Source organism: Salipiger abyssi (assembly GCF_017311415.1).
In the GTDB taxonomy this organism is placed as follows: Bacteria; Pseudomonadota; Alphaproteobacteria; order Rhodobacterales; family Rhodobacteraceae; genus Salipiger; species Salipiger abyssi_A.
In genome coordinates, this window is record NZ_JAEKIS010000012.1 from 1 (window position 1) to 55279 (window position 55279).

General features: G+C 65.8%; 54 protein-coding genes, 2 tRNA genes and 2 pseudogenes (1 of these 58 cut by a window edge). 29 read left to right on the forward strand and 29 right to left on the reverse strand.

All coding sequences use genetic code 11. The features are described from left to right. The first annotated feature begins 548 nt into the window (after positions 1 to 548). Positions 549 to 1475, forward strand: coding sequence for an HNH endonuclease (locus I6N89_RS16225; RefSeq protein WP_207019468.1), 927 nt, complete (start codon positions 549 to 551; stop codon positions 1473 to 1475). Between the two features lie 17 nt (positions 1476 to 1492). Here the strand turns inward: I6N89_RS16225 and I6N89_RS16230 are convergent, their stop codons facing one another. After that, positions 1493 to 2140 (reverse strand): DUF2589 domain-containing protein, encoded by a 648-nt coding sequence (locus tag I6N89_RS16230; RefSeq protein WP_207019469.1) that lies wholly within the window; start codon positions 2138 to 2140, stop codon positions 1493 to 1495. A 12-nt stretch (positions 2141 to 2152) separates the two neighbouring features. Continuing rightward, on the reverse strand, positions 2153 to 2755 hold the full coding sequence (locus I6N89_RS16235; protein ID WP_207019470.1) for a DUF2589 domain-containing protein: 603 nt from the start codon (positions 2753 to 2755) through the stop codon (positions 2153 to 2155). A gap of 331 nt (positions 2756 to 3086) precedes the next feature. Between I6N89_RS16235 and I6N89_RS16240 the strand changes: the two genes are divergently transcribed. Together I6N89_RS16240 and cobO are read left to right on the forward strand one after the other, a co-directional pair. Then, a tRNA-Met gene (locus I6N89_RS16240) sits at positions 3087 to 3163 on the forward strand. 375 nt (positions 3164 to 3538) lie between these two features. Then, on the forward strand, positions 3539 to 4150 hold the full coding sequence (cobO, locus tag I6N89_RS16245; protein ID WP_207019471.1) for a cob(I)yrinic acid a,c-diamide adenosyltransferase: 612 nt from the start codon (positions 3539 to 3541) through the stop codon (positions 4148 to 4150). Between the two features lie 10 nt (positions 4151 to 4160). On the opposite strand, the gene I6N89_RS16250 is transcribed toward cobO, so the two are convergent. After that, positions 4161 to 4820 (reverse strand): phosphoribosyltransferase, encoded by a 660-nt coding sequence (locus I6N89_RS16250; RefSeq protein WP_207019472.1) that lies wholly within the window; start codon positions 4818 to 4820, stop codon positions 4161 to 4163. Positions 4821 to 4865: 45 nt separating this feature from the next. Between I6N89_RS16250 and I6N89_RS16255 the strand changes: the two genes are divergently transcribed. Then, positions 4866 to 6023 (forward strand): M20 aminoacylase family protein, encoded by a 1158-nt coding sequence (locus I6N89_RS16255; protein WP_207019473.1) that lies wholly within the window; start codon positions 4866 to 4868, stop codon positions 6021 to 6023. Positions 6024 to 6027: 4 nt separating this feature from the next. Here the strand turns inward: I6N89_RS16255 and I6N89_RS16260 are convergent, their stop codons facing one another. The 8 genes from I6N89_RS16260 to I6N89_RS16295 form a co-directional block, all read right to left on the reverse strand. Beyond that, entirely contained in the window at positions 6028 to 7782 is a 1755-nt protein-coding gene (locus tag I6N89_RS16260) for an adenine deaminase (protein WP_207019474.1), read from the reverse strand. Further along, entirely contained in the window at positions 7779 to 8660 is an 882-nt protein-coding gene (locus tag I6N89_RS16265) for a nucleoside hydrolase (protein WP_207019475.1), read from the reverse strand. The genes I6N89_RS16260 and I6N89_RS16265 overlap by 4 nt, the downstream gene beginning before the upstream one ends. Continuing rightward, entirely contained in the window at positions 8660 to 9619 is a 960-nt protein-coding gene (locus I6N89_RS16270; RefSeq protein WP_207019476.1) for an ABC transporter ATP-binding protein, read from the reverse strand. Before I6N89_RS16270 ends, I6N89_RS16265 begins: the two co-directional genes overlap by 1 nt. After that, the gene (locus I6N89_RS16275; protein WP_207019477.1) at positions 9612 to 10388 is read right to left on the reverse strand and encodes an ABC transporter permease; all 777 of its coding nucleotides are present in this window, start codon (positions 10386 to 10388) and stop codon (positions 9612 to 9614) included. The genes I6N89_RS16270 and I6N89_RS16275 overlap by 8 nt, the downstream gene beginning before the upstream one ends. Then, positions 10385 to 11212: an ABC transporter permease gene (locus I6N89_RS16280; RefSeq protein ID WP_207019478.1), complete on the reverse strand. Its 828-nt coding sequence runs from the start codon at positions 11210 to 11212 to the stop codon at positions 10385 to 10387. Before I6N89_RS16280 ends, I6N89_RS16275 begins: the two co-directional genes overlap by 4 nt. A 4-nt stretch (positions 11213 to 11216) precedes the next feature. Continuing rightward, the gene (locus I6N89_RS16285) at positions 11217 to 12257 is read right to left on the reverse strand and encodes an ABC transporter substrate-binding protein (protein WP_207019479.1); all 1041 of its coding nucleotides are present in this window, start codon (positions 12255 to 12257) and stop codon (positions 11217 to 11219) included. Next, entirely contained in the window at positions 12254 to 13225 is a 972-nt protein-coding gene (locus I6N89_RS16290) for a LacI family DNA-binding transcriptional regulator (RefSeq protein ID WP_207019480.1), read from the reverse strand. The genes I6N89_RS16285 and I6N89_RS16290 overlap by 4 nt, the downstream gene beginning before the upstream one ends. A gap of 207 nt (positions 13226 to 13432) precedes the next feature. Further along, positions 13433 to 14122, reverse strand: coding sequence for a GntR family transcriptional regulator (locus tag I6N89_RS16295; RefSeq protein WP_207019481.1), 690 nt, complete (start codon positions 14120 to 14122; stop codon positions 13433 to 13435). 246 nt (positions 14123 to 14368) lie between these two features. Between I6N89_RS16295 and I6N89_RS16300 the strand changes: the two genes are divergently transcribed. The 10 genes from I6N89_RS16300 (at position 14369) to I6N89_RS16345 (ending at position 24327) form a co-directional block, all read left to right on the forward strand. After that, positions 14369 to 15340 carry an ABC transporter ATP-binding protein gene (locus tag I6N89_RS16300; protein ID WP_207019482.1) on the forward strand — a complete coding sequence of 324 codons (972 nt, stop codon included), beginning with the start codon at positions 14369 to 14371 and terminating at the stop codon, positions 15338 to 15340. A 55-nt stretch (positions 15341 to 15395) separates the two neighbouring features. Then, positions 15396 to 16661, forward strand: coding sequence for an ABC transporter substrate-binding protein (locus tag I6N89_RS16305; protein ID WP_207019483.1), 1266 nt, complete (start codon positions 15396 to 15398; stop codon positions 16659 to 16661). Positions 16662 to 16769: 108 nt separating this feature from the next. After that, positions 16770 to 17624: an ABC transporter permease gene (locus tag I6N89_RS16310; RefSeq protein ID WP_207019484.1), complete on the forward strand. Its 855-nt coding sequence runs from the start codon at positions 16770 to 16772 to the stop codon at positions 17622 to 17624. Positions 17625 to 17627: 3 nt separating this feature from the next. Next, the gene (locus I6N89_RS16315) at positions 17628 to 18464 is read left to right on the forward strand and encodes an ABC transporter permease (RefSeq protein ID WP_207019485.1); all 837 of its coding nucleotides are present in this window, start codon (positions 17628 to 17630) and stop codon (positions 18462 to 18464) included. Continuing rightward, positions 18461 to 19117, forward strand: a complete 657-nt coding sequence (locus I6N89_RS16320; RefSeq protein WP_207019486.1) for an aspartate/glutamate racemase family protein — start codon at positions 18461 to 18463, stop codon at positions 19115 to 19117. The genes I6N89_RS16315 and I6N89_RS16320 overlap by 4 nt, the downstream gene beginning before the upstream one ends. A gap of 355 nt (positions 19118 to 19472) precedes the next feature. Continuing rightward, a complete protein-coding gene (gene cyoA, locus I6N89_RS16325; protein ID WP_207019487.1) occupies positions 19473 to 20567 on the forward strand; it encodes a ubiquinol oxidase subunit II in 1095 nt (364 codons plus the stop codon). After that, the gene (gene cyoB, locus I6N89_RS16330) at positions 20557 to 22545 is read left to right on the forward strand and encodes a cytochrome o ubiquinol oxidase subunit I (RefSeq protein WP_328805895.1); all 1989 of its coding nucleotides are present in this window, start codon (positions 20557 to 20559) and stop codon (positions 22543 to 22545) included. Before cyoA ends, cyoB begins: the two co-directional genes overlap by 11 nt. Continuing rightward, on the forward strand, positions 22542 to 23183 hold the full coding sequence (cyoC, locus tag I6N89_RS16335; RefSeq protein WP_207019488.1) for a cytochrome o ubiquinol oxidase subunit III: 642 nt from the start codon (positions 22542 to 22544) through the stop codon (positions 23181 to 23183). Before cyoB ends, cyoC begins: the two co-directional genes overlap by 4 nt. After that, a complete protein-coding gene (gene cyoD, locus I6N89_RS16340) occupies positions 23183 to 23563 on the forward strand; it encodes a cytochrome o ubiquinol oxidase subunit IV (RefSeq protein ID WP_207019489.1) in 381 nt (126 codons plus the stop codon). The genes cyoC and cyoD overlap by 1 nt, the downstream gene beginning before the upstream one ends. Further along, a complete protein-coding gene (locus tag I6N89_RS16345) occupies positions 23560 to 24327 on the forward strand; it encodes an SURF1 family protein (RefSeq protein ID WP_207019490.1) in 768 nt (255 codons plus the stop codon). Before cyoD ends, I6N89_RS16345 begins: the two co-directional genes overlap by 4 nt. A gap of 77 nt (positions 24328 to 24404) precedes the next feature. Here the strand turns inward: I6N89_RS16345 and I6N89_RS25510 are convergent. The 5 genes and pseudogenes from I6N89_RS25510 to I6N89_RS16365 all read right to left on the reverse strand — a co-directional run. Beyond that, positions 24405 to 24833 (reverse strand): annotated as a pseudogene (locus I6N89_RS25510) (formyltransferase family protein); the annotation flags it as partial. A gap of 30 nt (positions 24834 to 24863) precedes the next feature. Beyond that, positions 24864 to 25028 carry a 2Fe-2S iron-sulfur cluster-binding protein gene (locus tag I6N89_RS25830; RefSeq protein WP_419247627.1) on the reverse strand — a complete coding sequence of 55 codons (165 nt, stop codon included), beginning with the start codon at positions 25026 to 25028 and terminating at the stop codon, positions 24864 to 24866. A 92-nt stretch (positions 25029 to 25120) separates the two neighbouring features. After that, a complete protein-coding gene (locus I6N89_RS16355) occupies positions 25121 to 25420 on the reverse strand; it encodes a hypothetical protein (protein WP_207019492.1) in 300 nt (99 codons plus the stop codon). Between the two features lie 105 nt (positions 25421 to 25525). Further along, positions 25526 to 27325 (reverse strand): ABC transporter transmembrane domain-containing protein, encoded by a 1800-nt coding sequence (locus tag I6N89_RS16360; protein ID WP_207019493.1) that lies wholly within the window; start codon positions 27323 to 27325, stop codon positions 25526 to 25528. A 161-nt stretch (positions 27326 to 27486) separates the two neighbouring features. Further along, a tRNA-Gly gene (locus I6N89_RS16365) sits at positions 27487 to 27560 on the reverse strand. Between the two features lie 222 nt (positions 27561 to 27782). Between I6N89_RS16365 and I6N89_RS16370 the strand changes: the two genes are divergently transcribed. Continuing rightward, positions 27783 to 28877: a methylglyoxal synthase gene (locus tag I6N89_RS16370; protein WP_207019494.1), complete on the forward strand. Its 1095-nt coding sequence runs from the start codon at positions 27783 to 27785 to the stop codon at positions 28875 to 28877. On the opposite strand, the gene I6N89_RS16375 is transcribed toward I6N89_RS16370, so the two are convergent. From I6N89_RS16375 to I6N89_RS16395, 5 genes are all read right to left on the reverse strand, one after another. Further along, the gene (locus I6N89_RS16375) at positions 28868 to 30070 is read right to left on the reverse strand and encodes an OpgC family protein (RefSeq protein ID WP_268957355.1); all 1203 of its coding nucleotides are present in this window, start codon (positions 30068 to 30070) and stop codon (positions 28868 to 28870) included. The two genes, I6N89_RS16370 and I6N89_RS16375, sit on opposite strands and share 10 nt — an antisense overlap. Positions 30071 to 30101: 31 nt before the next feature. Next, positions 30102 to 31904, reverse strand: a complete 1803-nt coding sequence (gene mdoH / locus I6N89_RS16380) for a glucans biosynthesis glucosyltransferase MdoH (protein ID WP_207019496.1) — start codon at positions 31902 to 31904, stop codon at positions 30102 to 30104. 3 nt (positions 31905 to 31907) lie between these two features. Next, entirely contained in the window at positions 31908 to 32114 is a 207-nt protein-coding gene (locus I6N89_RS16385) for a hypothetical protein (RefSeq protein ID WP_207019497.1), read from the reverse strand. Beyond that, positions 32114 to 33727: a glucan biosynthesis protein gene (locus tag I6N89_RS16390; protein WP_236016677.1), complete on the reverse strand. Its 1614-nt coding sequence runs from the start codon at positions 33725 to 33727 to the stop codon at positions 32114 to 32116. The genes I6N89_RS16385 and I6N89_RS16390 overlap by 1 nt, the downstream gene beginning before the upstream one ends. A gap of 438 nt (positions 33728 to 34165) precedes the next feature. Further along, positions 34166 to 35755, reverse strand: a complete 1590-nt coding sequence (locus I6N89_RS16395) for a gamma-glutamyltransferase family protein (protein ID WP_207019498.1) — start codon at positions 35753 to 35755, stop codon at positions 34166 to 34168. A gap of 177 nt (positions 35756 to 35932) precedes the next feature. Between I6N89_RS16395 and I6N89_RS16400 the strand changes: the two genes are divergently transcribed. From I6N89_RS16400 to I6N89_RS25515, 3 genes and pseudogenes are all read left to right on the forward strand, one after another. Further along, positions 35933 to 36574 carry a GntR family transcriptional regulator gene (locus tag I6N89_RS16400; RefSeq protein WP_207019499.1) on the forward strand — a complete coding sequence of 214 codons (642 nt, stop codon included), beginning with the start codon at positions 35933 to 35935 and terminating at the stop codon, positions 36572 to 36574. A gap of 36 nt (positions 36575 to 36610) precedes the next feature. Beyond that, the gene (locus tag I6N89_RS16405) at positions 36611 to 37435 is read left to right on the forward strand and encodes a sulfite exporter TauE/SafE family protein (protein ID WP_207019500.1); all 825 of its coding nucleotides are present in this window, start codon (positions 36611 to 36613) and stop codon (positions 37433 to 37435) included. 156 nt (positions 37436 to 37591) lie between these two features. Next, positions 37592 to 37771, forward strand: a pseudogene (locus I6N89_RS25515) (hypothetical protein); the annotation flags it as partial. A gap of 110 nt (positions 37772 to 37881) precedes the next feature. On the opposite strand, the gene I6N89_RS16410 reads toward I6N89_RS25515, so the two are convergent. Then, entirely contained in the window at positions 37882 to 38826 is a 945-nt protein-coding gene (locus I6N89_RS16410; RefSeq protein WP_207019501.1) for a LysR family transcriptional regulator, read from the reverse strand. A 105-nt stretch (positions 38827 to 38931) separates the two neighbouring features. On the opposite strand from I6N89_RS16410, the gene I6N89_RS16415 reads away from it, so the two are divergent. The 6 genes from I6N89_RS16415 (at position 38932) to I6N89_RS16440 (ending at position 44087) form a co-directional block, all read left to right on the forward strand. Further along, positions 38932 to 39750 (forward strand): fumarylacetoacetate hydrolase family protein, encoded by an 819-nt coding sequence (locus tag I6N89_RS16415; RefSeq protein ID WP_207019502.1) that lies wholly within the window; start codon positions 38932 to 38934, stop codon positions 39748 to 39750. Between the two features lie 28 nt (positions 39751 to 39778). Continuing rightward, positions 39779 to 40804: an ornithine cyclodeaminase family protein gene (locus tag I6N89_RS16420; RefSeq protein ID WP_207019503.1), complete on the forward strand. Its 1026-nt coding sequence runs from the start codon at positions 39779 to 39781 to the stop codon at positions 40802 to 40804. Continuing rightward, a complete protein-coding gene (locus I6N89_RS16425) occupies positions 40801 to 41214 on the forward strand; it encodes a nuclear transport factor 2 family protein (RefSeq protein WP_207019504.1) in 414 nt (137 codons plus the stop codon). Before I6N89_RS16420 ends, I6N89_RS16425 begins: the two co-directional genes overlap by 4 nt. A gap of 27 nt (positions 41215 to 41241) precedes the next feature. Next, a complete protein-coding gene (locus I6N89_RS16430; protein WP_207019505.1) occupies positions 41242 to 42213 on the forward strand; it encodes a TRAP transporter substrate-binding protein in 972 nt (323 codons plus the stop codon). 61 nt (positions 42214 to 42274) lie between these two features. Further along, entirely contained in the window at positions 42275 to 42790 is a 516-nt protein-coding gene (locus tag I6N89_RS16435; protein WP_207019506.1) for a TRAP transporter small permease, read from the forward strand. Between the two features lie 4 nt (positions 42791 to 42794). Continuing rightward, positions 42795 to 44087 (forward strand): TRAP transporter large permease subunit, encoded by a 1293-nt coding sequence (locus I6N89_RS16440; RefSeq protein WP_207019507.1) that lies wholly within the window; start codon positions 42795 to 42797, stop codon positions 44085 to 44087. Here I6N89_RS16440 and I6N89_RS16445 read toward each other — a convergent pair. Continuing rightward, positions 44062 to 44649, reverse strand: a complete 588-nt coding sequence (locus tag I6N89_RS16445; protein WP_207019508.1) for a TetR/AcrR family transcriptional regulator — start codon at positions 44647 to 44649, stop codon at positions 44062 to 44064. The two genes, I6N89_RS16440 and I6N89_RS16445, sit on opposite strands and share 26 nt — an antisense overlap. A 152-nt stretch (positions 44650 to 44801) precedes the next feature. Here I6N89_RS16445 and I6N89_RS16450 point away from each other — a divergent pair, with 152 nt between their 5' ends. The 4 genes from I6N89_RS16450 to I6N89_RS16465 all read left to right on the forward strand — a co-directional run bounded on the left by I6N89_RS16450 (position 44802) and on the right by I6N89_RS16465 (position 49036). Next, positions 44802 to 45917, forward strand: a complete 1116-nt coding sequence (locus tag I6N89_RS16450; protein ID WP_207019509.1) for a hypothetical protein — start codon at positions 44802 to 44804, stop codon at positions 45915 to 45917. Positions 45918 to 45984: 67 nt separating this feature from the next. Then, a complete protein-coding gene (locus I6N89_RS16455) occupies positions 45985 to 47457 on the forward strand; it encodes an NAD-dependent succinate-semialdehyde dehydrogenase (RefSeq protein ID WP_207019510.1) in 1473 nt (490 codons plus the stop codon). After that, entirely contained in the window at positions 47451 to 48254 is an 804-nt protein-coding gene (gene hpaH / locus I6N89_RS16460) for a 2-oxo-hept-4-ene-1,7-dioate hydratase (protein ID WP_207019511.1), read from the forward strand. The genes I6N89_RS16455 and hpaH overlap by 7 nt, the downstream gene beginning before the upstream one ends. An 11-nt stretch (positions 48255 to 48265) precedes the next feature. Continuing rightward, positions 48266 to 49036 carry an HpcH/HpaI aldolase family protein gene (locus tag I6N89_RS16465; protein ID WP_207019512.1) on the forward strand — a complete coding sequence of 257 codons (771 nt, stop codon included), beginning with the start codon at positions 48266 to 48268 and terminating at the stop codon, positions 49034 to 49036. A 37-nt stretch (positions 49037 to 49073) separates the two neighbouring features. Here the strand turns inward: I6N89_RS16465 and I6N89_RS16470 are convergent, their stop codons facing one another. The 6 genes from I6N89_RS16470 to I6N89_RS16495 all read right to left on the reverse strand — a co-directional run bounded on the left by I6N89_RS16470 (position 49074) and on the right by I6N89_RS16495 (position 54843). Further along, positions 49074 to 49799 carry an NAD(P)H-dependent oxidoreductase gene (locus I6N89_RS16470; RefSeq protein WP_207019513.1) on the reverse strand — a complete coding sequence of 242 codons (726 nt, stop codon included), beginning with the start codon at positions 49797 to 49799 and terminating at the stop codon, positions 49074 to 49076. A 7-nt stretch (positions 49800 to 49806) separates the two neighbouring features. Then, positions 49807 to 51078 carry a TRAP transporter large permease gene (locus tag I6N89_RS16475; protein ID WP_207019514.1) on the reverse strand — a complete coding sequence of 424 codons (1272 nt, stop codon included), beginning with the start codon at positions 51076 to 51078 and terminating at the stop codon, positions 49807 to 49809. Further along, positions 51075 to 51656, reverse strand: coding sequence for a TRAP transporter small permease (locus I6N89_RS16480; RefSeq protein WP_207019515.1), 582 nt, complete (start codon positions 51654 to 51656; stop codon positions 51075 to 51077). The genes I6N89_RS16475 and I6N89_RS16480 overlap by 4 nt, the downstream gene beginning before the upstream one ends. Before the next feature lie 60 nt (positions 51657 to 51716). Next, positions 51717 to 52718, reverse strand: a complete 1002-nt coding sequence (locus I6N89_RS16485) for a TRAP transporter substrate-binding protein (protein WP_207019518.1) — start codon at positions 52716 to 52718, stop codon at positions 51717 to 51719. Between the two features lie 81 nt (positions 52719 to 52799). Further along, positions 52800 to 53789 (reverse strand): hypothetical protein, encoded by a 990-nt coding sequence (locus tag I6N89_RS16490; protein ID WP_236016679.1) that lies wholly within the window; start codon positions 53787 to 53789, stop codon positions 52800 to 52802. A 280-nt stretch (positions 53790 to 54069) separates the two neighbouring features. After that, the gene (locus tag I6N89_RS16495) at positions 54070 to 54843 is read right to left on the reverse strand and encodes an IclR family transcriptional regulator (RefSeq protein ID WP_207019520.1); all 774 of its coding nucleotides are present in this window, start codon (positions 54841 to 54843) and stop codon (positions 54070 to 54072) included. Between the two features lie 277 nt (positions 54844 to 55120). On the opposite strand from I6N89_RS16495, the gene I6N89_RS16500 reads away from it, so the two are divergent. After that, on the forward strand, positions 55121 to 55279 hold the beginning of the coding sequence (locus I6N89_RS16500; RefSeq protein WP_207019522.1) for a DUF6282 family protein. Its footprint extends 765 nt past the window's final position; only the first 159 of its 924 coding nucleotides appear in the window; it begins with the start codon at positions 55121 to 55123; its stop codon lies beyond the right edge, outside the window.

Sequence of the window (55279 nt, forward strand, 5' to 3'; positions counted from 1 at the left end):
GTTGCGCCAATGGTACTGCGACTCAAGTCGTGGGAGAGTAGGTCACCGCCAAACCTAGTAAATACCAAAATCATCTCTCAATACGTTCAAATACCAAAAACACAAAAAAAGCGCCCAAAAGGGCGCCTTTTTGCGTTCCGACATCCCCGACATCCCGCCAGATCCTTCGTTAACCAAACTCACAACCCGACCGGTAACATGAAAGCACCGTGTCGCGAAAACGTTTGCGACAGCCCCCACATTCCATCACTCTTGGAAGCTGTAAAGCCGGCACCTCGCGGCCGGTCAGGGTGATCCCAGAGGTGACAGAACCTGTGTGCAAAAAATGTAATCACAAAAACACGCACTTGGTCCGACGGTTCAAAGCAGACCTCCGGGAGGTGGAGGCGGTAAGGTACCGAGAGCTTCGCGATGAAGAGTTTTCCCTGTCTGCCAGCGGATTCGAAAAGGATACGCGCGCCTATATCATTAAAAAACTTCCGATACTGAATTACTCGACAGCCTTTGTAACCTGCCCCTACTGCGACGGGGACACCGAGGCGAGGTCGATGGAAATCGATCACATTATTCCGGTGCGACAATATATTCTTGCTCATATGTATAAGCTTTATAGCCAGGCACACAGCGCCTCGCTGGCCGAAATGACGGCGGAGGTGAACCGGCTTTACTGGGATCCGGAAAATCTTGTTTGCGTCTGCCGGCTCTGCAACAACAGAAAATCGAAAAAGATGCCGGACAAAGCAGTCGGCAAAACCCCGTCTTACCTCGACCGGCTGATCAAGAGCGCGCGCGATTCCGCCTCGAAAAAAAAATACGAGGCGCTCAAGAAAACGATGCAGGCGACGCGGACCCAGCCGGTTGCGATACGAAGGTTCCTGATCGGTGACCTGATGCTGAAGAAAACAACGGCCGAGCGCGCGGTCAGCAGCGGCAGCTCCGGGGTGTCGCCGAGTTTTTCGATATACGACATGAAGGAGAGACGCGATTATACGGAGCGGGGAGCGAAGCCATCGGTAACAGCCGCGCTTCGTTTTGCCTCCGCCGAAGTGGCGGAAAATATCGATGTCCTCATTCGCAACAAGATCGGCGGAAAGCCAAATCTTCGAAACCAAATCGGTGAAGCGCAGGTCCAGGAGCTTCAGGATGCCTACAAACAGCCAGTTACTCAGAAAAAGGATTTGCGGATCTGTCTGTATTGTCTCGGGCTGTTCATGGATACCGCGTTCCAGATCGAGCACATCAAGGCCATTCGGCGCAGCGCCACGAAATATTTCGACAAGAAGGAATATAACGACAACCTGATTGCGATCTGCCGTTCCTGCAACGGCAGCCGCAACAGCAGAGCCCTGACGCTGGGTCTGCTGCAAGATCTGATCGACGAGAGGGAAAAGCAGAACCTGCCGGCCGCCGACAAGATTTGCGAGGATCTTGCCGATGCAGCGCAGCGTCACATCCACACGATCCTCGGATTTTGAGGTTAAGAAAGGAATTCTCAGCCGGACTTCGTGGTCGAAATCGGCTCGACCGCACTCGCCAGAAGATCCATCAACCGTGCCATGCCTTCCGTCGGCGGCTGCTGGCTGGCATGCACCGTGATGTCGTATTTCGCCGATTTGTCGGTCGAGCGCGTGTTCTCGCGTTGCGTCGCCACCTTGCCGCTGACCTCCAGGCTGCCGCTGTAGAACAGCCCTCCGCCTTCCACCTTGGCGTTGACGTTGGTCTCCGTATCGAGATTTTCCTTCGATCCGGTCACCGAATTGATTTCCATGGTAAAATTGATGTCGACAGACTCGATCAGCAGCGACGGAATCGGCACCAGGCCCAACACGGGCGGTGCTACGGTGACCTTATGGGTCGAGATCGACCCGTCGGCTTCGGTTACCGGGCGCTCCAGCTCCAGCGGCAGGGTCATCACGGTCTTGTTGCCGGCATTGCCGGTGGCGCCTTCCTTGCCATAGGCCAGCATATTGATGAAATTGATCATCTCATGGCCCAGCTGTTTCTGCGCCTTGATCGCGGCGGCCAGCGGCGCGCCGATGAGATATTCCAAGGGAACCCCGCTCAGCTCGTTGCCGATTTCGGTGCCGCCGCCTCCGCCCGAACCATTGCCGTCGCCGTTGCTTGCAGGTGCCTTCGCCATGGGGGTCCCCCTTTAGGATGATGATCTTAAATAATCGAGCAGTTGTTCCTGAATGAGTTCGACACCCTCCGGCGGGTTGGTCATCTTGAAGGTGACCTTCACCTTGGCGGGTGAGGCGCTGGATTCGAAGCTGTCGCCCTTGGTCATGACCGTGATTTCGCTGGCGGTGTCGAAAAGATCGTCAATCGTGCGGCGGATGATAGTGAACGTGTCGTCCTCCTCCGCCTCGGCCTTTTCGGGCTCTTCTGCCTGTTCGTCTTTTTCGTCTTCCTGTTCGTCGTCTTTGTCTTCGTGCGGCTTGATTTCGAAGCTAGCGAGCTTCGCCTCGAACTCGATCTCCAGCGTGTCGATATTCAGCGTCGACATGGGGACGAGCGTGATCGCCGGCGCCTCGACGATATCGTAGTGTTCCTGCGTCCCGACGCCCCGGCTCGTCGCCATCGCAACAAGACGCGGCACATAGACCTCGACATCCTCACCGGTGGCGCGATCCTTGACCACCTTGGTTTCGAAATAGGACTGGAAGAGCTGAAGATGCTGGAGGTTCACAAAGCGCCGGGCCTCGAGCACAGAGGCGTAAATGCCTTCCAACAATGTCTGAAGCGAATGACTCAACGAAAACTCCGAACAAATTTCGGAAATGTAATCACGTAAAGTCGCCACCACCAACACAAGAATTCACCATCGCGCCGCAATCAAGGGTGTCGCGCCGGCCGGAGCTCGCCGAGAAGTCATGCGAAGGTGATCCGCGCGACGCTACGGCTCTCGCGCTGACGAAACCGCCTAACCGGTCAGAAAGAAAGGAACAATCTGTCCTCGGATGGCGCAGAAAAACATGCCTTGAGCCCGCCTTGAGAAAATTTTCTGTCGAATTCAAATAACGGTTACAAAGAGTGCATCTGCCCCTTGCAACCCGCCGCAAAGCCCGTTACGTACGCCCCACTGTCGCGGGGTGGAGCAGCCCGGTAGCTCGTCAGGCTCATAACCTGAAGGTCGTAGGTTCAAATCCTACCCCCGCAACCAGTCTTCTGAATATCTTTAGATTGTTCCGTTTTGTCGGGTATTCCGCAGCCGCGCCCATGGCCGGGTGCGCCGTTGTCGGAACGAAGTTCGGCCAGTGCCGGGATGACGTCGCGGGCCGTTGGCAATGCCAATGACGGGTTTCGATCCATGATCGCGATAGCTCGCAGGGTCGGGACAGGTGGGCGCCGCGATCAGGCGCCAGACCACATCGGGATTTTGGATGAAGAGCAGCTGCCCCGGCTTGATCATGGGTGCGCTGCCTGTGCTGGGCCGTCGAAGGGCGGGGCTGGCCTGGCGAGGCGCAAGCTGTCAATAAGGAGCCCGGCGCCGCTCCCGCGCCGCAAGACATGCCCCTTCTCAAAGGAGATTTCCACCGTGAGCGACGAGCAGAACACCCGTCACGCCGAAAAGATGCGCAAGATCAAGGTCGCGCGTGACCGCATGATGGAAACCAAAACCGAGGAGAAGGGGCTGGTCATCGTCCATACCGGATCCGGAAAGGGCAAGTCGTCTTCGGGCTTCGGTATGATCATGCGCTGTGTCGGGCATGGCATGCCTTGTGCCGTGGTGCAGTTCATAAAAGGCACATGGGACACCGGCGAACGGCGCATTCTCAAGGAGCGCTGTGCCGATCTCTGCACTTTTGTGGTTTCCGGCGAGGGCTTTACCTGGGAGACGCAGGACCGTGAGCGCGACATTACCGCCGCCCGGGCCGGATGGGAGCGTGCCAAGGCGCTGATCCGCGATCCCGAGATCCGCTTTGTGCTGCTCGACGAGATCAATATCGCGCTGCGCCACGAGTATCTGGAGATCGGCGAGGTGGTGGAGTTCCTCCGTACCGAAAAGCCCGAGATGACCCATGTCTGTCTGACCGGCCGCAATGCCAAACCCGAGCTGATCGAGCTTGCCGATCTGGTGACCGAGATGTCGCTGGTCAAGCACCCGTTCCGCGATGGGGTGAAGGCGCAGGCCGGGGTGGAGTTCTGAGCGGTGGCGCTTAGCCCGAAGCGGGCTGCCAGTCGGCGCCCGCGCGTGTGAGCAGCGGCGTGTCGAACACGCCTTCGACTGCCGCGCCGCGCAGCGTCTCCTGCCAGCGAAGCGTTTGGCGCATCGCCACGCCCGTGACCACGGGCGCCCGGCCGATCATCTCCAGCAGGTCGCGCCCGGCCCGCATCGAGGCGCCGGAGCTGACCACATCGTCGATGAGCGCAATCCGCGCGCCGTCGAGCAGCGGCAGCATGCGCGGGTCGAGATAGAGCCGCTTCGTGGCGCCCGGGCTGGTGATCGAGCTCAGCGGCACTGACAGCGCCTCGTCGTACCAGAACTTGCGTGAGGTGCCGAGCGGCACCATCCGCATATGACCCAGCCGCGCCGCCACCGCGCGGGCAAGGCCCAGCCCCAGCGTCGGCAGCCCGATCACCACATCCGGCGCATAGGGTTTGAGCCGCGCGGCGAGATGATCTGCCAGCGCCGCCTCGACCGTGAAACTCGTCTGGTTGAGTATCAGCGAGGCAATGCCGGTGCCGCTGTCGCCGAGCGGACGGATGGGCAGCCAGAGCAGCCGTCCGTCAGGCATCTGCGCCGGGAAGCGATGCTGCCAGGGAGGCGGTGGGGGCGGGCCAGGCTCGAAATCCTGCCAGAATTCGTGAGGCTGCATTCTTGCGCCTTTTCAGGGGGGTAGTCAGAGGCTAGCATCGCCCCTATGACGATGCCACCGGATTTCGACCTTGCCGCCCTGACCGCGCTGCGCCGCGATCTGCATGCCCATCCCGAGCTGGGGTTCGAGGAACACCGGACCGCAGCGCTGGTGGCCGGGCGCCTGCGCGCGCTGGGATATGAGACCGAGACCGGCATTGCCGGCACCGGCGTTGTCGGCACGCTTCGCGGCGGCGGCAAGGCGGTGGGGCTGCGCGCCGATATGGATGCGCTGGCGATGCCCGAGACCTCGGGGCGTGACTGGTCCTCCACCGTGCCGGGCAAGATGCATGCCTGCGGCCATGATGGCCATACCTCGATGCTGCTCGGCGCGGCGGAGGTTCTGGCCAAGGCGCCGCCCGAGGGCGTGACGGTGCATCTGATCTTCCAGCCCGCCGAAGAGGGGCGCGGCGGCGCGAAGGCCATGGTCGAAGCAGGGCTTTTCGAGCGCTACCCCTGCGACATGGTCTTCGGGCTGCACAATATGCCGGGGCTGGCGGTCGACGAGATGGCGGTGGTGGTGGGGCCACAGCTCGCCAGTTCCGACAGCTGGACGCTGCGTCTGGTGGGCGAGGGCACCCATGGCGCCAAGCCGCATCTGGGCCGCGATCCGTTGCCGGCGGCGGGGCAGTTCCTTGCCGGCTTGCAGACGGTGACCGGGCGCATCGTCGATCCGTTGCAGCCGGCGGTGGTGAGCGCCTGTTCGGTGCAGGCAGGCGACCCGCGTGCGCTGAACGTGATCCCCGATATCGTCGAGATCGGCGGCACCGCGCGGGCCTATACCGAAGAGGTGCGCGGCCAGCTCGAGGCGGGGATCGGGCGGCTGGCGCGGGGCATAGCCGAGGCGCACGGGCTGAAGGCGGAGTATACGTTCATCCGCCGCATCCCGCCGGTGGTGAACGACCCGGCGGCAACCGAGGTTGCGCTGGCCGCCGCGCGGCGGGTGTCGGGGTCGGTACGCACGGATTTTCCGCCCTCCACGGCGGGCGACGATTTCGCCTTTTTCGGTCAGGCGGCGCCGGGGGCCTATGTCTGGCTCGGCAACGGGCCGGCACGCGACGGCGCGCTGCATCACAATACCGGTTACGATTTCAACGATGCGGCGCTGCCCACCGGCGTGGCGTTCTGGGTGGAACTGGTGCGCGAGGCGGCGCGGCGGGGCTGAGCGCTCAGCCCAGCACCGGCGAGGCCAGAAGCTTGCCCGCCTGCGGATCGGCAATGCCGAGATCGGTCTGGTGCGGGCCCTTGTTGCAGGCCAGCGTCGCGCCTACCAGCGCCTTGAAGACCAGATAGGGCGGCTGCCAGTCGACCACGTTCTCCATCGCCGCGCGCAGCGCCACCAGCCCCTCCGCCACCTCCTCCAGCGGCGCGTCCGAGACAAGCCCCGCCACCGGCAGCGGCAGCAATGCCGTGACCGCGCCGCCCTGCGCCACGGCCATGCCGCCGCCACAGGCGATGAGCGCATTGGCGGCGGCGGCCATATCGCGCGGATCGGTGCCGAAGAGTGTTAGGTTGTGACTGTCATGACTGACCGTGGTGGCAAAGGCGCCGCGCCAGTCGCCCCAGCCGGTCAGCAGACCGACCTTGGGCGTGGGCTCGGTAGTCCCGTGACGATGCAGTACGGCGATGCGTGTGGCGCCCTGCGGTAGCACGACCTTGCCGTCGTTGACCGGGGCTGCGATCTCGCCCCATCGGGTAAAGCGCGGCCGGTCGATTGTGGCGAGCCGCGTCTCGGCGCCCTCCGCCACGATCTCGAAATCCTCCGGCGCGACCGGTGACAGGCGCATGCTGCCGCGCAGCCGCTCGGGCAGCGGCAGGGGGGCCGTGGGCTCGGGGACTGCGCCGTTGAACAGGACATGCTCGGCGTGAAACGCCTCCAGCGAACGGGTAAGCACCAGATCGGCGCGCTTTCCCGGCGCCACGCGTCCCAGATCATTCCGGCCAAGACGCAGCGCCGCGTTCAGCGTTGCCGCCTGAAGCGCCCGCATCGGCGGCAGGCCATAGCGGATCATCCGCCGCAGCATGTCGTCGAGCCCGCCCTCGCGCGCCAGATCGTCGGGGAAGGTGTCGTCGGTGCAGAGCGTCAGCGTCGGCGGGCAGTGCGGCAGGCCCGCCAGCCGCGTTGCGATCTCCGGCAAAAGGTGGTCGTGCGAGCCGCGCAGCTCGATCCAGAGCCCGGCGCGCAGCTTTTCCATCAGATCCTCGGCGGAGGTGAGCTCGTGATCCGACGAGATCCCCGCCGCGACAAAGGCCTGAAGCTCCGCCCCGGTCAGCCCGCGCGCATGGCCGCAGAGCGGCTTGCCCGAGGCCAGCGCCGCCTGAAGGATGCCGCGCATCCGGGGCGCGCGCGCGATCACCGCGCCCATATCCATGACCTCCGCCAGCCCGTGCATGTCGGGCCGCTCGATCAGCGTACCGATGGTGGCGCCGTCGAAATCCGCCCCCGCCGTCTCGTAGCCGGGCGCCGAGGGCACGCAGGAGGGCACCAGCGGCAGGATGCGGGCGCAGGCATTGGCGGCGGCGTTCGCGGCGTAGTCCAGCCCCTCGACACCGGCCACATTGGCGAATTCATGCGGATCCCAGATCAGCGTCGTCACCCCGCGCGGCAGCACATGGGCGGCATAGGTCTCGGGCGTGACCATGGAGCTTTCCACATGCATATGCGTGTCGATCAACCCCGGCGTGACGATCATGCCGTTTGCGTCGAGCGTCTCCGCCGCATCCGCCCGCGTGCCCGGCGCGTGGACCGAGGCGATGAGTGGCCCCACGATGCCGATATCCGCCGCGCGGATCTCTCCCAGCGCGGTATCGGCCACCTGCCCGCCGAGGATCAGCAGATCGAAGGGCGCGTCTCCGCGCGCGGCGGCAATGGCGCGGTCGCGCAACGCGGCATCGTTGAGATCCTGCGGTTCGGAAAGGCTCATGACGGATCCCTCAGGGCGGAGAGGCAGAGGTCGCGCACCGCATCCGCGTCGAGATCGGAAACGATCTGCCAGGGCGTGCCGGTGGCGGGGGTGACGCGGGTCTGACCACGGCGCTCGGTATCGGCGAGCTCGGTCACCAGTTCCACATGGCTCAGGGTGAAGAGCTCGGGCGCGCGCAGCAGCGCCGCAGCAACCGGATCGTAAAGCGCCATGCCGGGGCGGCCCCGGCTGAGCCCGATATCGAGATAGCCGCCCATCAGGTCGTGCATGATCGGCGGCAGGGGGGCGAGGTCGGGCTCGGTCACCTGCACCTTGCGGCAGGCTTCGAGATCGACCATCACCAGCGGCACCTCGCGGGCGAGCAGCAGCGCCAGCGCTTCCGGGTCGGCAATGGCGTTGAACTCGGCATAAGGCGTGTGGTTGCCGCGCCCGACCGAGCCGCCCATCCAGACGATGCGGCGGATGCGGGGCAGCAGGTCGGGCCGGGCCAGTGCCAGATAGGCAAGGTTGGTGAGCGGCCCCAAGGCCAGGATCTCTGCCTGCTCGTGCCATTCCAGCCAGGTCATCAGCCCGGTCAGCGCGCGGGTCAGCGAGCGATCCACCGCGCGAGGCAGGCGCAGCCCCCGGCTCGGCTGGCCGCTGGAGCCAAGGATGCGCGCGGCGGTTTCCATCGTGCCGGAGAGTGCGCGATCGGCGCCCTCGGTCACCGGGAAGGTCCAGCCATAGGCGTTGGCCGCGTCGAGCGCATTGGCCCGCACCGAAGCCAGCTCGGCACAACCGAAGACCAGCGACATGCCGTCGATGGGCAGTGTGCCGTCGAGCATCAGCACCGCAAAGAGGTCGTCGACCCCCATATCGGTGTCGATCCAGATCCCCATTAGTCGAGCCGCGCCAGATGCGCGGCGCGCTCGCGCGGCAGGTCGAAGGCGACGCTCTGGCCGATCTCCAGCGGCGCGGCGCCGGCGGGGGTATCGGCCTTGATCGTGCCGAGTGGGCTTTCGAGGATGTATTCCCGGCGCTCGCCGGCAAAGGCGGTGCCGCGCACCTTGCCCTCGTTGGGGCCGCTGCCCAGCACCACCGCGCCGGGGCGCCAGGCCAGCCCGCCGCCCGCGCCGTCGGGCAGAATGGTCTCGAAGCCGACAAAATCGGCGGCAAAGCCCGAAACCGGCGCGGAATAGATTTCTTCCGGCGTGCCCGTCTGCTCAATGGCGCCGTCGCGCATCAGCACGATGCGGTCGGCCAGCGCCAGCGCCTCGGCCTGATCGTGTGTGACAAAGACCATGGTGATCCCGGTTTCCTTCTGCACCCGTTGCAGCTCCATCCGCATTTCCAGCCGCAGCCGCGCGTCGAGATTGGAGAGCGGCTCGTCGAGCAGCAACACCTTGGGTTCCATCACCAGGCTGCGGGCCAGCGCCACCCGCTGCTGCTGCCCGCCCGACAGATCGCGCGGCGCGCGCTGGGCAAAGTCGGACAGCCCGACGGTGGCGAGCCCGTCGCGCACCTTTGCGTCGAGATCGGGTGCCGATTTCAGCCGCAGCCCGAAGGCCACGTTTTCATAGACCGTCAGATGCGGAAACAGCGCATAGCTCTGGAACACCAGCCCGACCTCGCGCTTGGACGGCGGCAGGCGGGTGACGTCGCGCCCGTCGATCACGATACGCCCGGCGCTGGGCGTCATCAGCCCGGCGATGGCGCGCATGGTGGTGGATTTGCCGCAGCCCGAGGGCCCCAGCAGGGTGATCAGCTCGCCCTTGGCGATGGAGAGGTCGAGCCCTTCGACGGCAACGGTCTTGCCATAGGCGAGGGTGAGCCCGTCGAGCGCAACGTAGTCAGACATATTTCGAGAACCCCAGGAACCGTTCCGCGGCGAGGATGATGCCGATGGAGAGGAAGGCGAGCAGCGCCGAGAGCGCCGCCACGGACGGATCGTAGTTGATTTCCATATAGGCGATCATGTCGATGGGCAGGGTGCGGATACCCGGCCCCGACAGGAACAGCGAGACCGGCACCTGATTGAACGAGGTGACAAAGCCCAGGATGAACGCGGCAAGGATGCCGCCGCGAATGTTCGGCAGCACCACCTTGGTCACCGCCTGCAAGCGGTTACAGCCGAGGATCAGCGCCGCCTCTTCCATGTCGGTGCGCAGGTTCTCCATCGAGGCCGAGACCACGCGCACCGCATAGGGCAGAACCAGTGCCGTATGGGCGAGGAACAGCGCCGTCAGCATGCCCAGTCCGGTGGGCAGCACCAGATAGCGCAGCAGCGCGAGGCCGACGATGATGCCCGGCACGATGATCGGCGAGGACACGATGAGCCGCACCGCCTCGGCCCCCGGCACGCGGTAGCGGGTCATCGCGTAGCTGGCGGGGATCCCCAGCGCCAGCGCCGCCAGCGTGCCGCCCACCGCGAGGAACATCGATACGCCGAAGGAAGCGCGGAAGCTCTCGATGGTAAAGACCTTGATGAACCACTTGAGCGACAGTCCCTGCGGCGGGAAGGCCAGCGAATTGCCCGCCGAGAGCGCGGCGGCGATGATGATCAGGAACGGCCCGATCAGAAAGGCGAGGGTCAGGGTCAGGACGACCCAGCTCGGCAGACGGTTCATCGGGCCCTCCTTGCGGTGGCGAGGCGCTTGAGCAGCAGGTTGGCGGAGAAGGCCATGACCATGAGGATCATGGCGATCACGCTGGCCGAGGCGAAATCGTTGGCCACGGTGACCCGCTGATAGAGCAGCGTCTCCAGCATCAGCACCTTGGCGCCGCCGAGGATGGCGGGGGTGATATAGGCGGTCATCGAACCGGTGAAGACCAGCGTGCCGCCGACCACCAGCCCCTCGCGGGTGAGTGGCAGGATGACCCGGGCAAAGACCTGAAACCAGTTGGCGCCGAGTACCCGCGCGGCGGGCACCGCGTCGCGCGGCATGTTCTCCATCGCCGAGACCAGGCTGATGATCATCAGCGGCAGGAAGAGTTGCAGCAGGCCGATGAACACGGCGGTTTCGGTGAAAAGCAGCCGCAGCGGCGTGTCGAGCAACCCGCTTCCCACCAGCATCTGGTTGACGAAGCCGGTGCGCCCGAGGATCACCAGCCAGGCATAGGTGCGCGCCACGGGCGAGATCATCAGCGGCAGCGTGACCAGCGCAAAGACCCGTCCGCGCGAGGCGGGCGGCAGGCTGACGATGGCGAAGGCGGTGGCATAGCCGATCACCGCCGAAACCCCGGCCACCAGCGCCGCCAGTTTCAGCGTGCGCAGGAACACCACGCGGTTGCGGCCGCTGGCGAAGAATTCGACATAAGGCGCCAGCGACCAGCCGTCGGCATTGCGAAAGCCTTCGGAAAGCAGAATCCCCACCGGCAGCAGAAACAGCGCCGCGGCGAAGACCGCCGCAGGCAAGGCCAGGGCGAGACCTGTGCGTTTGTCCTCGAACATGAGCTTACTTCAGCACCTTGGCGTTCCATTCCTCCAGCCAGCTTTCGCGGCTGTCGAGGATCACGTCGGGCGGCAGCAGCTTGAGCGAGGCCACGGTCTCGGCACCATAGGTCAGGTTCTCGGCCACCTCGTCTGAGACCTCCACCTCGGCATTGGCGGGGCTGTCGACCAGCGCCTCGGCCAGCGCGGTCTGAACCTCGGTCGATAGCCAGAAGTCCATGAATTGCAGCGCCAGATCCTCGTTGCCGTTATTGGCGGTCATCACCATGACGTTCATGCCGCCGGTCTGGCCCTCTTTCGGTGTCGCCCATTCCATCGGCAGCCCATTGTCCTTGAACCGGCCCCAGGCAAAGCGGCCCACCGGCGCGGCCCAGATCTCTTCCTGCTGCATGAGCTGGGCGAGCTGCGAGGAGCGCACGTAATAGGTCACGATATCGTCCGCATGCGCGGCGACCTCTTCGATGGCGGGGGTCAGGTCGTAGCCTTCCGATCCCATCGCCTGGCCGAGCATGTAGAGCGCCGGCGGGCCCTGGTTGGTGGTGACATCGGGAAAGGCCACGTTGCCCGCCAGCTCGGGCGACATCAGGTCGGCCCAGCTCTCCACCGTCACCTTGTCGGAGCGGTAGACGATGGAGGTGGCATAAAAGGTGTAGCCAATGCCCAGATGATCGCCCAGAGGATCCTTGGCGATGTCGTAGAGCTTGTCGTAATTCGACAGTTTCGACACATCGACCGGTTGCAGCAGATCCTTGCGGGCGGCGCCCATGGCGTCATGGGTGGAGAGCACCGCCATGTCGATCACCGGATCGTCCTTGTTGGCTTCGATCTTGGCCAGCCGCTCGACGGAATTGCCGGTCTCGACGACGATGTCGCAGCCGCAGATCTCTTCGAACGGATCGTAGACGATCTCTTTGAACTCGTCCTGGGCAAAGCTGTAGACCGATATGGTCAGTGTCTTGTCGGCGGCATGGGCCGCGGGAGCGAGGGCGAGCGCGCTCAGGCTCGCCGCCGCCAGAAGGCGGGTCTTGGCGGGACGTCGGGTCATGGGCAGGTCTCCGTGTTGGGGTGGTTTATGGTTGTGCCGCGCGGCAGCAGTGTCACCGGAACGGTGCGCGGCGGCGGCGCGGGGTTGGCGTCGAGCTGCGCCAGCACACTGGCCAGCGCGCCCTCGGCGATGGCGCCCAGATCCTGGGCGACGGTGGTCAGTCCCGGCGCCACAAGCGCCGAGAAGGCGTGATTGTCGAAGCCGGTTACCGCGATCTCTTGCGGCACCTTCAGCCCGGCGGCCTGCAAGCGCGTCAGCAGCGGCAGCGCGATCAGGTCCGAGGTGGCGGCAAGCGCGGTGAAGCCCTGCGCCAGGATGTCGCGCGGCGAGGGAAGAGGTTCCTCCTCCAGCCAGAGCACCCTTGCGCTCATGTCGTTGCCGAGCGCGCCGGTCATGCCGGCGACGCGGTCCCTCTGTACCCGGGACGAGCGGCTTTGCCCGACGATAAGGATGTTCTTGTGCCCGAAGTTGCGCAGATGTCCGGCAATCAGCGCGCCGCCCTGCCGGTGATCGGCAGAGATGGTGTTGCCGGGGGTGGAGGCGGCGTCGATCACCGCGACCGGCACGGTGAGCTCCGGCAGCTTTGTGCCGCGCCGGGGTACCACAACCAGCCCGTCCGCGCCCTGCCGCAGCAGCCGGCGCAGCGCCTTATCCTGCGCCTCGCGGGTGCCCCGGCTGTCGGCGATGAGCACGCCGAGCCCGCGCGCCTGCGCCGCCGCTTCGATGGACTGCGCCAGCGCGGGAAAAAGCGGGTTGGCAATGTCCGGCAGTACCAGCCCGATCACGCCGCTGCGCCCGGTGCGCAGCGCCCGCGCCCGCACCGAAGGAGCATAGCCCAGTCGCGCGGCCTCGTCGCGGATGCGGGTTTTCAGCGCCTCGGAGACGCGCCCCTTGCCGGAAAGCGCGTTGGACACGGTGGCCTTGGAGACCCCCATGGCGCGCGCGATGTCTTCCAGCTTGGGTGTCATGTCCGACTCGGCTCCCGAGAAGATTAAACGATTAAGCAAATTCAGCGCGAACAGGGTGCGTCGCGTCAAGTGGCGGCACCGGTATTTTCGGCTGGGCGCGGATATGCGGATATCGTTTGCACGCGAATTGATCGCACAGGCCGGTTCTGACCCGCCGGTAGCTGGCCGGAGAGCGACGTGGCTTACTCGCGCGCGCGAGGGAGCTCGCTAGTGAGACAGCGCCTCTTTCAGCGATTGCGGCGCCGAGCCGCGGTCGCGCAGGTCGAGCGAGGTGAGCAGGTCGAGTAGGTGGCTCTTCATCAGATCCTCGGCCAGCGGGCCGTCGCCGCTCGCCAGCGCGCGCAGCAGCGCATGGTGGGCGTGGCTCTCGCAGAGCGCCGCGCGGCGCTGCCAGTAAAGCGCGATGATCAGCGAGGAGCGCGAAACCAACTGGGTGACGAACTCGGCCACGGTTGCCTGATCTGCGATGCGCGCGATCTCGATATGGAACATGCCCGACAGATGCAGCGCGCGGCCGGTATCGCCCAGATCGAGCGCGCGGTGCTCGTTGTCGATATGGGTTTGGAGCGTGGCGATATCGGCCTCGGTCATGCGCTCGGCGGCCGAGCGCGCGGTGCGCGGCTCCAGCAGGGCGCGCGCCTCGAAGACCTCGCGCGCCTCCTTGACCGTGGGCTGGGCGACAAAGGCGCCGCGGTTGCGCCGCAGATCCACCAAACGCATATGCGCGAGCCTTTGCAGCGCCGCGCGCACCACGGTGCGGCTGACGCCATAGACCTCGCCGACCTCGTCCTCGTTGAGCTTCATCCCAGGCGCGATCCGGTGCTCGTGAATGGCCGTCGCCAGCCTCTCCACGATCCTCTCGTCGCCGCTTTCCCGTTTTTGCGCTGCCCGCGCCATTGCCGTCGTCCTGCTCGGTTACCGGGTAACAATGCGCGTTACTGGGCGATTCTCAAGCTATGCCATGCGTTTCCAGGATTGTGCGTAAGATTGTATACGATTTCAGGTGCAATGTTGTGCGCAATGGGGTTCCGTCGGCCCAAATGGTGGGCGTTTCCGGTATGGCTTCGGTCCGGCGGCTGAAACTGTTTCATCTTTGAGAGAATTCCGTCTCAGCCTCGGAGCAATCACGACAGGGAGCTGCCGATGCGCACGGAAGATGATCTCGAACTCGTTCACCTGACCAAGCGCTATGGCGACACCGCCGCGGTGCGCGACATCAATCACGTCTTCAACAACGGCACCTATGTCTGCCTGCTCGGCCCCTCGGGCTGCGGCAAGTCGACGACGCTGCGGATGATCGCGGGGCATGAGAGTGTCAGCGAGGGCGCGATCCTGCTGAAGGGCCAGAACATCGCGCCGCTGCCGCCGGCACGGCGCGGCACGGCGATGATGTTCCAGAGCTATGCGCTGTTTCCGCACCTTTCGGTGCGCGACAACGTGGCGTTTTCGCTGCGCATGAAGGGCGAGGACAAACCGGCCCGCCACCGCGCCGCCGACGAGATGCTGGAGCTGGTGGACATGTCGCACCTGGCGCAGCGGCTGCCGGCGCAGCTCTCTGGCGGCCAGCAGCAGCGGGTGGCGCTGGCGCGCGCGCTGGTGACCAAGCCGCGGGTGCTGCTGCTCGACGAGCCGCTCTCGGCGCTGGACCCGTTCCTGCGCATCCGCGTGCGCGCCGAGCTGAAGCGGCTTCAGCGAGAGCTGGGCATCACCTTCATCCATGTCACCCACGGCCAGGACGAGGCGCTGGCGCTCGCCGATCAGATCGTGGTGATGAACAACGCGGTCATCGAGCAGGCGGGGCACCCGCGCGACGTGTTCGCGGCGCCCCGCACCGAATTCGTCGCGCGCTTCATGGGTGGCCACAACGTGCTGTCACTGAACGGATCGCGCTACGCGCTGCGCGCCGATGAGGTGAGGCTGGCGCCGCAGGGGCATGCGGCGGTGGTGCGCACGGTGGAATATCAGGGCCATCACGTCGCGGTCACCGCGACGATGGGGGAGGAGGAGATCCTCGCCTATGTGCCCGAGGAGAGCTTTTTCTCCGATCCGAAGAGCCCGGGCGACGCGGTGAGCCTCGCCTGGGAAGAAGGGCGGCTGCACCGCCTCGAAGCCTGACGGGCACTCCGCCCGCAATTCACCGATAACGACGACCAACGGAGAGAGGACTACCATGGCCAAAGTCGGATATACCCGCCGCGCGCTGCTCAAGGGAGGGGCCGCCGCCGCTGCCGCCTCGGCGCTTCCCGCGCCGATGCTCTGGGCGCAGGAGACCAAGAACATCGTGTTGCGCCAGTTCGGCACCGGCGTGTCGAACCTCAACGAGGTGGCACAGAAAGTGAAAGAGGATCTGGGTTTCACGCTGGAAATGACCGCGCTCGATTCCGACAGCGTCACCCAGCGCGCCGCCACCCAGCCCGACAGTTTCGACATCGCCGATATCGAATACTGGATCTGCAAGAAGGTCTGGCCGACCGGCAACCTTCAGGCGATGGATACCTCGAAGATCGCCAATTACGACAAGATCGTCGGTATCTTCCGCTCCGGCAAGCTGACGCCGGAGTCGGTCATCGCGCAGGGCACCGCGCCGCATAGCGTGGGCTTTGTCGACGGCCCCGGCGCCACCAGCTTTGCCGATGAGGAAACCGGCTGGATGACGCTGATCCCAACGATCTACAACGCCGACACGCTGGGCATCCGGCCCGACCTGATCGGCCGTCCGATCTCCAACTGGTCGGAGCTGCTGAACCCGGAATTCAAGGGCAAGGCCTCGATCCTCGACATTTCGTCGATCGGTATCATGGATATGGCGATGGTCTGCGAATCCATGGGCGAGATCACCTATGGCGACAAGGGCAACATGACCCGCGAGGAGATCGACAAGACCTTTGCGATCTTCACCGAAGCCAAGCAGAACGGCCAGTTCCGCGCCTTCTGGAAGACCTTCGACGAGAGCGTCAATCTGATGGCCTCCGGCGAGGTGGTGATCCAGTCGATGTGGTCGCCGGCGATCACCGCGGTGAAATCGCGCGGCATTCCCTGCGTCTACCAGCCGCTGGAAGAGGGCTATCGCTCCTGGGGCGGCGGCATCGGCCTGTCGAAATCGCTGACCGGCATGGAGCTGGATGCGGCTTACGACTACATCAACTGGTATCTTGACGGCTGGGTCGGCGGGTTCCTGATGCGTCAGGGTTATTACTCGGCAGTGCCGGAAACCTCCAAGAACTACATGTCCGAGAACGAGTGGGGCTACTGGTTCGAGGGCAAGGAAGCGACGGCCGAGATCACCTCGCCCTTCGGCGATGTGCTGGCACAGGCCGGCGAAGTGCGCGACGGCGGCTCCTTCTACGACCGGATGGGGTCTGTTGCCTGCTGGAACGCCGTCATGGACGAGAACCAGTACATGGTGCGTAAGTGGAACGAGTTCATCGCGTCCTGAGGCGGAATGTCGCCGCCTGACGGCGGCGACCGGCGGGGGGCGTGCCGCCCCCCGCAACCCCCCGCAGTTGCGTATTTTCAAAGAGAAGAAAGGACGGGGACGCGCCCAATGCTGAAGAACCGCCACGTGACCGGCTGGCTACAGGCCGCGCCGCTGAGCCTTGTCCTGATCGGCTTTCTGATCCTGCCGATCGTCGCCATCGTCATCGTAAGTTTCTGGCGGGCGACGGAGTTTTCCATCATCCCCGCCTTCACGCTGGAGAATTACCAGTTCCTCTTCGGCTCGCCGGTGACCTACAAGGTGTTCCTCGCGACCTTCAAATACGCCGCGATCACATGGGCGCTGACCCTGCTGATCGGCTTCACCGCCGCTTATTACCTGGCCTTCCACATCCGCAGCCAGACGGTACAGATCGCGCTGTTCCTGCTCTGCACGATCCCGTTCTGGACTTCGAACATCATCCGCATGATCTCGTGGATTCCGTTTCTGGGGCGCAATGGCATCGCCAACAGCACGCTGATCGACATGGGGGTGATCGACGAGCCGCTGGAATGGCTGCTTTACAGCGATTTCTCGGTGATCCTGGCCTTTGTCCACCTTTATACGCTGTTCATGGTGGTGCCGATCTTCAACACCATGATGCGCATCGACCGTTCGCTGATCGAGGCGGCCTATGACAACGGGGCGAGCGGGTTCCAGACGCTGGTGCATGTGATCGTGCCGCTGACCAAGCCGGGCATCATGATCGGCACGATTTTCGTGCTGACGCTGGCGATGGGGGATTTCATCACCGTGCGCTTCATGTCCGGCAGCCAGAAGGCCAATGTCGGGCGGCTCATTTCCAACGACATCGCGCTGCTGCAATACCCCTCGGCCGCCGCTACCGCCGTGGTGCTGCTCTGCACCGTGCTGATCGTGATCGGCATCCTTCTGCGCTTCGTCGATATCCGCAAGGAGCTCTGAGACATGGAACAACGTTCGCGCGCCTTCTACCTGCTCACCGCGTTTTTCGCGCTGTTCATCCTGTTTCTCTACGGGCCGACGATCACCATCGGCATCCTAAGCTTTCAGGGGCCGCAGGGCGGGCTGACCTTTCCGATGAACGGGGTGTCGCTGCACTGGTTCCGCGATCTTTTCGAAGAGCAGGCGGTGGGCGATATCTGGGGCGCCTTCCGCCGCAGCCTGGCGCTGGGGCTCATGGTGATGGTGACCACGGTCGTGATCTCGGTCATGGGCGGGCTCGCGTTCCGCAAGCGCTTTGCCGGCTCGGGGCTGCTGTTTTACCTGATCATCGCCTCGCTGGTGATCCCGTCGATCCTGATCTCGCTGGGGGTGGGGCTGATCTTCAACCAGCTCGGGTTCAAGATCCACTGGGCGACGAGCGGTTTCGGCTCGCAGCTCACCTGGACGCTGCCCTTCGGCCTGCTGATCATGTTCGCGGTCTTCAACCGCTTCGACAAGAGCTACGAGGAGGCCGCGCGCGATCAGGGGGCGACGGCCTGGCAGACCATCGCCTATGTGGTGCTGCCGATCATCGCGCCCTCGCTGATCGGTGTGGCGCTCTTCGGCTTTACGCTGAGCTATGACGAGTTCGCGCGCACCCTGCTGACGGCGGGCAGCTACAACACGCTGCCGCTGGAGATCTTTGGCATGACCACCAATGTGACCACGCCGGTGATCTATGCGCTGGGCACGCTGACGACGTTGTTCTCTTTCCTGATCATCGCTGTATTCATGGGTACGGTGGTGATCCTCGGGCGGCGGCGGGCGCGGCTCGGCTCGGACGCGGGCAAGGGCGTATGACCCGGATCGTCTATCTTAACCCGAATTCCACCGCCGCGATGACCGAGAGTCTGGTGGCGGTGGCGCGCCGGGCCAATCCGCAGGCCGATATCCTCGGCTGGACCAATGCCGGCGGGCCGCCCGCAATCGAGGGGCCACAGGACGGCGATGCCGCCGTTCCGGGGCTTCTGGCGCTGCTGCTCGAGGCGGTTGAGGCCGGGGCCGATGCTATCGTGATCGCCTGTTTCGACGATACCGGGCTGGCGGAGCTGCGCGCGCGGGCGCCGTGCCCGGTGATCGGGATCGGCCAGTCGGCCTATGTCTCGGCGACGCTGCTGGGGCATCGGTTCTCGGTGATCACCACGCTCGCGGTCTCCGTGCCGGTGATCGAGGGCAATGTGGCAGCCTCGGGGTTCGGCGGCAACTGTGTCTCGGTGCGGGCGAGCGGGCTGCCGGTGCTGACGGTCGAGGCGGGCAGCGAAGCGACGCGCCGCCGCATCGCCGAAGAGATCGGCGAAGCGGGGCGCGCGGACGGCGCGACGGCGGCGATCCTCGGTTGCGCCGGCATGGCGGCGCTGCGCGACGATCTTGCCGCGCGCAGCGGGCTGCCGCTGATCGACGGGGTGGCGGCCTCGGCGCAGCTGGCGCCGGCGCTGGCGCGGATGGCGGGGTAGCCGCGACGGGGCGGAATTTCGCGAAAAACCGGCAGCGAGACGCCTCGGCCCGGTGCTCCGGCGGGGCGTTTTTCATGCCGACTCGGCCTCTTGGGGGCGGCAGGCCGCCGCTGCGGATCGGAAAAGCTGCCTAAAAGGTATGCATTCGGCATCTTTAGCGACGCACGACGCGCACGAGAGAGTGAAAACCGCTCAACTATCTGTGAGATAACCGGAATTCTCCCGGCGCATGTCGATTTGTCGCAGCGATGTGCGCCGGCGTGAGGTCTAGGCCCTTGCCTGCGAACCAACGTTCCGGACTGCCCGTGCCCTTCGTCGACACCCGCAGCCTGTCGGACACGAAAGAGGCATACGCTTGATATATCTAAGAAAACCGCTGCTGGCAGCGGGGGGTGCACTTGCGCTCTCCGGATGCCGCTACGATGTTCTGTCGCCGCAGGGCTGGGTCGGCGGGCAGGAACGCAACCTGCTGATCATCTCGACCCTTCTCATGCTGATCGTCATTGTTCCGGTCCTGTTCATGGCCGTCTATTTCCCGCTGAGATACCGCGCCGACCGCAGCGATATCTCCGATTACGACCCGAGTTTCGAGCATTCCAACAAGCTCGAAGCGGTGGTCTGGGGCGTTCCGGTGCTGATCGTCGCGGCGCTGGGCTGGTACACCTATGTCTATACCCACCGGCTCGACCCCTATCGCCCGCTCGATCATCTCGAAGCCGGCGCGCCCGTCGAGGTGCAGGCGGTCTCGCTCGACTGGAAATGGCTCTTTATCTACCCCGAACTGGGCGTGGCCTCGGTCAATGAGCTGGCGATTCCGGCCGGGCGTCCGGTGAATTTCAGCCTGACCTCGTCGACCGTGATGAACACGCTGTCGATCCCGGCGCTGGGCGGCATGGTCTATTCCATGGCGGGGATGGAGACCAAGCTGCACCTGATCGCCGACAGCGAGGGCACGTTCCAGGGCCGGTCGGCGCATTACTCGGGCCCCGGGTTCTCGGACATGGTGTTCGAGACAAAGGCGCTCAGTGACGACGATTTCGAGACTTGGGTCGCCGGGCTGCGCGAGACGGGCACGCCGCTTGACCGCGACAGCTATCTGGCGCTGGAAAAGCCCTCCATCGACGCGCCGGTCAGCTATTTCGCCTCCGTCGAGGACGGGCTTTTCGACCGCATCGTCAATCTCTGCGTCGAGGCCGGAAAGGTCTGCATGAAAGACATGATGATGTCCGACAGCATGGGCGGCGGCGGGCTGGAGGGCATCGGCGATGCAGCCGCCTACAGCCATGACCGCGCCCGCGCCATCGACGGGTTCGGCGCCCCCATCACCCTGCCGGAACCGGCAGCGACTTCCCATCACGAGAGCGCCCGAGAAGAGGCGCTGCTGACCGTGCCCGGCCTGATCTGCGGCCCCGGCGTGGACGGCCAGGAGGACAGCATTCATGTTAACTGAGACCGCACAACCGAGTCTGTCGCCGATCTTCGGGCGCCTGACGCTCGACTGGATCCCCTATCACGAGCCGATCCTTGTCGGCACCTTTGCCGGCGTTGTGCTCGGCGGGCTGCTGGTGCTGGCTCTGATGAGCTATTTCCGCCTCTGGGGGCCGCTCTGGCGGAACTGGGTGACCACCGTCGATCACAAGAAGATCGGCATTATGTACATGATCCTGGGTTTCGTCATGATGGTGCGCGGTTTTGCCGACGCGCTTATGATGCGGCTTCAGCAGGCCATGGCCGCCGGCGGGGTCGAGGGCTATCTGCCGCCGCACCATTACGATCAGGTCTTTACCGCCCATGGCGTGATCATGATCTTTTTCGTCGCAATGGCCTTTGTCACCGGGCTGATGAACTATGTCATGCCGCTCCAGATCGGCGCGCGCGACGTGGCCTTTCCCTTCCTCAACAACTTCTCGTTCTGGATGACCGTCGCGGGCGCGCTGCTGGTCAATATCTCGCTTTTCATCGGCGAGTTCGCGCGGGTCGGCTGGCTTGCCTTTCCACCCTTGTCGGGAGCGAGTTACAGCACCGGGCCGGGGATGGATTACTATCTCTGGGCGTTGCAGATCGCCGGCGTGGGCACCACGCTTTCCGGCATCAACATGATCGCCACGGTGCTCAAGATGCGCGCGCCGGGCATGAAGCTCATGGACATGCCGATCTTTGCCTGGACCTCGCTCATCACCAACGTGCTGATCGTCGCCGCCTTTCCGGTGCTGACCGCCACGCTGGCTCTGCTCACGCTCGATCGTTATCTCGATTTCCGCTTTTTCACCAATGACTTTGGCGGGAACCCGATGATGTATATCAACCTGATCTGGGTCTGGGGTCACCCGGAGGTCTATATCCTCATCATCCCCTGTTTCGGCGTCATCTCCGAGATCGTGGCGACCTTCTCGGGCAAGCCGATCTTTGGCTACCGCACGATGGTCTGGGCCACCGCCTGTATCATGGTTCTGAGCTTTGTCGTCTGGTTGCACCACTTCTTCACCATGGGCTCGGGCGCCAGCGTGAACACCTTCTTCGGCATCACCACGATGATCATCGCTGTGCCCACGGGGGTGAAGATCTTCAACTGGCTCTTCACCATGTACAAGGGCCGGGTGCGGCTCGAAGTGCCGATGCTCTGGGTGATCGGCTTTCTCGTGACCTTCACCATCGGCGGCATGTCCGGGGTTCTGCTGGCGGTGCCGCCGGTCGATTTCCAGCTCCACAACACGCTGTTCCTGATCGCGCATTTCCACAATGTGATCATCGGCGGGGTGGTCTTTGCGGTCTATGCCGCCGTCACCTACTGGTGGCCCAAGGCCTTCGGCTTCCGGCTCGACGACACCTGGGGGCGGCGCAGCTTCTGGTTCTGGTTCGTAGGCTTCTACTTTGCCTTCATGCCGCTCTACGCGCTGGGGCTGATGGGGGTCACGCGCCGGATGAACGCCTATCCCGATGCCGGCTGGCAGCCCTATTTCATCGTCGCGGCCTTTGGCGCGGTGCTGATCCTGCTGGGCATCCTGTCGACCTTCGCCGGCTTCTACGTCTCGATCCGCGACCGCAAGCGGCTGGCCTGCGGCCGCGACCCCTGGGATGCGCGCACGCTGGAATGGGCCACGCAATCGCCGCCGGCGCCCTACAACTTCCCCGAAGACATCCGGATCGTCGGGCGCGAGGCCTTCTGGCACATGAAGCAGACCGGCTTCAAATGGTCCGGGCATTACCGCCCGATCCATATGCCCAAAAACACCGCGACCGGCGCGCTGATCTCTGCCGCCGCGCTGGTCTTTGGCTTTGCCATGGTCTGGTACATCTGGTGGCTCGCGCTCCTGAGCTTTGCCGCGATGCTGGCTTTGGGCATCGCCCACACCTTCAACTACAACCGCGATTACCACATCCCCAGCGATGAGGTGACCGCCACCGAACTGAAAGGAGCGGCCGCATGACCCCGCGCGACGCCGAGCTTGCTCTGCCCGACGGGCCTGCGCCCCACGCCCATGCGGTGGGCCATGACGGGGCCGAGCATCACCACGCCAGCCCGACCCCCATCGGGTTCTGGATCTACCTGATGAGCGACTGCATCATCTTCGGGGCGCTCTTTGCCACCTATGCGGTGCTCGGCGGCAGTTATGCCGGCGGGCCCGCGCCCAAGGATCTGTTCGAGCCGGGCTTCGTCGCCATCGAAACCGCGCTGCTGCTGATCTCCTCCGTCACCTTCGGCGTGGCGATGTTGCAGGCCGAAAAGGGCCGGCGCGACACGACGCTGATGTGGCTGGCGGTGACCGGGCTCTTTGGCGCGGGCTTCATCGGCATGGAGCTTTACGAGTTCCGCCACCTGGTCCATATCGGCGCCGGGCCGGACCGCTCCGCCTTCCTGTCGTCCTTCTTTGCGCTGGTGGCCACGCACGGGCTGCACGTCACGGGCGGGATCATCTGGCTGGTCACGCTGATGGCGCAGATCCGCATGCACGGGCTGATCGAGGCCAATATGCGCCGCCTGTCGACGCTCTCGATGTTCTGGCACTTCCTCGATCTGGTCTGGATCGGCGTGTTTTCCTTTGTCTATCTGGTGAGGCTGGTCTGATGTCGTCACACACGCATACCGCATCGCACGGCACCATGGGGCAGCTGATGATCGGCTTTGGCCTCGCGGCGCTGCTGACCATCATTCCCTTCGGTCTCGTCATGGGCGAGGTCGGGATAAGCCGCAGCACGCTTGTGGGCATCATCATGGGGCTGGGCGCGGTGCAGATCCTCGTGCATCTGGTCTATTTCCTGCATCTCAGCCGCTCGTCCGAGGAAGGCTGGACTCTGTCCGCCAGCATCTTCGCGGTGATCATCCTCGCCATCGTGCTCGCCGGCTCGCTCTGGGTCATGCACAATATGAACGAGAACATGATGCCGATGCCCGAGATGCATCGGCAGATCGAGCAGATGAAGAGCCTTCAGGCGCAGGAGGGATGAGCGCCCCCCTCTCCGGAACGGGGCCCTCCGGGGCCCCGGCGCACACCCGGGTTGGGGCGCGCCTGATCCTCGCCGGGCTGGTCGCCGCGCTGCTCTTCGCGGGGTTCTCGGGGCTTGGCATCTGGCAGATCCGCCGCCTGCACTGGAAGCGCGACCTGATCGAGCGGGTCGACGCCCGTGTCCATGCCGCCCCGGTGGCGGCGCCCGGTCCAGACAACTGGCCGGGTATCAAGGCGGCGCGCGACGAATACCGCCGGGTCACCCTCTCCGGGCGCTTTCTCAACGATGAGGAGGTGCTGATCTACACCCCGTCAGATTACGGCCCTGCCGACTGGGTGCTGACGCCGCTGCGGCGCGACGACGGCAGCATCGTCATGGTCAATCGCGGGCTGGTGCCGCAGGCGCTCGCCGAGGCGGGGCAGTTCGACCGCGACGCGGGCCGCGTGACCGTCACCGGCCTGCTGCGGATCTCCGAGGATGAGGGCTGGCTCTTCTCGCGCGCCAACGATCCCGAGAACCAGCGCTGGTATCGCCGCGACATCGACTCGATCACCCAGGCGAAGGGTTTCGCGACCGCCGCCCCCTATTTCGTCGATGCCGAGCTCGGCGATCCGCAGCGCTGGCCGCGCGGCGGGCAGACGGTCGTGCGCTTTCGCAACGCCCATCTCAGCTACGCGCTGACCTGGTTCGCCCTCGCCGCGCTGACGCTCGCGGGCTTCGCCCTCCTGCTCCGTCAGGACGTGCGGTGCCCGTCCGACACCTGACCGAAGACATCGGGCTTGGCACCCATATGAGTGCCGCGATCGTATCTTCATCTTTCTGCAAATACTCGAATCCGTTCCGACACGTAGGAGCCGGGCGATTGCGCCTGCGTCATACGCAGCACCCTGTCCTGCTCGATGATGGGGCCTTCGGCGAGACCCGCGATCAGGTAATGCGATATCGCCCCGATCAGTTTCACCCTACGCTCGAACGCCTTCTTGTAGAGGGCGGCCCCCTTGAAGCTCGGCAGGAAGGCCGAGTGGATAGTGATGATCCGCCCCGACATCTTCTGGCGCATTTCGTCGCCGAGGGGCTGCATGCAGCGCGCCGGAACCATCAGCTCGGCGCCGGTCTCCACCACCCCCTTCCGGTAGTCCATGCCGGTATTCTTCGCGGTCTCGAAATCTTTGAATCGGGCACGGGCGGTGGCGTTGCAGACCTGCCCGGCGAGGAACGCCGCAATCGCGGCCACGATGCCGCGGGTCGGGGTGAGGACGATCTTGCTCATCCGCTGCCTCCAGTCGGTGTGCGGCCGGCGTCAGCGCATGCGAGACCGAGTCCGGGGGCTTCCGCCAGGGTACAACCCGGCATGGATGAGGCGATGCCGTACGCCGTTGGCCAGCAGCGCCGAAGCCGGCGTCGTGCTGGGATGGTCGCGATAACTCCTATCGTCGAATGTGAAGGAAAGCGTCTTGCGACTCAGGCCGCGTTTTCAGAGGCTTGTCCGCAACGCTATCACCCGGCGCCGCGACGGGTGCGCCGCGCCGGGTCAGTGTTCTGAGGCGCGCAGACTCCTCAGCAGGCCAGAAAGACGACCCTTGCGGCGCCGCGCCGCTGCCTCTCCGCCAGACGCCGCTTTGCGACCTCCAGCTTGTCGCGCGCCGCCTGGAGTTGCAGGATCGCGCGTGCGCGGTTTTCATAGAGCTGCCGGATGTGCGAACCGGGATTGCCCATCGAGGCGCGGTAGGGGCGGGCGGATGCGGGAAACCATCGGGTCATCTCGCCGAGCGCCAGCGTCCATGCCCGGTCTGCCTCGAGATACCGGCGATAGGTCAGCCGCAACAGGCGCCGCCGCGTTTTCAGTTCAGACTGCATCTTCTCCTCCGCAGAAACAGGTCTGTTGGAGGAGAATAGCAGATTTCCGGACGTCACTCAAAGCGACGCGATGGCGCGGGCCATCACATCAGCGGGACAACGGCGTCACTCGGCGGCGATGCCGTCGGTGAATTGCAGCCGCGCCAGCCGGGCATAGAGCCCACCCTCGGCCACCAGCGCATCATGCGAGCCCTGCGCCACGATTCGGCCCTGCTCCATGACCAAGATGCGGTCGGCCTTTTTGACCGTGGCCAGCCGGTGGGCGACGATGATGGTGGTGCGGCCCTCTGCCAGTCTGTCCACCGCCGCCTGAACCGCGCGCTCGCTTTCCGCATCCAGCGCCGAGGTCGCCTCGTCGAGCAGCAGCACCGGCGCATCGCGCAGGATCGCCCGGGCGATGGCGATGCGTTGCTTCTGCCCGCCCGAAAGCATCACGCCGCGCTCGCCCAGATAGGTGTCGTAGCCTTCGGGCAGGGCGGAGATGAAACCATGCGCCGCCGCCGCCTTGGCCGCCGCCTCGATCTCGACATCACTGGCATCGGGGCGGCCGAAGCGGATGTTCTCGCGTGCCGAGGCGGCGAAGATCACCGGATCCTGTGGCACCAGCGCGATATGCTGGCGGAAGGCGTCGCGCGTCATCTCGTCCAGCGCGACGCCGTCGAGGGTCACGCGCCCCGCATCCGGATCGTAGAAGCGCTGGATCAGCTGCACGATGGTGGTCTTGCCGGCGCCGGAGGGGCCGACAAGCGCCACGGTCTCGCCAGGACGGATCGCGAGGTCGATATCGTCGAGCGCAGACACCTCGGGGCGCGAGGGGTAGGAAAAGCGCACATGCTCGAAACCGATGGCGCCTTTGACCGGCGCGGCCAGCGACTTCGGGGCCTCGGGGTCTGTCACCGAATCCTCCGCCGAAAGCAGCTCGACCAGCCGCTCGGTGGCGCCCGCTGCCCGCTGCAACTCGCCGAAGATCTCCGACAGGGCGGCGACCGCGCCCGCGACCATCACCGAATAGATCACGAACTGCACCAGCGCGCCGGCGCTCATCTCGCCCGCGCGCACGTCCCAGGCGCCCATCCAGAGCACGCCGACGACGCCGGTAAAGACCAGAAAGATCACGATGGCGGTCATCAGTGCCCGCACCCAGATCCGCCGCCGCGCCGCGTCAAAGCTCTTTTCCGTCACCTCGCCAAAGGCGTTGCGCGAGATCGTCTCGTGGGTAAAGGCCTGCACCGTCTGCACCGCCGAGAGCGCTTCGGCAGCGTTGCCCGAGGAGGCGGCGATCCAGTCCTGATTCTCGCGGCTGAGCTTGCGCAGCCTGCGGCCCAGCGTGAGGATCGGCACGATCACCACCGGCACCAGCAGCAGCACCAGCCCGGTGAGCTTGGCCGAGGTCAGCAGCATCAGCGCCAGCCCTCCGGCCATCATCAGGATATTGCGCAGCGCGATCGACACCGAGGAGCCGATCACCGACTGGATCAGCGTGGTGTCGGTGGTAATGCGGCTCAGCACCTCGCCGGTCATGACCTTTTCGTAGAACACCGGCGAGAGGCCGATCACCCGGTCGAACACCGCCTTGCGGATATCGGCCACCACGCGCTCGCCCAGCCGGGTCACCAGCGCATAACGCAGTGCCGTGCCGAGGGCGAGCAGCCCGGCGATGCCGAGCGCGGCGAGGAAGTAGTAGTCGAGCAGAGCGCCGTCCTCGACGCTGAAATTGTCTACCACCCGGCGCACCGCCATGGGCAGCGTCAGCGACACCGCCGCCGTGGCCATCAGTGCCAGCACCGCCGCCAGCATCATCCCCTTATAGGGCAGCATGAACGGCCAAAGGGCCGCAAGCGAGCCGAGTTTTCGGGATTTTGCGCGCTCCTCCGCCGTTGCGGATGCCGGGTTTGCTCGTGCCATGCCCCCTCCTGTGCTGTGGCCGGGGTGTTTTGCCATGCCCGGCGCAGGAATCAAGCGGCCCGTCGCGGCATTTGACGGCCAGGCGCAAAGAAACCGGCGATTTCGCCGCATCGTGCGCTGGTTGCCAGGGGTTTCCGGAGGGTGCGTCGGGAGGGAGATGGTGGAGCGGGCGACGGGAATCGAACCCGTATCTCTTGCTTGGAAGGCAAGGGTCTTACCATTACACAACGCCCGCTCAGCGGTGAGAATGCCTAGAACATGGGGTTCCGAGGGTCAAGCGGGATGTTTCCGCAAACCGTCCGTTCCCGTAAGCCGCGGAATGCCCCGCGATCCGGCGCGAAAGTTTTGCTTCTGCTTGCTCGGCCCGGGCGTTACGCTCGCCTGAACGGGTGGCGCGTGCTGCCTGTGGCGCGACCCCCGGTCCGATCCCAGACCCGAGACAGCAAAGATCCCGCCCATGGCCTTCGATTTCATTCTGATGCTCACCGAAAACGACCGGACGATCCCCGACGCCCGGGCGCGGATCGACGAGGCGCTGGAAGGCGGGGTGCGCCATATCGGCTTCAAGGATGTGGGCCTGCCCTTCGCCGATCTGAAGCGGCTCGCCGATGCCATCCGCGCCGCCGGCGGGCGGTCCTATCTCGAGGTGGTGAGCCTTGACGAGGCGAGCGAGCTCGCCTCGGCCCGCGCGGCGGGGGAGCTGGATGTGGATTGTCTGCTTGGGGGCACGCGCCCGCAGGCGGTGACGCAGGTCACCCGCGACCACCCGCTGCGCTACTATCCTTTCGCCGGGCAGATCACCGGACATCCCAGCGTGCTCGAAGGGCCTGGCGGCGCGGTGGTGGACTCCGCCCGCCGTCTTGCCGATCTGGAGCATGTGCACGGGCTTGATCTGCTGGCCTACCGGTTCGCCGGAGAGGTGCCCGCGCTGATGCGCGACGTCTGCGCGGCAGTGGGCAAGCCGGTGATCATGGCGGGCAGCATCGACAGCGAGTCGCGCATTCTCGCCGCGGCCGAGGCGGGCGCGTCCGGCTTCACCGTCGGCACAGCCGCGCTGGCCGGCGTCTTTCCCGCCGAGGGGCCGGGATTTGCCGCGCAGGTGCGGGCGATTCTCGGCATGACCTCGCGCGCCCGTGCGCGATCGACGGCGCCGCGGCGGATCGCGCTGGCGGCACATGACACCCGCAAGGCGCATCTGCGGGCCTGGGTGACGCGCCACGCCGCCGCGCTCGAGGGGCACCGGCTGGTCTGTACCGGCGGCACCGGACGGATGATCGCCGAGGCGGCGCCCCAGCTCAGCCTGCGCCGCTTGCAGCGCGGCTCACGCGGCGGCGATCAGCAGCTCGGGGCGCTCATCGCGACCGGCGAGCTGGATGCGGTGATCTTCTTCGCGGATCCCACCGTGCCGCATGGCGGCGAGGCGGATCTTCAGGCGCTGACGCGGCTGGCGGTTCTGCACGATACGCCGCTGGCACTCGGGCCTTCCGCCGCCGATATGATCGCCACCGCACTCCTGAGCGTGCAGGGCGGCACGCCCGACGCTCATCGCTGAGTCTGAAGCCGCGGCGGCGCGTTCGCTGTGGCCGCTTCCGGCGCCGATACCGGACGCGGTTTCGCCTGGCGGCTCCGCCAGTGTGCGACCGCATATTGCAGCGCCAGCCCGCCGAGGATCAGCACCATGTCCTGCACCAGCCCCGCCGGGTGCAGCGCCTTGACCACCTGTGCTGCGATGGAGAGCACGGTGCCGGTGGCAAAGACCCAGAGCGCATAGCGGCCCAGGAGCCGCACCGGCGCAGCGACGCGCGAGGCGGTGAGCGCCGGGATCAGCCCGGGCCAGGACAGCGCATAGGCCAGCGCGAGGAAATGCAGCAGGCGCGGCGCCGAGACATAGGTCTTGTCGAAGGCGACGAAGAGGAAGGACACGCCCTGATGATAGAGCCAGGAGAGGCTCTGGTTCATCGTCGACATCAGCGGCGGGTGCTTGACCCAGACGAGGGCGTAGACCAGCGCGAAGAGCGCGAGCGCCAGCAGCCAGCGCGAAGCGGGCACAAAGCGCCGCCCGTCGCGCAGCGCCAGCCCGGTCAGGATGCCGAGCGAGAACAGCAGCTGCCAGGAAAACGGGTTGAAGAACCAGCCGCCGGGCAGCGGGTAATTCGGCAGATCGATGCGAAAGAGCGCGCTCAGAACCCAGATCGCCACGCTCAGCGCCAGCAACCCCAGCGGGCGGCGCTGCCCCAGCCGCACCAGAAACGGCGCGGCAAGCATCAGCGCGCCATACATCGGCAGGATGTTGATATAGCCGAACTGGTGGCCCAGCGAGACGAGGCCGAACCCTACGGTCAGCGGATCCTCCCAGAGCATGTAGAAGGAGTTGGGCCGCAGCAGCTCGGTCTCGCCGGTCCACAGCACGCCCGCGCCGACGATCACGATCGCCAGCAGCGTGGTCAGGATATGCACCCGGTAGAGCGTCCAGGCGCGCATCCAGGCCAGACGCACCGCGCCGCGCGATATGCCCCCGGCGAGGCGCGGCCCATAGGCCAGCGCCACGGCGCAGCCGGACATGAAGACAAAGCCCTCGGCGGCGTCCGAAAGCCCGAAATTGCGCGAAGTGATATGTTCGAAGATCGTGCCCGGGACGTGGTTTATATAGATCATCGCGAGGCTCAGGCCCCGGAAGAAATCAAGGCGCGGATCCCTTGGCTGGCGCGCTTTCGCGGCGCTGGCAGGGGCGTGTGGCTGGGTCAGCTCTTTGGCTCCTCGCTGGGGGCGGCGCGTCTCATGCGCGCGCGCCTTGCTGCATCGGCGGCACGGCGGCGGCCGATGCCGACACGCCCTTGGGCGTCATCCCCCAGCGCGTCACGATGCGGTCGTGGATCTGCATCACCGGTGCCGGGCGCAGCTCGGTCGGTACGGTCATCAGCGGCGACTGGGAGGGCAGCGAGGTCCAGCGCAGCAGCAGCGGCGCGGCGATCATCGGCGCGCCCACCGGTAGCAGCCAGAGGAACAGCGCCGGGGCAAAGATCCAGGACGAGGCCATGCCGGCGAGGCCGATGAGCATGATCCACCACGAGGCGGCCAGCGCGACCGGCCAGCTCAGCGTGCCGTCGCCACGGTTGTTCTGCGGCCAGCCGCCATCGCTGCGGCCAAAGACCTGAAGCACCGAGCGGGTGGTGAACAGGAGCAGAACCGGCGCGGTCAGCGACGACAGCAGCAGCTCGGCCAGCGTCGACAGGAGCACGCGCGACGGCCCGCCGAACGCCTCCGCCCGCTCGCTGAGCGCGGCGCGCAGCGCGATGAGCAGTTTCGGCAGCAGCAGCAGGCCGAAGATGCCGATGGCCAGACCGATGGCCTTGGCCGCCGCCGAGGGCGGGAAATGCGGGAAGGGCCAGCCCGGCGTGGGGAAGTAATCGGGCATCGGGGTAAACAGCGGCGAGGCGATGGAGGCGACGATGAAGCCCAGCCAGAAGAGCGGCGCCACATAGGCCATGATGCCCTGGGCAAAGACGAAGCGCGACCACGGCTTCAGCCCCGGCGCGCCGATGATGCGCATATGTTGCAGGTTGCCCTGACACCAGCGGCGATCGCGCTTGGCGTGATCGACGATGTTTTCCGGACCTTCCTCATAGGAACCGCCGAGATCGTCGTCGAGCCGCACCACCCAGCCCTGACGCGCCAGCAGCGCCGCCTCGACATAATCGTGGCTCAGCACATGGCCGCCGAAGGGCGGGGTGCCGCGCAGCGCCGGCAGGCCGCAGGATTGCGCGAATGCGCGCACGCGGATGATGGCGTTATGGCCCCAGAACGGCCCGGTCTCACCCTGCGCCATGGCAAGGCCGCGCGCGAAAACCGGCGAAAAGAACGCGGCGGAGAACTGCATTGCCCGGCCAAAGCGCGATTGCGCGCGGATGATCTGCGGCAGGGTCTGGAGCAGGCCGAGTGCCGGCTCGGCCTCCATCCGGCGGATCATCTGGAGGATGGTCTCGCCTTCCATCAGCGAATCCGCGTCCAGGATCACCGCGTAATCGTAGGCGGCGCCGGAGCGGGCGATGAAATCCTCGATATTGCCCGCCTTGCGCCCGACATTGTCCTCGCGCCGGCGGTAGAAGAACCGGCCCATGCCGTCGCATTCGGAAACGAGTTTCTCGAACACCTCGACCTCGCGGGCGGCGACATCCTCGTCGCGGGTGTCGGAGAGAATGGCGAAATGGATCTGTGCCGGGTCGCCGGTGGCGCGCAGCGAGGCTTCGATGGCGGCAACGCGGGCGAAGGTTTCGAGCGGATCCTCGTTATAGACCGGCATCAGGATGCAGGTCCGGCCCCGGATCGGCGCGTCGCGGTCGTAGTCGGGTGCGCGAGGGCGGGTGGTCAGCCCGGTCAGTGCCTGCACCGAGCCCCAGGCCAGCCAGAGCGTCGAGATCAGAATCAGTACCGCGCGCAGCACGTCGAGCGTGGTCAGCCCGTCCGCCTCGCCGAATTGCAGGAAGAGCACGAAGGCGCCGAGCCCAGCCAGCAGGCAGAGCGACACCATCACAAGGCGCAGCGCGTAGAGCACGGGGCGGGAGCTGACGAGGCCGGTCATCGTTTAGGTCGGCACGTTCTGCGACGGCAGCGCGCGGCGCATGAGGGCCGCGATGCCATGGCGGACGCCGCGCTCCGGTTCGATCACCTGCGACGGCATCGCCATCGGGGCGGCGGGCAGGGCGCAGGCGCCCGCCGCCAGTTCGGCGGCGGTCATCTTGGCAGGTTCGGCTTGCGGCTGGTCAACCGCGGGGACGTCGGTCGTGCTCATCATGCATTCACCCATTGAAAGAGCCAGGTTTCCGTCAGTTTCTGTCCGTAGCCCGCCACATGGGCGGATAGCTCGACAATTTCCGCTTCTGCGACGACATCCAGGATCAGGCGCCAGACCTTGCTCTCCGGAACGTAGTGAAGGACTTGCGTCGTGATGTTGCCGCGTGCCGCGGTTGTCACCACAGACAGGTCTTCAACCGCGCTGGCCGGAAGATGTTCCAGAGGGCCGCCGGCGAAGTCGATCACGAACTTGCGAGATCCGTCCTCGTTCTCCACGCCCGAGACCCCGCCGACGCCCGCGCGCGAGGCTTTGACATAGGCGAGATCGCCATCCTCTTCGGGCGGCATGTCTCCCCAGTGCAGCTTGTAGCGCAGGGTCATTTCCTCGCCCTCGCGGGCCGGCGTCTGGGGTATCCAGAAGGCGACGATATTGTCGTTTACCTCGAGATCCGAGGGAATCTCGACCAGCCGCAGCGCGCCCTTCCCCCAGTCGCCGATCGGCTCGACCACGCAGGAGGGGCGGCGCTCGTAGATCGCGGCTGCGTCCTCGTAATGGGCGAAGTCTCGATTGCGCTGATATAGCCCGAAGGCGCGCGGGTTCTCTTCCTGCAAATAGCTCGACGCGAGGCGCGGCGGGTTGGCCAGCGAGCGCCAGATCCGGTCGCCATCGGCGCGGATGATGCCAAGCCCGTCGCTGTCATGCACGGCGGGTCGGAAATCGTCGAACCGCGCGCGGTTGCGGTCGCCATAGAGGAACATCGAGGTCAGCGGCGCGACGCCGAGCTGCTCTACGTCCTGCCGGAAGAACAGCCGCGCGGTGATCTCCATCTGCGTGTCTTTGCCGGGGTCGATCAGGAACTCGTAGGCGCCGGTCAGCGAGGGGCTCTCCATCGCTGCCCAGACGCGGATCCTGTCAGCGCCGGAGGCCGGGCGCTCGATCCAGAAGCGGGTAAAGCGGGGGAATTCCTCGGCCACCTTGAGGCCGGTATTCACCGCCAGCCCGCGCGCCGACAGCCCGTAGGCCGAGCCGCGCCCCAGAGCCCGGAAATAGGAGGCGCCCTGGAAGGCCACCAGTTCGTCCATGATGTCGGGGCGGTTCAGCGGCGCATGCAGGCGGAAACCGGCGACCCCGGGCAGCGGGGTATGCTCGGGCACGCGCTCGCGCGCCTCGCGCTCATAGATGAAATCGTCGGTGTCGAAGCCCATCGGCATCGCCTGCCCGTCGCGCACCTCGAAGAGCTGCACCGGCTCCTTGAAGAGCCAGCCCATGTGAAAGGCCTGCAACTCGAACCGGGTATTGTCGATATCGGAGAACCGCGCGCGATCCGGATCGAAGCGGATCAGGCGATAGTCGTCATAGGTCAGCTCGTTCAGAAACCCTTCCTCGATGCGGAAGGGCGTGTAGGGATTGGCGGTGGCGGCGCGCATCTCTTCGACCAGCGCCTCGAAGCTGAACGGCGTGGGTTGCGGTGGCGGCGCGGCTTCTTCGCCGGTCGCAGACTGGGCCCAGCCGCGGCTGGCGGCACAGATCAGGAGCGCGTTCGAAGAGAGCGTGCCAAGCAGAGCGCGGCGCGTAAGGGCGGAGCGGTGTGATTTCATCCAGAATGTCATCCGTATCTCAGAGCGAAACCAATGATGTGTTCGTTTTCGAAGACATCAAGGGCGGGCATGCCGATGTGCCGGTTTGGCGTTATCTTTCTGAATTTACAACATAAATAAAGATACTGCGCGCGCAGCATGCAGCGATTTCCCGCCTGAGGAGCGCAAACCTGCCAATGTATCCGGCCTGGATGGCGGGATGCCGCCGAAAATGCACGGCAGAGTTGAGCTGAACGATGCGTTGTTAGGAGTGAAAAGCGGCTAAATTCCGCTCATCGCGGCGGAATATGTCTCTACTCCGAAATGAGTCGCAAGCGTTTCTTGCGCGAGTCGAGCACGGTCGCGACGATTTCTGGCAGAATGCGACTGCCGCGCCGCAGCGGGGCCGTAAACGCAGCGCGGCGCCGGATGGCCTCCGGCGCCGCGCCTGGTTTTGTCTGGGTGCGGGGCTCAGAATCCCAGCGCCATGCCGTCCTTGCGGGTGTCGCTGCCGCCGGTGAGCAGGCCGGTTTCCGGGCAGATGCGGATTGCCTGGCTGCCGCCGATGGGGCTGGTCTGCACCTCCAGATTGTGACCGCGCGCGGTCAGCTCGGCGCGCGCCGCCTCGGAGACACCGGGCTCGATCTCCAGCACGCCGTCATGGGCAAAGCTGCGCGGAGCGTCCATGGCCGCCTGAAGGTCCATGCCGCGATCCAGCAGGCCGGAGAGGAAGGCCGCATGCCCCGCCGCCTGATATTGCCCGCCCATGACGCCAAAGGGCATGACCGCCGCGCCGTCCTTGCAGAGCATGCCTGGAATGATCGTGTGCATCGGGCGTTTTTTCGGGCCGATGGCGTTGGGGTGACCCTCGATCAGCCGGAAGCTTGCGCCGCGCGAGTGGAACAGCACGCCGGTCTGCGGATCGAGCCGGGTGGAGCCGAAACCGTGGAAGATCGAATTGATGAAGCTCAGCGCATTGCCGTCGCGGTCCACCACGCAGAGATAGATCGTATCCTTGTGCTCGGGCTCGTCCCAGAGCGCGGGCGTGCCGGCGCGGGCCATGTCGATGCGCCCGGCGAGCGTGTCGACCACGGCATCCGAGAGCAGCGTCTCGGTCACGCCGGGGCAGGCGGCGGGGTCGGCGATCAGCGCGTCGCGGTGGTGATAGGCGAGCTTCGCCGCCTCGGCATGCAGGTGGATGCGGTCGGCCTCGGACAGCCCTTCGCCCATGTCGAATTTCGACAGGATGCGCAGCATCAGCAACGCCGCGAGCCCCTGTCCGTTGGGCGGGCATTCCATCACGTCGTGCCCGCCATAGGCGGTGGAGATCGGGTCGACCCAATGGGCCTGATCCTTCGCCTCGTGGAAATCCTCTTCGGTGTGCAGCCCGCCCAGCGATTTCAGATGCGCCGCCATCTTCGCCGCCGTCTCGCCTTCGTAGAAGCCTGCCGCACCCTTTGCGGCGATCTCGCGCAGGCGCGCTCCGACCAGTGGCTGGCTACGGATATCCCCGACTTTGGGGGCCGCGCCACCGGGTAGGAACAGCCTGGCGGCGTGTTCGTCCTTGCCCACCAGCGCGGCGGCTTCGGCCCAGTCCGTTGCGACGCGCGGGGTCACTGGGAAACCGTTCTCGGCATAGTGGATCGCGCGTGCAAAGAGCCGGTCGAGCGGCAGGGAGCCATGATCCGCGTGCAGCCGGCACCAGGCGGAAATCGCACCGGGGATGGTGACCGCGTGGGGGCTGGTCTGGGGGATTTCATCGGTGAGGCCGGCGGTTTTCAGGGCCTCGACGGTGGCGGCAGCGGGGGCGCGGCCCGAGCCGTTCAGCGCCTGCACCTTGCCGCCCTTGGGGGCGTAGAGCGCGAAGCAGTCGCCGCCAATGCCGGTCATCAGCGGATCGGCCACGCATTGTACCGCCACGGCGGCAATGGCGGCATCCACCGCATTGCCTCCTGTGGACAGGATATCGAGACCTGCCGCCGTGGACAGCGGGTGCGAGGTGGCGATCATCGCCTGAGAGGCCAGTGTGCTGGGGCGGCGGGCGGAAAAGAAGTCGAACATGCGGTCGTCCTGTCAGTGCGGCCTTGGGGTCCGTGAGTGGTGTGAGCCCTTGGCGGTGTTCGGATGCTCTGCGCCCATAAACGTTTAGGCGCTAATGCCAGCGCACTGGCCGATTCCATTATGGACAAATATGTATACATATGCAATGATAATGAGTACATATTTGCGGGGGCGCTCGTGTCGATCCGGACGGCGGAACACATCTATGACCTGCTTGTGGCAGAGATCGTCTCGGGGCAGATCGCGCCCGGGGCGCAGCTTGCCGAGCAGCCGCTGGCGGCGCGCTTCGGCGTGTCGCGCACCCCGGTGCGCGAGGCGCTGCACCGGCTCGAACAGGCGGCGCTGGCCGAGCGTGGTGCCCGTCGCGCCTTCGTTGTCCGGCGCATGGCGCCCGGCGATCTGGCGGAACTGTTCGAAGCGGCGGGTGAGCTGGAAAGCGCGCTTGCGGCGCTCGCGGCGCATCGTATGACCGAGATCGAGCGCCAGGGCCTGCTGGCACTCTGCGACGAGGGCGACGGCTGCGACGATCCGGAGCGCTACAGCACGCTCAACGCGCGGTTTCACGATGCGATCAAGGCCGGCGCGCGCAACGCCGTTCTCGCGGCGACGCTCGACGACCTGAACCTGCGCACGCGTGCATGGCGAGCCGCGAATTTCCGCGAGGAGCATTCCCGCCTTGCCAGTTCCCGTGCCGAACACCGCGCCCTGGCCGAGGGCATCCGCGCCCAGGATGCCGAGACCACCCGGCGGCTGATGCGCGGACATGTGGCGGCCTCCTATCAGGTGCTCGCCCAGATCCTCTCCCGGCGCCCTGGCTGATCCCGCCGCCGCCCATATCCAACCGGAGCCAACCCTATGCCCGACCTGACACTCACCCTCGAACTTCTGGCCTTTCTGATCGTGATCGGGGGTGTGGCCGGTGTGCTCGCCGGTCTGCTCGGTGTCGGCGGCGGTATCGTGCTGGTGCCGGCCTTCTTCTTCACCTTCCAGATGCTCGGCTATGACGGGGTTCAGACCATGCAGGTCTGCCTTGCCACGTCGCTTGCGACGATCATCGTGACCTCCATCCGCTCGGTCGTCAGCCACAACCGCAAGGGCGCGGTAGACTGGGAGATCCTGCGCGGCTGGGCGCCGGGCATCGTCATCGGAGCAATCGTCGGTGTGCTGGCCGCATCCGCGCTGCGCTCGACCAGCCTTCAGGCGATCTTCGGCTGCCTGGGGCTGATCATCGGTCTATATATGTTGCTCGGGCGGAGCAGCTGGCGCATCGCCGAGGCGATGCCGAGCGGCGGCAAACAGTATCTTTATTCGCCGGTCGTCGGTTTTCTTTCCGTGCTGATGGGCATCGGCGGCGGCAGCTTCGGCGTGCCGCTGATGAGTCTGCATAACGTGCCGATTCACCGCGCGGTCGCAACGGCGGCGGGGTTCGGCGTGCTGATTGCCGTGCCCTCTGCGGCGGGTTTCCTGTTGCTGACCATCGAGCCCGGTTCGCGGCCGCCCTATACGTTGGGCGCGGTGAACGTGCCGGGATTTCTGGTGGTGATCGCGATGACGCTGCTCACCGCGCCGCTCGGTGTGAAGATCGCCCATGCGATGAACCCCGCGCCGCTGAAGCGCCTGTTCGGTGCTTTCCTGATCCTCGTGGCGCTCAACATGTTGCGCAAGGCGCTGATGGGCTGAGCTTAGGGCGGTCGGAGGCAACCGCTGGGAGCCGAGGTGGAGAGCACGGCCTATGCGCGCCGCTCGACGGATTTGCGCGGAAGCCCGATGAGCGTATCGCCGAGGCATGCGTAGGTGTTTGATCCCGAGGTTTGCTGGTGCGGTGCTTTCATTGGAATGGAAGGAAGCCCAACGGAACAGGTGCGTCACGGCAGCGCTACGACCACGCAGGCCATCCGAGCAGCAATAAAGCGATCGCAAGCTTCGACCGCGGCGCTGGGCCGGGAACTCGGGATCAACCCAAAGACCGTCGCGAAGTGGCGAAAGTGCGAGACGTTGGAAGATCGCAAGACGGGCCTGAGCGTCATGCGCCAACACCAAGGTGGTGAAATAGGCCAGTCACCTGGAGAAGAAAGAAGACGCGTTCTTCGCGGGGCGGGGCGGCTGAGCGCCCGCTGACCGAACCGTCAGGCTGTGCCATCGCCGATATGGGACATCAGGAAATCGACGAACACCTTGGCGCGGTGTGGCATGTAGCGAGAGTCGGGCGCTTTCGCTACGAGATAGTTCGATTGAAGCGCGACATCGTCAAGGAGGGTGACGAGCTCTCCGCGCGCCAGCCATTCCGCGATTGCGCGGCGCCCCAGCAGCGCGATCCCGAGCCCCTGACGCGCCGCTTCGATCAGTACGAGCGGGTTGTCGGACTGAAGCACCGGCGTGACCTCGACCCGGTCGATGCCGTCCCGGCCGCGATATTCCCAGGTCACAAGCGGTGCCGAGGGCAGCGTGCAGATGCAATCGTGGTCTTTCAGATCCTGGGGACGGCGCGGTGCGCCACGGCGGGCAAGGTAGTCGGGTGCCGCGCAAAACACCCGGTCGTTTTCCAGCAGCAGGCGCTCGCCGTTCCCAGGGTCGAGCGACGGCTGAAACCGGATCGCCAGATCCAGCCCTTCGGCGATCAGATCGCTGGCCCGCGCCGAGAGTTGCAGCGAGACCAGAAGGTCGGGATAGAGCCGGGCGAATTCCGGCAGGATCGGCGCAATCGTGTCCATGCCGAAATAAACGGGTGCTGCCACGCGCAGGTCACCGTAAAGCAGCGCGGCATCGCCCCAGAGCTCCTGCTCGGCGACATCAATACAGGCGATGATTTTCTTGCAATGCCCATAGAGCGCCCGGGCGGCATCGGTCGGCGCCACGATCCGCGTGGTGCGGTTGAAAAGCCGGGTCTCCGACAGGGTTTCGAGATTGGACAGGCGCTGGCTGACCGCCGAAGGCACAGTGTTCAGTCGCTGCGCCGCCTTCGAGATGCTGCGCGTCTCCATGATGGCGACGAAGGTTTCGACCGCCGCGAAATCCGCGAGGATCGGGAGCCTTGTATGACCGTCGCTATCGGTGCGTCGCCGTCCGCGCATGGCGTCATCCTACTTTTCGTAATTAGAGAATAATATTTTCTGACTATTCCCTCTAAATGAATTTGCTCTGAGCTGTCAATTTGTCCGGAGACGAGGGAGGGTGCCATGAAAATCGCGCTGCTGGGCGGGTCCCATGCCGGGAAACTGGGGCTGGTCGACACGACTGGCGGGACGGTTTCCGTGCTATCCGAGGATATGACACTGGCCAGGCTGGCGGATGGCGAAACGCCTCTGCCGGTTGCAGAGATCCCTGTGCAGGACGCCTCGCTGGCGGCGCCGCTTATGCCCGGTGCGCGGGTGCTCTGCGTCGGTCTGAACTTCTATGATCATGCGAAAGAGGCGGGCATGGCTGTGCCCGAGCTGCCGTCGATCTTCCCGCGTTTCCGGTCGTCCTTTTCGGCGCCGGACGAGGCGATCATCGCGCCCTCGATCAGCGCCCAGTTCGACTATGAGGTCGAGCTGACCGTGGTGATCGGGCGCGCCGGGCGGCATATCGCCGAGGCGGACGCGGCAAAGCATATCCTGGGCTATACCTGTCTTGCCGATAACAGCGTGCGCGACTGGCAGAAACACAGCCGGCAGGCGACGCCGGGCAAGAATTTCGATCGTTCCGGCGCCATCGGCCCGTGGATCTCCACGACAGACGAGATGCCGCCGCTGGCCGAGATCGCGCTGGAAACCTTCGTCAACGGGGTGCGGCGGCAGCACGGGTCCGGCGGCGACCTCATTTTTTCGCCGGATTATTGCGTCTCCTACATCAGCAATTTCATGGAGCTGCGGCCCGGCGACATGATCGCGCTCGGCACGCCTGCCGGCGTCGCCTCCGGCGAGGCGGAACCCAACTGGCTCAAACCCGGCGATCAGGTGGAGCTGCGGATCTCCGGCATCGGCTCCCTGCGCAACGCCGTCCAGGCGGAACAGTGACACACGAATTACGGAAAGAGGGTGGAGTATGAGCGATCAAGCGATCTGGCTGACCGAGGCGGATATCGCCGAACTGGTCTCGATCAATACCGGCATCGAGGCGCTGCGCGACCTGCTGCCGCGTGAAGTGACGGGCGGCGCGCGCAATCTCAGCAAGGTGCTGGCGACCTGGCCGCCGCGCTCGTCCATGCACAACCTGGGCTCGGTCGATCCCGAGCGCGGCGTGGGCGGGATCAAGTCCTGGGTGAACACGCCGGAGGGGGCGCAGGCGGTCTATGTGCTCTTCGACACCCGCAAGGGGCAGGTGCTGGCGATGATGCAGGCGGGCACGCTGGGCGCGCTGCGCACGGCGGGGATTTCCGGGCTTGCCACCGGGCTGATGGCCGATCCCGGCGCCGACAGCCTCTCGGTGATCGGCGCGGGCCGTCAGGCGCTCGGGCAGGTGGCCTCGGTCGCGACGGTGCGTCCGCTGCGCAGGATCCATGTGTTCAGCCGCACCGAAGAGAGCAAACAGGCGTTCTGCGAGACGCTGCGCGCGAAATTCGATGCTGAGATCGTCGCCGAGCCGACGCTGGAAAGCGCCGTGAAGGCGGCACCGATCCTGACGCTTGTGACCCGCGCCAGCGAGCCCTTCGTGACGGCGGAGATGATCGCGCCGGGCACGCATGTGAACGCTGTGGGCGCCATCCTGCCCGCCAATGCCGAGCTGACGCCGGATGCGATGACGGTTTTCGACCGTTTCGTGGTCGACAATATCGACAATGCGCGGCTGTCCTCCGCCGAGCTGCGCGACCATTTCGGCGAGGACGACGCGAAATGGCAGGCGCTGCCCACGGTGGGCGGGCTGCTCGCCTCGGGCGGGTTCCGCTACACGCCCGGCCAGACCACCTGTTTCAAGGCGATGGGCATGGGGCTGTCGGATCTGGCGGTCGCGGTGGCGGCCCTCGGTCGCGCCCGCGAGCTCGGGGTCGGCGCGCCGCTTGGCAGCGAGAAAAGCGGCGGCATGAGCTGGGACGCGCTGAGTGCTGCGCAGGCCGGGGGGGCGGGACAATGAGCGCCGTCTCCAACGAAGACCTGTCGGTCTGCGAACGCCTCGCGCGGCGTTTCTATCGCGCGCTCGACCGGCACGAGATCGACGCCGCGCTGGCGCTGGCCGCCGAGGATTGCCAGTGGATCCGTGCTGGCGAACCGCAGGTCGGCCATGACGCGATGCGCAAGGTGATGGAGGCGCGCCCGCGCTCCATCCTCGCCCGGCATCTGGTCGGCAACGCCGTTGCCGAGCCGATTTCGGACAGCGAGATTGTGGTCAGCTATGATCTTCTGTTTCTCGCCGCCCCGCCGGAGGTGCCGGCGGGCGTGCCGAGACCTCTGGTTCCGTCCAAGATCCTGTCGGGCGTGGACCGCTATCGCCGCGAGGAGGGCGGCTGGTATCTGATTTATAAGCGTGCGGTGCCGGAGTTCTGATAGACACCGCTAACAGGGAGGGGACCCATGCTACTCAAGACCATTTCTTTCGGGCTCGCGGCGGCGTTGTCGCTGGCATCCGCTGCGCAGGCCACCGACATCCGCATGCTCAAGACCTGGGACGACCGCTATCCCGGCTCGGGCGCCATTTGCGACCGGTTCGCCGAGCTGGCCACCGAAGCTTCGGGCGGCGAGATCAGTTTCCAGATGTTCGGCCCCGAGACGGTGCCGCCGCTTGAGCAGGTCGACCCGGTGCGCAACGGCGTGTTCCAGGTGCTCTGCACCTATCCGAACTTCCACACCGGTGAATCCACCCTGCTGGCCGGGCTGGAAAGCACCGTGCCCGACGCCGAAAAGCTGCGCAGCAGCGGCGCCTGGGACATCGTGGACGAGAACTATCGCAGCATCGGGCTCAAGACGCTGGCCATTCCCACAGCGCACGGGCTGACCATCTTTCTGACCGATCCGCTGAGCGAAGACGGCGATATCGCCGGGCGCTCGATCCGCGGGCTGCCCTCGGTGCATCCGATCATCGAGTCGCTTGGCGGCGTCGGGGTCGTGCTGCCGCCGGCGGAAATGCTGTCCTCGCTCGAACGCGGGATCATCGACGGCGCGCTGTTCCCCATCGCCGGAGCGGCGGGGTTCGGTTTTGCCGAGGTGACCTCCTACTATCTGGGCGATCTGCCCTATGCACTGCCGCATGTGGTGCTGATGCAGGACGGGTTCTGGCAAGGGCTCTCCGAGGCCGATCAGCAGGCGCTGCTCGAGGCGGGCAAAATGCTCGAAGACGAGATCGACGGTGTCTACGATGAGCTGAACGCCGAGGAAATGGCGCGGCTGGAAGAGCGCGGCGTCGAGGAGCAGCCGCTCTCGGACGCGATGCTGGACAAGTATCTGGCGGCGCTGCGCGAGGCGAGCTGGACCTTCGCGCACAGCCGCAGTGGCGCCTTTGCCGACCGGCTTGAGCAGGCGGTCACCGAGGCAGGGCTGCTGCGCTAGGCTGAAGACGCGGCGCGGCCATACACCGCCGCGCCGCGATACCATCAGGGGAGGGGATGCGATGCACCGTTTGCACGCGATACTGGAGCGTCTGTCGCAGGGTCTGCTGCTGCTGGCCTCGCTGACCATGGCGGCGGCCACGCTGATCGTCTTCGGCGGCACCATTGCGCGCTACGGCTTCTCGCAGCCGCTGGCATGGGGGCCCGATGTGATCGGCTATCTCATGTGCCTGATGGTGCTGCTTGCGATCCCGGTGCTGACCCTGCGCGGCGGCCACGTCTCCATCGACATTCTGGTCGATCTGCTGCCCGGCACCCAGTCGCGGCGCCTGCTGCACCGGCTGCTGGCTTTTGCTTCCGCCATCACGCTGGCGTTGCTGTGCAAGATCCTCTTGGACGCCACGCTTCAGGCCTGGAAGACCGGTGCCGGCACGGCGGCCGGCTTTCCGCTGCCACGCTGGTGGTTCTTTGCCGCCATGTTCGCGGGCTTTGCCCTGAGCGCGCTCATATTTCTTGTGCAGGCCGTCGCGCCCGAGCGCCCGGCGGCCCCCCTGCAACATCCGCAGAAAGACGTCTGACACCATGACCGCCCTGATTGGTCTCTCCCTGCTGCTTGCGATCTTCCTGCTCGGCCTGCCGATCTTTGTCGCCTTTTTCGCGTTCAATATCGGTGCCGCCATCTACCTGATGGGCGCGGGCGGGCTGACGCTGTTTCCCGGCAGCATCCTCAACACCATGACCACCTCCGAGCTGATCATGGTGCCGCTCTTCATCCTGCTGGGCGAGCTGCTGTTCCGCTCGGGCACCATCGAGATCCTGTTCGACTCGGTCGATACGCTGATCGGCAAGCTGCCCGGACGGGAATATGTGGTGGTGGTCGCGGTCTCGGTGCTGCTGGGCGCGCTCTCGGGTTCGGCCATCGCGGTGGCGGCGCTGCTGGGCCGGACGCTGCTGCCCGCCGCGCTCGACCGGGGCGCCGACACGCGGCTGATGTCGGGCATGGCGCTGGGGGGCGCATGCCTCGCCCCGATCATACCGCCCAGCATCCTGATCGTGATCATCGGCATGCTTTCGGGCAGCTCGATCTCGCAGTTGATGGCGGCGGGTGTGGTGCCCGGTGTGATCGCGGGGATGATGTTCTTTGTCTATATCCAGGTGGCCGTCTGGCGCCGCAGCGGACGCGCGCGCGCAACCGTCGATACCGGCGCCGATGGTGCGGAGAAGCTTCGCGCCTTGGCGCGGCTGCTGCCCTTCTCCATCGTGGTGTTCCTGGTGTTGGGACTGATCCTGCTGGGCATCGCCACACCGACCGAGGCCGCCGCCACGGGCGTGTTCGGCGCGGTGATCGTGGCGGCGATCTTTGGCAAGCTGTCCTTGCGGCTCTTCAAGGACAGCATCGAGGGCGCGGTGATCCTCTCGGCGATGCTGCTGGTGATCATGGCGACCTCCACGATCTTTACCCAGCTGCTGGCCTTCTCCGGCTTTGCCCGCGACGCGGTTGATTTCGTCAACGGGCTCGACGTGTCGGACCTTGCGCTCTTCGCGCTGCTGATGCTGCTGCCCTTCGTGCTGTGCATGTTCCTCGACCAGATCGCGCTGCTACTGATCCTGGTGCCGATCTATCTGCCGATCATCCAGGCGCACGGGTTCGACCCGGTGGTGTTCTGGACGGCGCTCCTGCTGAACCTGTCCATCGGTGCCATCACCCCGCCCTTCGGCTATGCGCTCTTTGCGTTGCGCGCTGCGCTCGGACCCAAGGCCTCGCTGACCGATATCTATATGTCGGTGCTGCCGGTGGTGGCGATCATGGTGGCGCTGATCTTTCTGATCTACGCATTCCCACCCATCGTTACGTGGCTTCCGAGCTTTCTATGAACCGCATCATGAGGCCGGTGATCGTCGAAATCGCCGCCTCATCCAGCGCGCCGGGCGCGGTTTCGCTCGCGGCGGCATAGGCAGTCAGGTCGCGGAACATTGCCCAGCCAAAGCCGAAGGCCATGATCATCGCCGCTTCGGTCCGCGCGTCTTCAGCCTCCACCCCCGCCTTGCGCAGGATCCCGGCCAGAACGGAGGTGCCGCCGGTCTGGCGGACGAACTGGTCGAGCGGGCGCTGCTCCAGCAGCAGATGCGCGAAGGTGCGGGTAAAGGCGGGCTGCGCCGACAGATAGCGCAGCAGGTTGCGCAGCGCTTCTTCCGGGCTCGCCCCCTCGCCAAGCGCCGCCTTGCTCGCCAGCATGTGCTTTTCGATGATCGCGTCGAGCAGCGCCTCTTTCGAGCCGAAATGCCGGTGGACCAGCGCCTGGTTCACATTGGCCCGCGCCGCGATTTCGCGCACCGAGACAGCACTGGGGCCTTTCTCGCCAAAAAGCGCATCCGCCGCCGTCAGCAGAGCCTCGATGGTCGCCTCCTTGCCGCGGGGTTTGGGGGTCGTGGTCATGCTGTCCTCTCGTCATCCGGGCATCCGGAAGAAATCCGGGAGCTGCCGAAATTTCTTATAGACTCGGTGTAGTCGCATGGCTACATTCCAAATGTAGTCACATGACTACACATGATTCAGCGAGCCTGTCTCGCCCCGGAGGAGGAAAAGAGATGAAGCATACGAATTTCGGAACACCCTCGACCGCCGCGCCCGTCGAGCGCGTCGCCTGGGAGCCCTATCTGGTCCCCAAGGAGGAGATCGACGCAGAGATTGCCCGGCTTTCAGAAGGCGATATGCCGGCCTCGCGCCTGCGCGCCTCCAGCATCATGCACCCGCGCGCCACCGAGGCGCTGCCGAGCTTCACCCCGGTGACCGAGGTCACGCTCAACGTGCTGAAACCCGGCGAGGAAACGCTGGTGCGGCGTGGCAATTACTCGCTGCTGGAAACCTGCATCCTGGGCAGTGGTAGCGTCTTTGCGGCGGGCGAGGAATTCAATGTCGAGCATGCCGACGTCTGGACCGTGCCGACGATGAAACCCTATTACTACCGCAACGACACGCAGGAGATCTGGGCCTGGCTCAGCTATTCCAACGCTGCCATCCTGCGGCGGATCGGATCGTATTGGGCGGAAAGCGGCATCGCCTATCCCAAGACGGTCCCGGTGGCCGAGACGGCTCCCAATGCCGACGACAAATACACCCGCTCCACCGGCCCGATCCACGAGATGCCGACCACCGGCACCGAGCTGCGCAGCTACGAGCACCTGACCGATATCGAGCCGGTGCCGAACCCGCCGCGTCACTGGAGCTGGAAGGACATGGCGCCGTTCATGCCGCTGCACCGGGGCGACAACGAAGACCCGAACAAGCGCGAAATATGGCTGATGTACAACCCCGCGACCGAGCGGCGGCAGGGCACCACGCCGGTGCATTTCGCCACCTATACCGGCACCGCCCCCGGCACGCCGCCCTATTCCGGCGAGCGCGGTCACTTCCACATGTCGGCCTCGATCAACTATCACCGCTCGGGCCATGGCTACAGCGTTGTGGACGGCAAGCGCATCGACTGGAAGGCGGGCGATCTGCTGTTCTCGGCGCCGAGCTGGGCGGAGCATGCGCATTATGTCGGCGAGGACGGCTGGACCGTGCTGACCGTGCAGGACCATCCGCTGCAAATCTCCATGGGGTCGCTGCTCTGGCAGGAAAACCCCAAGGATCCGGTGATCTCGCTGGGCAATGAAGAGGGCCAGAAGGGCTATGTCTCGCCGCGCGAAGCCGGCAAGTGACAGGCCCTGTGGCGCGCCGTGCGGCAAGGGACCGTGCGGCGCGTGCCAATCCGGAGTGATTTCACTGATGACATCAGAGACGACAACGCCCGCGCTGCTGCGCGAGGCGGCGCTGGTCGGCGGGCGCTGGCAGGCCAGCGGCGAAGACGGCATTGCGGTGCACAACCCGGCCACCGGCGTGATGATCGGGCGCGTGCCCAGCCTTGGCGCGGCGGAGGTGGCCGAGGCCATCGCCCGCGCCACCGAGGCGCAGAAGGACTGGGCCGCGCGCGGTGCCCGCGTCCGCGCCGCCGTACTCAAAGCCTGGCACGCCGAGGTGCTTGCCCATCGCGATGAGCTCGCCGCGATCCTGACCGCCGAGCAGGGCAAACCGCTTGCCGAGGCGGCGGGCGAGATCGACTATGGCGCGAGCTATATCGAGTGGTACGCCGAGGAGGCCCGCCGCGTCGGCGGCGAGATGCTGGCGCCGCTCGAACCCGGCAAGCGCATGATGACGCTGAAACAGCCCATCGGCGTGGTCGCGGCGATCACGCCGTGGAACTTCCCCTGCGCCATGGTCACCCGCAAGCTGGCCCCGGCCCTTGCCAGCGGCTGCGCGGTGCTGCTGAAACCGGCCTCGCAGACGCCCTTTACCGCCATCGCCCTGGCGCTTCTCGCCGAGCGCGCCGGTCTGCCGTCCGGCCTGCTGAGCGTGCTCACCGGGCCCGCGCGCGAGATCGGCGGCGCGCTGACCGCGGCCCCCGAGATCCGCAAGCTGAGCTTCACCGGCTCGACCGAGGTGGGCAGCGCGCTCTATGCGCAATCGGCGCCCGGCATCAAGAAGCTCAGTCTCGAACTTGGCGGCAACGCGCCGGTGATCGTGTTCGACGATTGCGATCTCGACGCGGCGGTCGAAGGCACCATGCAGGCCAAGTTCCGCAATGGCGGGCAGACCTGCGTCTGCGCCAACCGGATCTTTGTGCAATCGGGCATCTACGACGCCTTTCGCGACCGGCTCACCACGCGGGTCAAGGCGCTGAAGCTGGGCGATGGTGCAGAGCCCGGCGCCGAGATCGGCCCGATGATCGACATGGCTGCCGTGCGCAAGGTGCTTGAACATGTGGACGATGCGGTCTCGCTGGGCGCGCGGCTTGAGACCGGCGGTACGCGGGCCTCTGAGCTCGGTGCGCATTTCGTCACCCCCGCGCTGCTCTCCGGTGTCACGCCCGAGATGGCGGTGTTTCGCGAAGAGACCTTCGGCCCGGTCGCGCCGCTGCTGCGCTTCGACAGTTTCGACGAAGCGATACGGCTGGCGAATGACACGCCGTTCGGTCTGGCCTCTTATGTGTTCAGCCGGGACATGGCCCGCATCCTCGGCGCCATGGAGGCGCTGGAGTTCGGCATGGTGGGCGTCAATACCGGGCTGATCTCGGCGGCGGAGGCCCCCTTTGGCGGGGTGAAGATGTCGGGGCTCGGGCGCGAGGGCGGGCGCGAAGGGATCGAGGATTATCTCGAAACCAAATATGTCTGCCTCGGCGGGCTGGAGGCTGCGCCATGCTGAGCGACGACGATATCCGCGCCGCCGGCGCCGCGCTTTATCAGGCCGAGGCCGAGTGCAGCCAGATCGGACATCTCACCACTCGCCATCCGGAGATGACCATCGATGACAGCTATCGCGTGCAGTCGGAATTCCTGCGTCTGAAAGAGGCGGCGGGAGAGCGCCAGACCGGGTGGAAGATCGGTCTGACCTCGCGCGCCATGCAGGCGGCGCTGAATATAGAGACACCCGACTCCGGCGTGCTCTTCGACACGATGTGTTTCGAGGACGGCGCGCACATTCCAAAGGGCCGGTTTATCCAGCCGAGGATCGAGGCCGAGCTGGCCTTTGTGCTGCATAGCGAATTGTCATCGCCGGAGACCACCTTTCTCGACGTGCTGCGCGCCACCGAATATGTGGTGCCGGCGCTGGAGATCCTCGATACCCGCATCGAGCGGGTGTGCCGCGAGACGGGCAAGACCCGCACCGTCTTCGACACGATTTCCGACAATGCGGCGAATGCCGGCTATCTGCTGGGCGGCACCGCCGCGCGGCCCGAGGCCATCGACCTGCGCCGCGCGGGGGCTGTGGTCAGCCGCGACGCTGTGGTAGAGGAAACCGGGCTGGGGGCCGGTGTGCTGGGCAATCCGGCGCAGGGCGTGGCCTGGCTGGTGCGGCGGCTGGCCGGGCTGGGGCAGAGCATACGCCCGGGCGAGGTCGTTCTGTCGGGCTCGTTCATCCGGCCCATCGAGACCGCCGCCGGCACCACGATCACCGCCGATTACGGCCCGCTCGGCACCTTGCAGTGCCATTTCGACTAGGAGCGCAAGACATGGACGATCACGAGAACGCCTTCAAACAGGCGATCAAGGCGCGCCGCCCGCAGGTCGGGCTCTGGCTGGCGCTGGCGTCGGGTTATACCGCCGAGCTGTGTGGAGGCTGCGGATACGACTGGTATGTCATCGACTGCGAGCACTCCCCCAACACGATCACCACCGTGGTGGCGCAGCTTCAGGCGCTCAAGGGCTGCGGCGGCGAGCCGGTGGTGCGCATCCCGGTGGATGATCTGGGGTTTCTCAAGCAGGTGACGGATGCAGGTTGCCGCACCGTTCTGGCGCCAATGGTGGAAAGCGCCGATCAGGCGCGCGCGCTCGCCGAGGCGATGTGCTACCCGCCGCAGGGGCGGCGTGGCGTGGGCTCTTCGCTGGCGCGGGGCTCGGGTTTTGGCGCCGACAAGACCTATCTGAAGACGGCGAACGAGCGGGCCTGCCTGCTGGTGCAGGTCGAGACGGTGAAGGGGCTTGAGGCGCTAGAGGAGATCTGCGCCGTGGACGGCGTCGACGGGGTGTTCATCGGCACCGCCGATCTGGCCGCCGATATGGGCTATCTCGGCCAGCCTGTCGCCACGCCGGTGCAGGAGGCGATGCTGGCGGCCGCAAAGACGATTGCCGATGCGGGGCTGCCTGTGGGGGCGCTGACCTCCGACACCGCGCTTGCGCAATCCTATCTCGACGCGGGACTGGTCTTTGTTGCGGTCGGCAACGATGTCTCGGTTCTGCGCGCTGGACTCGTCTCGCTGCGCCAGAGTTTCGCCCCGTCTTGACGGCCTCGCGCCGGCTGCCCGACCGCTGGCGTATGGTTCAGGACTTGCGCGCCCAGGCGCCCTCGGGCACCTCATCGAGCGCGGTGCGCCATGCATCCGTTCGCTCCACCGGAAGGGCGGCCATGTCGAGCGCGGCACCGGAGAGTGCCTCTATGCGTTCGGCCCGCGCCTCCGGTGTGGTGCGCGGCACGCCATAGGCGACCTGAAGCGGCGCCACCTCGAATCCCATATATTCCAGAGCCAGACGCTGCATCGGCATGAGCAGCGGCTCGATAGGGCCATAGACGCCCTCGTCGGAAAAACGCTCCGGTGTGCCGCCGGTGGTGACGCTGATCATCGCCCGGCGGCCCCTGAAGACCCCGGTGTCGAAACGTCTGCCATCGACATAGGCAAAGCCGTAGCTCAGCACCCGGTCGATCCAGCCCTTCATCAGCGCCGGCGGGCCGCCCCACCAGATCGGGAATTGCAGGATGATGTTGTCGGCCCCGGCGACCCGGGCCTGTTCGCGACGGATGTCCGCCGCGAAGGCATCGTTGCGTATGGCGTGGGCCTGCTCGGCCTGCACATGGAACCGCGACGGGTCCGCGCGCTCGGTCACGTCATGCGGGCCGACATCGGCGCGGAACCCTTCGGCGGCGAGATCGGACACCGTGACCCTGTGCCCGGCCTGCCGCAGCGCTCTGGCCGCGCCCTCCGCCAGCGCGTGGTTGAAGGAGGCCGGGTCGGGATGCGCCACGACGATGAGGATGTTGCGTGCGGTCATTCTGGCCTCAGTTCAGGAAATGCGGGAAGAACAGCGACACCTGTGGCACCAGCGCGATCACCGCGAGGACCAGCAGGCAGATTCCCACCAGCGGCAGCGCCTCGCGGATCACCCGGCTCACCGGCTCGCCCGAGATGGCCGAGGCGATGAACAGCAGGATGCCCACCGGCGGGGTCGCCATGCCGATCACCACGTTCAGCACCACCACCGTGCCGAACTGCACCGGGTCCATGCCGATCAGCGCCTGGAACTTTAGCAGAATCGGCATCGTCAGGATGAGGATCGAGATCGGTTCGAGGAACATGCCGAGGATCAGCAGGAAGATATTGAGCAGCAGCAGGATCATCCACGGGTTGTCAGTGAGCGACAGCATCGCGTCGGCGATGAGCTGCGGCACCTGTTCCAGCGTGAAGACGAAAGAGACGATGCTGGCCATCGAGGTGATGAAGAGGATCGAGGTCGAGACCAGCGCAGTGGCGATCAGCGCCTCCCAGACCCGTTGCACGGTGAGGTCGCGATAGACGAAGCCGATGATCAGCGCATAGCCCACCGCCACGGCGGCGGCTTCGGTGGGGGTGAAGATCCCCGCCTTGATGCCCACCAGGATGATCAGCGGCAGGATCAGCGCGGGCAGGGTGCGACGGGTGGCGGCGAGCCGTTCGCGCCCGGTCATCTTGGGCGTGATCGGGAAACCGTCGCGCCTGGCGCGCCAGCTCGCATAGGTCAGCAGCCCGGCGGCGATGCCAATGCCCGGCATGATGCCCGCAAGGAAAAGCTGCCCGATCGAGGCGCCCGAAAGCACGCCGTAGATGATCATGGTGATCGAGGGCGGGATGATCGGCCCCATCACCGAGCTGACGGCGATCAGGGCTGCCGCATAGGCGGGCGGCATGCCCTGTTTCGACATCGACGGGATCAGGATCGACCCGAGCGCCGAGGCCTCGGCTGTGGCGCTGCCCGAGATGCCCGCGAAGAACCCCGAGGACAGGATCGAGACCGAGGACATGCCGCCCCGCCGGTGCCCGACCATGGCGCGGGCGAAGGTGACGATGCGCGTCGTGACGCCGCCCACATTCATCAGCGCGCCCGCCAGCAGGAAGAGCGGGATGGTCAGCAGGACGAACTGGTCGACCCCCGCGATCATCCGCTGCGGCAGCATCAGCGCCATCATGCCGTTGCCGGAAAGGTAGAGATAGGCGGTGCCCGCGATGCCGAGTGCCAGCGCAATGGGCACGCCGGTGGCGAGAAAGCCCGCGAAAATGAGGAAAAAGCTGCTCATGAGGGGTCCGCCGATGTGTTGTCGGCGTCAGGCGCCGTGTCGTCGGTATTGTCGAGGACCTGGCGGCGGAAGCTCACCGCCAGCTCGCCCAGGACATGCAGCGCCAGCAGGGCGAGCCCGACCGTCACGCTGACATAGACCCAGCGGATCGAGAGCCCCAGCGCCTCGCCCGCGATGGCGGTCCAGATGAAATCCAGCGCCGGGATGGTCTGGCGGTCGAAGCGCGAGGCGAAATCCCAGCCATACCATGCCATGATCACCAGAAAGGTCACGATGGGCACAGCCATGACCGCGCGCAGCAGCCAGCGCAGGCGCGGGCTCAGCAGCGAGGGTACGAAATCGAGCGCGACGAACTCGCCCTTGCTGAAGGCAAGGCCCAGCACCAGGAAGGTCTGCCAGATCAGCAGATAGCGGCAAAGCTCCTCGGCCCAGATCAGGCTGCCCCCCAGCACATAGCGCCAGAACACCTGTGTCAGCATGATCGCCACGATCAGCAGCATGCTGAGCCCCGCGAGACTGCGCACGAGCCATACGTAGCCCGCGACGAAACGGGCGAGTGGCCCGGTCCTGTCCTGCATCGGTTTCATCCTTCCGGTGGTGGTGTCCCGCGGCGCTCACGCCGCCACGGGACGGCGGGCTCAGGCGGTGGCGTTGGCCGCCGCGACCAGCTCGGCGATGAGCGGGTCTTTCGCCGACCATTCGGTCGTCAGGTCGGAGACGCGGCTGCGCATCTGGTCGAGCTCGCTCAGCGGCACGATCTCGACGCCCTTGGCGGCCAGCTCGTCGCGGCCTTCGAGATCCTGCGTCCTGGCATAGTCCAGCGTCGCGGTGACCGACCGGCGGCCCGCCTCGGTCACGGCGGCCTTTTCCTCGTCGTTGAGCCCTTCGAAGAAACGCTCCGACATCAGCGTCGCCATGTGCCAGGGGTAGTGCCCGGTGAGGGTGAAGTTCTTGCCGACCTCCCACAGGTTCTCGCCCAGCATCGAGGAGACGTTGATCTCGACCGCGTCGATGACGCCGGTTTCGAGCGCGCCATAGACCTCGCCATAGGGCAGGCCGACCGGCGCGGTGCCGACGGTGTCCCAGATCTGCTGATGCAGCGGCACCGGCACGATGCGGGTCTTGAGCCCGGCGAAATCCTCGATCGTCGTGACCGGCTTGTCGATGGAGAGAAAGTTGCGCTGACCGGTATCGGCGGTGGCAAGACCCACCAGACCTGCCGGGCGCAGATCGTCGAGGATCTTTTGCCCGACCTCGCCAAGCGCCAGCTCGCCGAAATGATCGTAGTCGCGCACGAGGAAGGGCATCTGCCAGGCGTTCATCGCCTGACGGCCGGTGACCAGCGGGATCAGCACGCCCGAGACGGTGACCACGTCCATCAGTCCCGCGACGCCGCCTTCCAGAAGCTGCTTATCGTCGCCGAGCTGGCGGTTGGGGAAGATCTGCACGTCGAAGCCGCCGGGCATCAGCTCTTCCAGCGCCTCGCTGAAGCTGGTGGCCATCTTGTGGCCGGGGTGCACCTCGTTCGCCGCATGGGCAAGGCGCATCCGGCGGCCCGCCGCGCGTGCGACATAAGGCGTGGCAAGCACCGCGCTCATGGCGGCGGCACCTTGCAGCAGGGTTCTTCTGTGAATGGTCATTCTGGGCTCCTCCCTCGGTGACATGGTGACACGGGCCGGCGCGGCGCTCTATCCTCTCGCGCCCGCCGCCCGCGGGGCCGGTCAGGCCGGCATGGGGTAATCGTCCGCGTTCAGCACCCAGCCGGGCTTTGCCGAGAAGTCCTCGCGCGGGGGGCTGAAAATATCCACGAGCAGGTTGCTGCCCGCGCCGGTGGCGCGGGTCGTGTGAATGACGGGCGGCGGGATCACCAGCATCGACGGCGCGCCCATCTCGAGCGCCTTGTCGTCCTTCCAGTCCGCCATGTCGCTGGTCCAGGTCCAGCGCAGATAGTGGGTGAAGGTGCCCGACAGCGCCAGCGAGCCCTGCTCGAAATCGTCATGGTGATGCGGCGACATCTTCGACGGATCGCGCGGCCCCTCGAACGGGGCGAGCACGTTCACCATCAACGTGGTGCAGCGGAAGATCCGGCCAAAGCGGCCCTGCTCAGGCGCCACGTCTAGCGAGTAGTGCCGTACCTTCCAGCCGCCCACGGGATCGGGCCAGCTTTCCAGCGGCGGAATGTGGCTGCGCGGCACGTCATAGCCATGCGCATTGCCGCAGAGCGCCGCGAGATCGTCATTGCGGGTGGTGAAGAGCCGCACGAATTCGCCGCCTTCGGGCAGGGTGACGCTGCTCGCACCGGCTGGCACGAACGCGATGGAATAGCCCGGAACAGCGACGGTCTCGCCGTTCCAGGTGATTTCGGCGCCATGCTTGGGCAGCAGCACGCAATATTCGTCTTTCTGGGCGTCGCGGGCAAAGACCGCGCCCGGCTCTGCCAGGCTGTAGGCGACGAGGAAATTATGCGCGCGATGCAGCCAGGTGCGGCCCGCGTCGTCCGAGATCTGCGGCTCGGTATCGTAGAATGTCCCGGCCTGTTCCTCGGCCACGAGGCCGGTCTGGTTCAGCATGCTCGTCGGCTTTGACGCCGCCAGCGACGCGCGCGGATCGGACTTGTCGTACATCGTCTCCCTTTCCGGCGGCCCCTCCGACCGCCCGTCTCTCACCGTCATCGCCTTCTGCGGCCCGCGCCGCGAAAGCGTCATGCCCATCGGGCAAATCCTCTGCGAAAGCCCAGCCCGGCGATTCCGCGGCCTGTGTGCCGCGCTGCCCCTGAGAGCCTCCGCTTCGACGATATATCCGCTTGTGTTTCTTTCAGCGGTACATCGTTCTCATAAACGGAACATACGGATCTCGCCTCAGCGCTGTCAAGTCCTCCTGTCTCCGAACCTGCCGAAGGCGGCCGGGTGAGGGCGCACACGCCTGCTCCGCTCCGCTTTCGAGAGGAGCGACCGGCGAAACGAGTCAGCGATTTCGGTAGGACAGGCTGCGTCAGCCGAACGGCAGCGCGCCGGAATGGCCCATGAGCACCGAGATCCGGCGGGCTGTGTCGAGTACCGCCGCGATGTGCTCCGGGTCGGGCTCTGCGTCGAGCGATTGCGCCAGATCGACGATTCCCACCGTGCCGCAGGCCGCGCCCGAGGCGTCGAGTATCGGGCTCGCCAGCGTGTTGAGCCCAAGCGCGGCCTGGTTGGGCGCGGTCGCCCAGCCACGGGCGCGGATCTCCGCGAACTCGGCGGCGAGTTGCTCGGGATCGGTGATCGTGTGTTCCGTGTACGCGGTCAGCTCTCCGGTCAGAACGCGCTGTTGGAACGCCTCGGAGGAAAACGCCGCGGCGACCTTGCCCTGGGCGGAGCCGTTGAAGGACAAAAGCGAGCCGACGCGCACGCCGATCTCGATGGGGGAGGGGCCGCGCACGGTGGCGATGACCAGCATTCCCTCGGGCGTCAGCTGCGAGGCCACGGCGGAGCGGCCGATCCGGTCGCGCAGTGCCAGCAGCGAATCGCGAGAAGCGCCGACCAGACCGCTGTTGTCGAGCACGGCCTGGCCCAGCGAGACGAGCTGGTGGCCGATCTCGTAGCGTTCGGAATCCTCGTGCTGGAAGACATAGCCCTGCTGCACCAGCGTTTGCAGATGCCGGTGGATCCGGCTTTTCGACGTGCCCAGAGCGGTGGCGAGGCTGGTCACACCCACGCCTTTGCCGGTGCGGGCCACATGCTCGACGATCTGCATCGTCAGAATGACGGACTGAAGCCCTTCGGCCATTTTTTTATCGCCTTCCGGCATGCCTGCATCCTCCCGGTTCTGGCCGCGTCAAAAGGTTCTACAACCGCTCCGTGCGGCCCTGCAACTGAGGGACCAATCGGCCGCCTGCCGTGGGGGCCAACACTTCGCCGCTTGACACGAGCGCCATCTGAAAAATAATAGAACATAGTTTCGATCAGCGGGACAAGGTGGAATTCACATCGGTCTGGCCCCTGCCGGTGGCCGATCTCCGGTGGCGGGGCGCAGGCCCGGCACAGAGCGAAAGGGAGGCACTACGATGACATCTGCGGACACGCTGGCGCTGGACGAAGAGGCGCGCATTTCCGAGATTCTGCTGGGAGCGGTAGACCCACATGTGCACAGCGGGCCGTCTATCGCGCCCCGCGCGCTGGACCATCTGGACCTGGCGCGGGAGCTGTCGGAGGCCGGATTCTCC

Excerpts from the sequence above, each read along its gene's own strand:
- I6N89_RS16465 (WP_207019512.1), top strand. The coding sequence starts at position 48,266 with ATGGACGATCACGAGAACGCCTTCAAACAGGCGATCAAGGCGCGCCGC.
- I6N89_RS16415 (WP_207019502.1), top strand. The coding sequence starts at position 38,932 with ATGAAAATCGCGCTGCTGGGCGGGTCCCATGCCGGGAAACTGGGGCTG.
- cyoB (WP_328805895.1), top strand. The coding sequence starts at position 20,557 with ATGTTAACTGAGACCGCACAACCGAGTCTGTCGCCGATCTTCGGGCGC.
- I6N89_RS16440 (WP_207019507.1), top strand. The coding sequence starts at position 42,795 with ATGACCGCCCTGATTGGTCTCTCCCTGCTGCTTGCGATCTTCCTGCTC.
- I6N89_RS16390 (WP_236016677.1), bottom strand. The coding sequence starts at position 33,727 with ATGACATTCTGGATGAAATCACACCGCTCCGCCCTTACGCGCCGCGCT.
- I6N89_RS16295 (WP_207019481.1), bottom strand. The coding sequence starts at position 14,122 with ATGGCGCGGGCAGCGCAAAAACGGGAAAGCGGCGACGAGAGGATCGTG.
- I6N89_RS16420 (WP_207019503.1), top strand. The coding sequence starts at position 39,779 with ATGAGCGATCAAGCGATCTGGCTGACCGAGGCGGATATCGCCGAACTG.
- I6N89_RS16395 (WP_207019498.1), bottom strand. The coding sequence starts at position 35,755 with ATGTTCGACTTCTTTTCCGCCCGCCGCCCCAGCACACTGGCCTCTCAG.
- I6N89_RS16495 (WP_207019520.1), bottom strand. The coding sequence starts at position 54,843 with ATGGCCGAAGGGCTTCAGTCCGTCATTCTGACGATGCAGATCGTCGAG.
- I6N89_RS16360 (WP_207019493.1), bottom strand. The coding sequence starts at position 27,325 with ATGGCACGAGCAAACCCGGCATCCGCAACGGCGGAGGAGCGCGCAAAA.
- I6N89_RS16300 (WP_207019482.1), top strand. The coding sequence starts at position 14,369 with ATGCGCACGGAAGATGATCTCGAACTCGTTCACCTGACCAAGCGCTAT.
- I6N89_RS16280 (WP_207019478.1), bottom strand. The coding sequence starts at position 11,212 with ATGTTCGAGGACAAACGCACAGGTCTCGCCCTGGCCTTGCCTGCGGCG.
- I6N89_RS16445 (WP_207019508.1), bottom strand. The coding sequence starts at position 44,649 with ATGACCACGACCCCCAAACCCCGCGGCAAGGAGGCGACCATCGAGGCT.
- I6N89_RS16345 (WP_207019490.1), top strand. The coding sequence starts at position 23,560 with ATGAGCGCCCCCCTCTCCGGAACGGGGCCCTCCGGGGCCCCGGCGCAC.
- I6N89_RS16480 (WP_207019515.1), bottom strand. The coding sequence starts at position 51,656 with ATGCAGGACAGGACCGGGCCACTCGCCCGTTTCGTCGCGGGCTACGTA.
- I6N89_RS16355 (WP_207019492.1), bottom strand. The coding sequence starts at position 25,420 with ATGCAGTCTGAACTGAAAACGCGGCGGCGCCTGTTGCGGCTGACCTAT.
- mdoH (WP_207019496.1), bottom strand. The coding sequence starts at position 31,904 with ATGACCGGCCTCGTCAGCTCCCGCCCCGTGCTCTACGCGCTGCGCCTT.
- I6N89_RS16485 (WP_207019518.1), bottom strand. The coding sequence starts at position 52,718 with ATGACCATTCACAGAAGAACCCTGCTGCAAGGTGCCGCCGCCATGAGC.
- I6N89_RS16230 (WP_207019469.1), bottom strand. The coding sequence starts at position 2,140 with ATGGCGAAGGCACCTGCAAGCAACGGCGACGGCAATGGTTCGGGCGGA.
- I6N89_RS16290 (WP_207019480.1), bottom strand. The coding sequence starts at position 13,225 with ATGACACCCAAGCTGGAAGACATCGCGCGCGCCATGGGGGTCTCCAAG.
- I6N89_RS16405 (WP_207019500.1), top strand. The coding sequence starts at position 36,611 with ATGCCCGACCTGACACTCACCCTCGAACTTCTGGCCTTTCTGATCGTG.
- hpaH (WP_207019511.1), top strand. The coding sequence starts at position 47,451 with ATGCTGAGCGACGACGATATCCGCGCCGCCGGCGCCGCGCTTTATCAG.
- I6N89_RS16310 (WP_207019484.1), top strand. The coding sequence starts at position 16,770 with ATGCTGAAGAACCGCCACGTGACCGGCTGGCTACAGGCCGCGCCGCTG.
- I6N89_RS16265 (WP_207019475.1), bottom strand. The coding sequence starts at position 8,660 with ATGGGGATCTGGATCGACACCGATATGGGGGTCGACGACCTCTTTGCG.
- I6N89_RS16490 (WP_236016679.1), bottom strand. The coding sequence starts at position 53,789 with ATGGGCATGACGCTTTCGCGGCGCGGGCCGCAGAAGGCGATGACGGTG.
- I6N89_RS16470 (WP_207019513.1), bottom strand. The coding sequence starts at position 49,799 with ATGACCGCACGCAACATCCTCATCGTCGTGGCGCATCCCGACCCGGCC.
- I6N89_RS16250 (WP_207019472.1), bottom strand. The coding sequence starts at position 4,820 with ATGCAGCCTCACGAATTCTGGCAGGATTTCGAGCCTGGCCCGCCCCCA.
- I6N89_RS16385 (WP_207019497.1), bottom strand. The coding sequence starts at position 32,114 with ATGAGCACGACCGACGTCCCCGCGGTTGACCAGCCGCAAGCCGAACCT.
- I6N89_RS16270 (WP_207019476.1), bottom strand. The coding sequence starts at position 9,619 with ATGTCTGACTACGTTGCGCTCGACGGGCTCACCCTCGCCTATGGCAAG.
- I6N89_RS16370 (WP_207019494.1), top strand. The coding sequence starts at position 27,783 with ATGGCCTTCGATTTCATTCTGATGCTCACCGAAAACGACCGGACGATC.
- I6N89_RS16255 (WP_207019473.1), top strand. The coding sequence starts at position 4,866 with ATGACGATGCCACCGGATTTCGACCTTGCCGCCCTGACCGCGCTGCGC.
- I6N89_RS16285 (WP_207019479.1), bottom strand. The coding sequence starts at position 12,257 with ATGACCCGACGTCCCGCCAAGACCCGCCTTCTGGCGGCGGCGAGCCTG.
- cyoC (WP_207019488.1), top strand. The coding sequence starts at position 22,542 with ATGACCCCGCGCGACGCCGAGCTTGCTCTGCCCGACGGGCCTGCGCCC.
- I6N89_RS16275 (WP_207019477.1), bottom strand. The coding sequence starts at position 10,388 with ATGAACCGTCTGCCGAGCTGGGTCGTCCTGACCCTGACCCTCGCCTTT.
- I6N89_RS16475 (WP_207019514.1), bottom strand. The coding sequence starts at position 51,078 with ATGAGCAGCTTTTTCCTCATTTTCGCGGGCTTTCTCGCCACCGGCGTG.
- I6N89_RS16225 (WP_207019468.1), top strand. The coding sequence starts at position 549 with ATGGAAATCGATCACATTATTCCGGTGCGACAATATATTCTTGCTCAT.
- I6N89_RS16315 (WP_207019485.1), top strand. The coding sequence starts at position 17,628 with ATGGAACAACGTTCGCGCGCCTTCTACCTGCTCACCGCGTTTTTCGCG.
- I6N89_RS16410 (WP_207019501.1), bottom strand. The coding sequence starts at position 38,826 with ATGCGCGGACGGCGACGCACCGATAGCGACGGTCATACAAGGCTCCCG.
- I6N89_RS16305 (WP_207019483.1), top strand. The coding sequence starts at position 15,396 with ATGGCCAAAGTCGGATATACCCGCCGCGCGCTGCTCAAGGGAGGGGCC.
- I6N89_RS16455 (WP_207019510.1), top strand. The coding sequence starts at position 45,985 with ATGACATCAGAGACGACAACGCCCGCGCTGCTGCGCGAGGCGGCGCTG.
- I6N89_RS16435 (WP_207019506.1), top strand. The coding sequence starts at position 42,275 with ATGCACCGTTTGCACGCGATACTGGAGCGTCTGTCGCAGGGTCTGCTG.
- I6N89_RS16450 (WP_207019509.1), top strand. The coding sequence starts at position 44,802 with ATGAAGCATACGAATTTCGGAACACCCTCGACCGCCGCGCCCGTCGAG.
- I6N89_RS16260 (WP_207019474.1), bottom strand. The coding sequence starts at position 7,782 with ATGAGCCTTTCCGAACCGCAGGATCTCAACGATGCCGCGTTGCGCGAC.
- I6N89_RS16425 (WP_207019504.1), top strand. The coding sequence starts at position 40,801 with ATGAGCGCCGTCTCCAACGAAGACCTGTCGGTCTGCGAACGCCTCGCG.
- I6N89_RS16430 (WP_207019505.1), top strand. The coding sequence starts at position 41,242 with ATGCTACTCAAGACCATTTCTTTCGGGCTCGCGGCGGCGTTGTCGCTG.
- cyoD (WP_207019489.1), top strand. The coding sequence starts at position 23,183 with ATGTCGTCACACACGCATACCGCATCGCACGGCACCATGGGGCAGCTG.
- I6N89_RS16320 (WP_207019486.1), top strand. The coding sequence starts at position 18,461 with ATGACCCGGATCGTCTATCTTAACCCGAATTCCACCGCCGCGATGACC.